The 55,755-nt window shown below is 70.8% G+C and carries 54 protein-coding genes and 4 tRNA genes; 13 read left to right on the forward strand and 45 right to left on the reverse strand.

The features are described 5' to 3' along the window. Positions 1–72 precede the first annotated feature (72 nt). The 9 genes from fusA to rplJ form a co-directional block, all read right to left on the reverse strand. Positions 73–2,169: an elongation factor G gene (gene fusA, locus F9C41_RS28055; protein ID WP_155389842.1), complete on the reverse strand. Its 2,097-nt coding sequence runs from the start codon at positions 2,167–2,169 to the stop codon at positions 73–75. Between the two features lie 86 nt (positions 2,170–2,255). Further along, positions 2,256–2,726, reverse strand: coding sequence for a 30S ribosomal protein S7 (gene rpsG / locus F9C41_RS28060; RefSeq protein WP_120317146.1), 471 nt, complete (start codon positions 2,724–2,726; stop codon positions 2,256–2,258). Further along, on the reverse strand, positions 2,726–3,109 hold the full coding sequence (rpsL, locus tag F9C41_RS28065) for a 30S ribosomal protein S12 (RefSeq protein ID WP_120317147.1): 384 nt from the start codon (positions 3,107–3,109) through the stop codon (positions 2,726–2,728). The genes rpsG and rpsL overlap by 1 nt, the downstream gene beginning before the upstream one ends. Positions 3,110–3,640: 531 nt before the next feature. Next, positions 3,641–4,207 (reverse strand): hypothetical protein, encoded by a 567-nt coding sequence (locus tag F9C41_RS41545; RefSeq protein ID WP_230690076.1) that lies wholly within the window; start codon positions 4,205–4,207, stop codon positions 3,641–3,643. A 78-nt stretch (positions 4,208–4,285) separates the two neighbouring features. Then, entirely contained in the window at positions 4,286–4,639 is a 354-nt protein-coding gene (locus F9C41_RS28075; RefSeq protein WP_155389843.1) for a hypothetical protein, read from the reverse strand. Positions 4,640–4,684: 45 nt separating this feature from the next. Further along, positions 4,685–8,575: a DNA-directed RNA polymerase subunit beta' gene (locus F9C41_RS28080; protein WP_155389844.1), complete on the reverse strand. Its 3,891-nt coding sequence runs from the start codon at positions 8,573–8,575 to the stop codon at positions 4,685–4,687. Between the two features lie 94 nt (positions 8,576–8,669). Next, positions 8,670–12,101, reverse strand: a complete 3,432-nt coding sequence (gene rpoB / locus F9C41_RS28085; RefSeq protein ID WP_155389845.1) for a DNA-directed RNA polymerase subunit beta — start codon at positions 12,099–12,101, stop codon at positions 8,670–8,672. 445 nt (positions 12,102–12,546) lie between these two features. Next, positions 12,547–12,927, reverse strand: a complete 381-nt coding sequence (gene rplL, locus F9C41_RS28090) for a 50S ribosomal protein L7/L12 (protein ID WP_155389846.1) — start codon at positions 12,925–12,927, stop codon at positions 12,547–12,549. 80 nt (positions 12,928–13,007) lie between these two features. After that, positions 13,008–13,544: a 50S ribosomal protein L10 gene (gene rplJ / locus F9C41_RS28095; RefSeq protein ID WP_155389847.1), complete on the reverse strand. Its 537-nt coding sequence runs from the start codon at positions 13,542–13,544 to the stop codon at positions 13,008–13,010. A gap of 370 nt (positions 13,545–13,914) precedes the next feature. Between rplJ and F9C41_RS28100 the strand changes: the two genes are divergently transcribed. Both F9C41_RS28100 and F9C41_RS28105 read left to right on the forward strand, forming a co-directional pair. Further along, positions 13,915–14,631, forward strand: a complete 717-nt coding sequence (locus F9C41_RS28100; RefSeq protein WP_155389848.1) for a hypothetical protein — start codon at positions 13,915–13,917, stop codon at positions 14,629–14,631. Further along, a complete protein-coding gene (locus F9C41_RS28105; protein ID WP_155389849.1) occupies positions 14,628–15,011 on the forward strand; it encodes a GntR family transcriptional regulator in 384 nt (127 codons plus the stop codon). Before F9C41_RS28100 ends, F9C41_RS28105 begins: the two co-directional genes overlap by 4 nt. A 101-nt stretch (positions 15,012–15,112) precedes the next feature. Here the strand turns inward: F9C41_RS28105 and rplA are convergent, their stop codons facing one another. From rplA to F9C41_RS28165, 12 genes are all read right to left on the reverse strand, one after another. Continuing rightward, positions 15,113–15,823: a 50S ribosomal protein L1 gene (rplA, locus tag F9C41_RS28110; RefSeq protein ID WP_155389850.1), complete on the reverse strand. Its 711-nt coding sequence runs from the start codon at positions 15,821–15,823 to the stop codon at positions 15,113–15,115. 88 nt (positions 15,824–15,911) lie between these two features. Next, positions 15,912–16,343 carry a 50S ribosomal protein L11 gene (gene rplK, locus F9C41_RS28115; RefSeq protein ID WP_155389851.1) on the reverse strand — a complete coding sequence of 144 codons (432 nt, stop codon included), beginning with the start codon at positions 16,341–16,343 and terminating at the stop codon, positions 15,912–15,914. Positions 16,344–16,583: 240 nt separating this feature from the next. Further along, the gene (gene nusG, locus F9C41_RS28120) at positions 16,584–17,288 is read right to left on the reverse strand and encodes a transcription termination/antitermination protein NusG (RefSeq protein WP_120321524.1); all 705 of its coding nucleotides are present in this window, start codon (positions 17,286–17,288) and stop codon (positions 16,584–16,586) included. Between the two features lie 26 nt (positions 17,289–17,314). Beyond that, on the reverse strand, positions 17,315–17,710 hold the full coding sequence (gene secE / locus F9C41_RS28125; protein WP_155389852.1) for a preprotein translocase subunit SecE: 396 nt from the start codon (positions 17,708–17,710) through the stop codon (positions 17,315–17,317). A gap of 226 nt (positions 17,711–17,936) precedes the next feature. Further along, a tRNA-Trp gene (locus F9C41_RS28130) sits at positions 17,937–18,009 on the reverse strand. Between the two features lie 150 nt (positions 18,010–18,159). After that, complete coding sequence (locus F9C41_RS28135) at positions 18,160–18,567, reverse strand: MaoC family dehydratase (protein ID WP_155389853.1); 408 nt, start codon at positions 18,565–18,567, stop codon at positions 18,160–18,162. A 1-nt stretch (position 18,568) separates the two neighbouring features. Further along, the gene (locus F9C41_RS28140) at positions 18,569–19,018 is read right to left on the reverse strand and encodes a MaoC family dehydratase N-terminal domain-containing protein (protein ID WP_155389854.1); all 450 of its coding nucleotides are present in this window, start codon (positions 19,016–19,018) and stop codon (positions 18,569–18,571) included. Between the two features lie 75 nt (positions 19,019–19,093). Further along, a complete protein-coding gene (gene rpmG, locus F9C41_RS28145) occupies positions 19,094–19,261 on the reverse strand; it encodes a 50S ribosomal protein L33 (RefSeq protein WP_018347744.1) in 168 nt (55 codons plus the stop codon). A gap of 175 nt (positions 19,262–19,436) precedes the next feature. Next, positions 19,437–19,509: transfer RNA gene (locus F9C41_RS28150), tRNA-Met, on the reverse strand. Between the two features lie 40 nt (positions 19,510–19,549). Further along, a tRNA-Thr gene (locus tag F9C41_RS28155) sits at positions 19,550–19,622 on the reverse strand. A 106-nt stretch (positions 19,623–19,728) separates the two neighbouring features. Continuing rightward, positions 19,729–22,233, reverse strand: coding sequence for a putative bifunctional diguanylate cyclase/phosphodiesterase (locus F9C41_RS28160; RefSeq protein WP_155389855.1), 2,505 nt, complete (start codon positions 22,231–22,233; stop codon positions 19,729–19,731). Between the two features lie 73 nt (positions 22,234–22,306). Beyond that, positions 22,307–22,597: a hypothetical protein gene (locus F9C41_RS28165; protein WP_155389856.1), complete on the reverse strand. Its 291-nt coding sequence runs from the start codon at positions 22,595–22,597 to the stop codon at positions 22,307–22,309. A gap of 236 nt (positions 22,598–22,833) precedes the next feature. On the opposite strand from F9C41_RS28165, the gene F9C41_RS28170 reads away from it, so the two are divergent. Further along, the gene (locus tag F9C41_RS28170; RefSeq protein WP_120317162.1) at positions 22,834–23,055 is read left to right on the forward strand and encodes a hypothetical protein; all 222 of its coding nucleotides are present in this window, start codon (positions 22,834–22,836) and stop codon (positions 23,053–23,055) included. Between the two features lie 198 nt (positions 23,056–23,253). Here the strand turns inward: F9C41_RS28170 and F9C41_RS28175 are convergent, their stop codons facing one another. Next, positions 23,254–23,841 (reverse strand): TetR/AcrR family transcriptional regulator, encoded by a 588-nt coding sequence (locus tag F9C41_RS28175; RefSeq protein WP_230690077.1) that lies wholly within the window; start codon positions 23,839–23,841, stop codon positions 23,254–23,256. A 75-nt stretch (positions 23,842–23,916) separates the two neighbouring features. On the opposite strand from F9C41_RS28175, the gene F9C41_RS28180 reads away from it, so the two are divergent. Together F9C41_RS28180 and F9C41_RS28185 are read left to right on the forward strand one after the other, a co-directional pair. Further along, positions 23,917–24,471, forward strand: coding sequence for a GNAT family N-acetyltransferase (locus F9C41_RS28180; protein ID WP_155389857.1), 555 nt, complete (start codon positions 23,917–23,919; stop codon positions 24,469–24,471). A gap of 9 nt (positions 24,472–24,480) precedes the next feature. Then, positions 24,481–25,293: a class I SAM-dependent methyltransferase gene (locus tag F9C41_RS28185; RefSeq protein ID WP_155389858.1), complete on the forward strand. Its 813-nt coding sequence runs from the start codon at positions 24,481–24,483 to the stop codon at positions 25,291–25,293. A 133-nt stretch (positions 25,294–25,426) separates the two neighbouring features. On the opposite strand, the gene F9C41_RS41550 is transcribed toward F9C41_RS28185, so the two are convergent. Continuing rightward, positions 25,427–26,182, reverse strand: coding sequence for a G5 domain-containing protein (locus F9C41_RS41550; RefSeq protein WP_230690078.1), 756 nt, complete (start codon positions 26,180–26,182; stop codon positions 25,427–25,429). A 318-nt stretch (positions 26,183–26,500) separates the two neighbouring features. On the opposite strand from F9C41_RS41550, the gene F9C41_RS28195 reads away from it, so the two are divergent. Beyond that, a complete protein-coding gene (locus F9C41_RS28195) occupies positions 26,501–27,013 on the forward strand; it encodes a SigE family RNA polymerase sigma factor (protein ID WP_155389859.1) in 513 nt (170 codons plus the stop codon). Continuing rightward, on the forward strand, positions 27,010–27,825 hold the full coding sequence (locus F9C41_RS28200; protein ID WP_155389860.1) for a hypothetical protein: 816 nt from the start codon (positions 27,010–27,012) through the stop codon (positions 27,823–27,825). The genes F9C41_RS28195 and F9C41_RS28200 overlap by 4 nt, the downstream gene beginning before the upstream one ends. 115 nt (positions 27,826–27,940) lie before the next feature. Here F9C41_RS28200 and F9C41_RS28205 read toward each other — a convergent pair whose 3' ends face one another. From F9C41_RS28205 to F9C41_RS28215, 3 genes are all read right to left on the reverse strand, one after another. Next, positions 27,941–28,294 carry a type II toxin-antitoxin system PemK/MazF family toxin gene (locus F9C41_RS28205; protein ID WP_155389861.1) on the reverse strand — a complete coding sequence of 118 codons (354 nt, stop codon included), beginning with the start codon at positions 28,292–28,294 and terminating at the stop codon, positions 27,941–27,943. Then, positions 28,291–28,515, reverse strand: a complete 225-nt coding sequence (locus F9C41_RS28210; RefSeq protein ID WP_155389862.1) for a hypothetical protein — start codon at positions 28,513–28,515, stop codon at positions 28,291–28,293. The genes F9C41_RS28205 and F9C41_RS28210 overlap by 4 nt, the downstream gene beginning before the upstream one ends. 175 nt (positions 28,516–28,690) lie before the next feature. Then, positions 28,691–28,774: transfer RNA gene (locus F9C41_RS28215), tRNA-Tyr, on the reverse strand. Between the two features lie 125 nt (positions 28,775–28,899). On the opposite strand from F9C41_RS28215, the gene F9C41_RS28220 reads away from it, so the two are divergent. Then, entirely contained in the window at positions 28,900–29,394 is a 495-nt protein-coding gene (locus F9C41_RS28220; RefSeq protein ID WP_155389863.1) for a YajQ family cyclic di-GMP-binding protein, read from the forward strand. Between the two features lie 360 nt (positions 29,395–29,754). Here F9C41_RS28220 and htpX read toward each other — a convergent pair whose 3' ends face one another. The 9 genes from htpX to F9C41_RS28265 all read right to left on the reverse strand — a co-directional run bounded on the left by htpX (position 29,755) and on the right by F9C41_RS28265 (position 38,729). Beyond that, positions 29,755–30,630 (reverse strand): zinc metalloprotease HtpX, encoded by an 876-nt coding sequence (gene htpX, locus F9C41_RS28225; protein WP_155389864.1) that lies wholly within the window; start codon positions 30,628–30,630, stop codon positions 29,755–29,757. A gap of 218 nt (positions 30,631–30,848) precedes the next feature. Further along, positions 30,849–32,348: an NADH-quinone oxidoreductase subunit N gene (locus F9C41_RS28230; protein WP_155389888.1), complete on the reverse strand. Its 1,500-nt coding sequence runs from the start codon at positions 32,346–32,348 to the stop codon at positions 30,849–30,851. Positions 32,349–32,424: 76 nt separating this feature from the next. After that, on the reverse strand, positions 32,425–33,918 hold the full coding sequence (locus F9C41_RS28235) for a complex I subunit 4 family protein (RefSeq protein ID WP_155389865.1): 1,494 nt from the start codon (positions 33,916–33,918) through the stop codon (positions 32,425–32,427). Next, positions 33,915–35,684, reverse strand: coding sequence for an NADH-quinone oxidoreductase subunit 5 family protein (locus tag F9C41_RS28240; protein ID WP_155389866.1), 1,770 nt, complete (start codon positions 35,682–35,684; stop codon positions 33,915–33,917). Before F9C41_RS28240 ends, F9C41_RS28235 begins: the two co-directional genes overlap by 4 nt. After that, positions 35,681–36,061 (reverse strand): NADH-quinone oxidoreductase subunit NuoK, encoded by a 381-nt coding sequence (nuoK, locus tag F9C41_RS28245; protein WP_155389889.1) that lies wholly within the window; start codon positions 36,059–36,061, stop codon positions 35,681–35,683. The genes F9C41_RS28240 and nuoK overlap by 4 nt, the downstream gene beginning before the upstream one ends. Further along, a complete protein-coding gene (locus F9C41_RS28250; RefSeq protein WP_155389867.1) occupies positions 36,061–36,594 on the reverse strand; it encodes an NADH-quinone oxidoreductase subunit J family protein in 534 nt (177 codons plus the stop codon). The genes nuoK and F9C41_RS28250 overlap by 1 nt, the downstream gene beginning before the upstream one ends. Then, positions 36,591–37,100: a NuoI/complex I 23 kDa subunit family protein gene (locus tag F9C41_RS28255; protein ID WP_120317202.1), complete on the reverse strand. Its 510-nt coding sequence runs from the start codon at positions 37,098–37,100 to the stop codon at positions 36,591–36,593. The genes F9C41_RS28250 and F9C41_RS28255 overlap by 4 nt, the downstream gene beginning before the upstream one ends. Positions 37,101–37,218: 118 nt before the next feature. Next, complete coding sequence (locus F9C41_RS28260; protein WP_155389868.1) at positions 37,219–38,175, reverse strand: complex I subunit 1/NuoH family protein; 957 nt, start codon at positions 38,173–38,175, stop codon at positions 37,219–37,221. Beyond that, positions 38,172–38,729: an NADH-quinone oxidoreductase subunit C gene (locus F9C41_RS28265; RefSeq protein ID WP_155389869.1), complete on the reverse strand. Its 558-nt coding sequence runs from the start codon at positions 38,727–38,729 to the stop codon at positions 38,172–38,174. Before F9C41_RS28265 ends, F9C41_RS28260 begins: the two co-directional genes overlap by 4 nt. Positions 38,730–38,853: 124 nt before the next feature. Between F9C41_RS28265 and F9C41_RS28270 the strand changes: the two genes are divergently transcribed. Then, positions 38,854–39,360, forward strand: a complete 507-nt coding sequence (locus tag F9C41_RS28270; protein ID WP_407924739.1) for a SigE family RNA polymerase sigma factor — start codon at positions 38,854–38,856, stop codon at positions 39,358–39,360. After that, a complete protein-coding gene (locus F9C41_RS28275) occupies positions 39,353–39,952 on the forward strand; it encodes a hypothetical protein (protein WP_155389871.1) in 600 nt (199 codons plus the stop codon). The genes F9C41_RS28270 and F9C41_RS28275 overlap by 8 nt, the downstream gene beginning before the upstream one ends. Before the next feature lie 4 nt (positions 39,953–39,956). Here the strand turns inward: F9C41_RS28275 and F9C41_RS28280 are convergent, their stop codons facing one another. The 4 genes from F9C41_RS28280 to F9C41_RS28295 all read right to left on the reverse strand — a co-directional run bounded on the left by F9C41_RS28280 (position 39,957) and on the right by F9C41_RS28295 (position 44,394). Further along, a complete protein-coding gene (locus F9C41_RS28280; RefSeq protein ID WP_155389872.1) occupies positions 39,957–41,264 on the reverse strand; it encodes a DUF2252 domain-containing protein in 1,308 nt (435 codons plus the stop codon). A gap of 52 nt (positions 41,265–41,316) precedes the next feature. Further along, positions 41,317–41,838, reverse strand: coding sequence for an NADH-quinone oxidoreductase subunit B (locus tag F9C41_RS28285; RefSeq protein WP_120317207.1), 522 nt, complete (start codon positions 41,836–41,838; stop codon positions 41,317–41,319). A 10-nt stretch (positions 41,839–41,848) separates the two neighbouring features. Beyond that, positions 41,849–42,874, reverse strand: a complete 1,026-nt coding sequence (locus tag F9C41_RS28290; protein WP_155389873.1) for a hypothetical protein — start codon at positions 42,872–42,874, stop codon at positions 41,849–41,851. Between the two features lie 131 nt (positions 42,875–43,005). Further along, positions 43,006–44,394: an MFS transporter gene (locus F9C41_RS28295; RefSeq protein ID WP_155389874.1), complete on the reverse strand. Its 1,389-nt coding sequence runs from the start codon at positions 44,392–44,394 to the stop codon at positions 43,006–43,008. A gap of 97 nt (positions 44,395–44,491) precedes the next feature. On the opposite strand from F9C41_RS28295, the gene F9C41_RS28300 reads away from it, so the two are divergent. Beyond that, positions 44,492–45,829 carry a gamma-glutamyltransferase gene (locus F9C41_RS28300; RefSeq protein WP_330164784.1) on the forward strand — a complete coding sequence of 446 codons (1,338 nt, stop codon included), beginning with the start codon at positions 44,492–44,494 and terminating at the stop codon, positions 45,827–45,829. 200 nt (positions 45,830–46,029) lie between these two features. Here the strand turns inward: F9C41_RS28300 and F9C41_RS28305 are convergent, their stop codons facing one another. Beyond that, positions 46,030–46,323: an MGMT family protein gene (locus tag F9C41_RS28305; RefSeq protein WP_155389876.1), complete on the reverse strand. Its 294-nt coding sequence runs from the start codon at positions 46,321–46,323 to the stop codon at positions 46,030–46,032. 151 nt (positions 46,324–46,474) lie between these two features. Here F9C41_RS28305 and proB point away from each other — a divergent pair, with 151 nt between their 5' ends. Both proB and F9C41_RS28315 read left to right on the forward strand, forming a co-directional pair. Then, a complete protein-coding gene (gene proB, locus F9C41_RS28310; protein WP_155389877.1) occupies positions 46,475–47,587 on the forward strand; it encodes a glutamate 5-kinase in 1,113 nt (370 codons plus the stop codon). A 111-nt stretch (positions 47,588–47,698) separates the two neighbouring features. After that, positions 47,699–48,943, forward strand: coding sequence for a glutamate-5-semialdehyde dehydrogenase (locus F9C41_RS28315; protein ID WP_155389878.1), 1,245 nt, complete (start codon positions 47,699–47,701; stop codon positions 48,941–48,943). A 24-nt stretch (positions 48,944–48,967) separates the two neighbouring features. On the opposite strand, the gene F9C41_RS28320 is transcribed toward F9C41_RS28315, so the two are convergent. From F9C41_RS28320 to F9C41_RS28340, 5 genes are all read right to left on the reverse strand, one after another. Then, positions 48,968–49,849, reverse strand: coding sequence for a prenyltransferase/squalene oxidase repeat-containing protein (locus F9C41_RS28320; RefSeq protein ID WP_230690080.1), 882 nt, complete (start codon positions 49,847–49,849; stop codon positions 48,968–48,970). Positions 49,850–50,093: 244 nt separating this feature from the next. Then, positions 50,094–51,275: an adenylyltransferase/sulfurtransferase MoeZ gene (gene moeZ / locus F9C41_RS28325; RefSeq protein WP_155389879.1), complete on the reverse strand. Its 1,182-nt coding sequence runs from the start codon at positions 51,273–51,275 to the stop codon at positions 50,094–50,096. Positions 51,276–51,443: 168 nt separating this feature from the next. Further along, positions 51,444–52,319, reverse strand: coding sequence for a DUF3152 domain-containing protein (locus F9C41_RS28330; protein ID WP_155389880.1), 876 nt, complete (start codon positions 52,317–52,319; stop codon positions 51,444–51,446). Continuing rightward, complete coding sequence (locus F9C41_RS28335; protein ID WP_230690081.1) at positions 52,319–53,233, reverse strand: DUF3152 domain-containing protein; 915 nt, start codon at positions 53,231–53,233, stop codon at positions 52,319–52,321. The genes F9C41_RS28330 and F9C41_RS28335 overlap by 1 nt, the downstream gene beginning before the upstream one ends. A gap of 20 nt (positions 53,234–53,253) precedes the next feature. Further along, entirely contained in the window at positions 53,254–55,551 is a 2,298-nt protein-coding gene (locus F9C41_RS28340) for a hypothetical protein (protein WP_155389881.1), read from the reverse strand. Positions 55,552–55,755: the final 204 nt, after the last annotated feature.

Raw genomic sequence — 55,755 nt, forward strand, 5'->3', positions numbered from 1 at the left:
TTGTGGGGGGTGGTGCCCGGGGGGGCCCCCGCGGGGGGGCGCGGCCGCGCCGCCCCCCCCCCACCACCGCGGTCACTCTCCGGTGGCCTTAGCGATGATCTCCTTCGCCACGTTCTGCGGAACCTCGGCGTAGGAGTCGAATACCATGCTGTAGCTAGCCCGGCCTTGAGTCTTCGACCGCAGGTCGCCGACGTAGCCGAACATCTCCGACAGCGGCACCAGGGCGCGGACGACGCGGGCGCCGCTACGCTCCTCCATCGCCTGGATGATGCCACGGCGGGAGTTCAGGTCGCCGATGACGTCACCCATGTTGTCCTCGGGGGTGACGACCTCGACTGCCATCATCGGCTCGAGGATCGCCGGGTCGGCCTTGCGGGCCGCTTCCTTCAGCGCCATCGAACCGGCGATCTTGAACGCCATTTCCGACGAGTCGACCTCGTGGTACTTACCGTCGAGCAGCGTCAGCTTGACACCGACCAGCGGGTACCCCGCGAGCACGCCGTACTGCATCGCGTCCTGGGCGCCGGCATCGATCGAAGGGATGTACTCCTTCGGGATGCGGCCACCGGTGACGGCGTTGACGAACTCGTACTGCGCCGGGGCGTCCAGCGGCAGCGGCGCGAGGCCGATGAGCACGCTCGCGTACTGGCCCGAACCACCGGTCTGCTTCTTGTGGGTGTACTCGAGCTTGTCCACCGTGCGGCGGATCGTCTCGCGGTACGCCACCTGCGGCTTGCCGACGTTGGCCTCGACGTTGAACTCGCGCTTCATGCGGTCGACGAGGATCTCCAGGTGGAGCTCGCCCATGCCGGAGATGACCGTCTGACCGGTCTCCTCGTCCAGCTTCACGCGGAAGGTCGGGTCCTCCTCGGCGAGCTTCTGGATCGCGACGCCCAGCTTCTCCTGGTCGGCCTTCGTCTTCGGCTCGATCGCCACCGAGATGACCGGGTCCGGGAAGGTCATCGACTCCAGGATCACCGGGTGCGCCGGGTCGGACAGCGTGTCGCCGGTGGTGGTCTGCTTGAGACCCTGCACGGCGATGATGTCGCCCGCGAACGCCTGGGGGCGCTCCTCGCGCTTGTTGGCGTGCATCTGGTAGATCTTCCCGACCCGCTCCTTGCGGTCCTTGGTCGAGTTGATCACCGCGGTGCCCGAGTCGAGCGTGCCCGAGTAGACGCGCACGTAGGTCAGCTTGCCCAGGTGCTTGTCAGTCTGGATCTTGAACGCCAGGCCGGAGAACGGCTCGGTCGAGTCGGCGTGCCGCGCGACCGGGGTCTCCCCGTCCATCAGCGTGCCGTCGATGGCCGGGATGTCCAGCGGCGACGGCAGGAAGTCGATGACCGCGTCCAGCATCGGCTGCACGCCCTTGTTCTTGAAGGCGGAGCCGCAGACGACCGGGTTCAGCTTGTCGGCGATGGTGGCGCGACGGATCGCGGCCTTGAGCACGTCGACGGTGAACTCGGCACCCTCGAGGTAGCCCTCCATGATCGAGTCGTCGGCCTCGGACAGGGTCTCGAGCAGCTTGACGCGCCACTCGTTGGCCTGCTCGACGAGGTTCTCCGGGATCTCCTCGATCGCGTAGTCCTCGCCCTTCTGGGTCTCGCCGCGCCAGGTGAGCGCGCGCATGCCCAGCAGGTCCACGACACCGATGTGGTCGCCCTCGAGACCGATCGGGATCTGCAGCACCAGCGGGGTCGCGTTGAGGCGCGTGATCATCATGTCGACGCAGCGGAAGAAGTCCGCACCGGTGCGGTCCAGCTTGTTGACGAAGCACATACGCGGCACGTTGTACTTGTCGGCCTGGCGCCACACGTTCTCGGTCTGCGGCTCCACGCCGGCCACACCGTCGTAGACGGCCACGGCACCGTCGAGCACGCGCAGCGAACGCTCCACCTCGACGGTGAAGTCGACGTGGCCGGGCGTGTCGATGATCTGGATCGTGTGGCCCTTCCACTCACACTTGGTAGCAGCGGAGGTGATGGTGATACCACGCTCCTGCTCCTGCTCCATCCAGTCCATGACGGCAGCGCCCTCGTGAACCTCACCGATCTTGTGCGTGATGCCGGTGTAGAACAGGATCCGCTCGGTGGTGGTGGTCTTACCGGCGTCGATGTGCGCCATGATGCCGATGTTGCGGGTAGTGGCGAGGGCGGCGTCTACGGCGGCCACTTCACGATCCTTTCGGAGTGGGACTCAGTCCCGGAAAGTCAAGGTTGTGGAGCCGGAACCGACGGATCGGCCCGGCTCCACGTGGTTCACCAGCGGTAGTGCGCGAAGGCCTTGTTGGACTCGGCCATCTTGTGCGTGTCCTCGCGACGCTTGACAGCGGCGCCCAGACCGTTGCTGGCGTCGAGCAGCTCGTTCATGAGCCGCTCGATCATGGTCTTCTCGCGGCGGGCGCGGGAGTACGTCACCAGCCAGCGCAGACCCAGCGTGGTCGCGCGGACCGGGCGGACCTCCACCGGCACCTGGTAGGTCGCGCCACCGACACGGCGGCTGCGGACCTCGAGGGTCGGCTTCACGTTGTCCATGGCGCGCTTGAGCGTCACCACGGGGTCGGTGCCGGTCTTCTCGCGGCAGCCCTCGAGCGCGCCGTACACGACACGCTCGGCCAGCTGGCGCTTGCCGGCCAGCAGGATCTTGTTGACCAGCTGGGTGACCAGCGGCGAGTTGTACACCGGGTCAGCGGCCAGCGGCCGACGCGGAGCGGGGCCCTTACGAGGCATTACTTCTTCCCTTCCTTGACCAGCTTCGCGCCGTAGCGGCTACGCGCCTGCTTGCGGTTACGCACACCCTGGGTGTCGAGCGAACCGCGAATGATCTTGTAGCGCACGCCGGGCAGGTCCTTCACACGGCCGCCGCGAACGAGCACGATCGAGTGCTCCTGCAGGTTGTGGCCGACACCCGGGATGTACGCGGTGACCTCGATCTGGCTGCTCAGCTTGACGCGAGCGACCTTCCGCAGTGCCGAGTTCGGCTTCTTGGGCGTCGTGGTGTACACACGCGTGCACACACCGCGCCGCTGGGGGCTCCCCTTCAGCGCCGGCGTCTTGGTCTTGCTCGTCTTCGCCTGGCGGCCCTTGCGGACCAGCTGCTGGATTGTGGGCACCGGTGTTCTCCGCTCCCTTTTGCTTCCTCTCCGCGGCTTCGCGCCGCGGAAACTTATGTGTGGCCGTGGCCGCGAATGCGGCCCGAACTGCTGCGATCGGCGCTGTCTCGGAATGATTCCGCGACAAGTGCCGACCCCCGCGGTCGGGCGTGTCGTCCGGCGCACGGGCCCGGCGGCTCGATTTCTCGAGCTGTCGGAGTCTGTCGTTGTCGTGGTGCTACGGGCCGCCCGACCAGTGGTCGGACCTCTCCCGCTCGGCGCACGCACGAGGGGCCCGGGCAAGCCCGGGCACGAGGGGAAAGAGTACCGAACCGATGGCCCACTGGTCAAAACGGGGTGACCCGACCCCTCGTCGATGCGAGGCAACCAGTCGTTCCGAGCAACCAGCCCGCCGTCAGTGCGAACTCCGACAGCCAGTCTACCTCTTCGATTCCCGGGGCCCGAACGGGATACCGCACCGTGAGGTAGCTCGCACCGGCAGGCTCCCTGGCGAACGGCCGTACGGCGCAGCGCGGCGGCCGCCGAACGGCCTCAGCGGGCGCTGAGCACGATCGCGGTGAGCAGACCCACCGCGGCCAGCAGCAGGCCCGCCGCGCCGCACACCAGGCCGGCGATCGCCACCCCGCGGCCGGTCATGTTGCCCGCGGCCAGCCGGATCTGGCGCATCCCGAGCCAGCCGAGCAGCACCCCCGCCGCTCCGAGCAGGATCGCCAGCGCCGCGAACGCGCCGGCGACCAGCCCGCCCCAGCCCTGCTGCGCGCCTGCCACGCCGAAGCACCACACCGTCAGCGACACCAGCACCGAGCCGACCCCGGCCACCAGCGCGCTGGCCGCCACGCCCGAGGCGGTCTTCGGCGCGCCCAGCACCGCCAGCCCGTACGGCGTGCCCGGCACGACCTCGACCCGCACCGGCGGCGGGTAGTTCACCGGCTGCGGCCCGGCCACCGGCGGCGGACCCGCGACCGGCGGCTGCTGCACCGGCGGCCACTGCGGCGTGGACGGCTGCTGGCTCGCCGGGAGCCCGGCCGGCCACTGCGGCGCGGGCGGCTGCTGGCCCGACGACGGCCACTGCGGCACCGGAGGCTGCTGATAGGTCACGTCGCCGATCCTGCCACGCCTCGCCCACCCCGCGCCCGCCAAGGCGGCTGCCGCCGCCAGGACGGCCCGCCGGCCGGGTCAGTCGACGGTGGGCGGGAAGTCCTGGGTGCCGAAGCGCACCCCGCGCAGGAACAGCCACACGGTCAGCGCGACCAGGCTCAGGCCGGCCAGGACCAGGCCGAGCCAGGCCAGCCGCTCCGCCCAGCGCACCCGGCCGGCGCCGGTGCGCCAGCCCTCCCCCGTCCTCAGCTCCTCGCGGGCCTGGCGGGCCAGCGCCAGGGCGATCGTGGCCGGCACGATCCCGCCCACGGCCGGGCCGGTCACCGCGGCCAGCAGGCCGAGCCCGAACGCGGCGGTGGCCTTGCTGTCGGCGACCGGTTCCGGATCAGCCGGATCCCGGTCGGCCCCGGACACGAAAACGGCGTCCCCCATGCCGTGTAAACGACACGGGGGACGCCGTGATCTCACTTCAAGCGATTACCGGTACGACCCGAAGTCGAAGTCGTCCAGCGGCACCGCGACACCCGACGCCGGGCCGAAGCCGTAGTCGGTCTCGCCGTACGAGGTCATCGAGTAGACCTTGGCCTTCGCCTCCTCGGTCGGCTCCACCCGGACGTTGCGGTACTTGCTGATGCCGGTACCCGCCGGGATGAGCTTGCCGATGATGACGTTCTCCTTGAGACCGATGAGCGAGTCACTGCGCGCGTTGATCGCCGCATCGGTGAGCACCCGGGTCGTCTCCTGGAAGGAGGCGGCCGAGAGCCACGACTCGGTGGCCAGCGACGCCTTGGTGATACCCATCAGCACCGGCCGGCCGGCCGCGGGCTCGCCGCCCTCGGAGACCAGGCGGCGGTTCTCGCCCTCGAACTGCGCACGGTCGACCAGCACACCCGGCAGGAACTCGGTCGCGCCGGAGTCGATGATCGTCACGCGCTTGAGCATCTGGCGGATGATGATCTCGATGTGCTTGTCATGGATCATCACACCCTGCGAGCGGTAGACCTCCTGGACCTCATTGGTCAGGTGGACCTGGACCGCGCGCGGGCCCATGATGCGCAGCAGCTCGTGCGGGTCGATGGTGCCCTCGGTGAGCTTCTCGCCGACCTCCACGTGCGAGCCGTCGTGCACCCGCAGCTTCACCCGGTTCGAGATCTTGTCGTGGACGATCTCCTCGCTGCCGTCGTCCGGCACGATGATGATCTTCTTCGACCGGTCGCCCGCCTCGATCCGGATGCGTCCCGGAGTGTCCGCGATCGGCGCCTTGCCCTTGGGCACACGCGCCTCGAAGATCTCCTGGACACGGGGCAGACCCTGGGTGATGTCCTCACCCGAGGCCGCACCACCGGTGTGGAAGGTACGCATCGTCAGCTGCGTGCCCGGCTCACCGATCGACTGGGCCGCGATGATGCCGACGGCCTCGCCGACGTCCACCAGCTTGCCGGTCGGCAGCGAACGGCCGTAGCAGGCCGCGCAGACGCCCAGCTTGGACTCGCAGGTGAGCACGGACCGCACCCGCACGCCCTCGATGCCGGCCTTGACCAGCTTCTCGACGACGATCGAGTTGAGGTCGGTGCCGCGGGCCGCGACGAGGTTGCCGGACGGGTCCGACATGTCCTCGGCCAGGGTGCGGGCGTGCGCGCCGGTCTCGGCGTGCTCGTGCACCGACAGCACACCGTCGTGGCGCGAACCGATCTGCATCGGGATCGCCCGGTCGGTGCCGCAGTCGTCCTCGCGGATGATCACGTCCTGCGAGACGTCCACCAGACGACGGGTCAGGTAACCCGAGTCGGCGGTACGCAGCGCGGTGTCGGCCAGACCCTTGCGGGCACCGTGCGTGGAGATGAAGTACTCCAGCACGCTCAGGCCCTCGCGGTACGAGGACTTGATCGGACGCGGGATGATCTCACCCTTGGGGTTCGCCACCAGACCACGGATCGCCGCGATCTGACGCAGCTGCAGCATGTTGCCTCGAGCGCCCGAGTGGATCATGCGCCACAGCGGGTTCTCCAGCGGCAGAGCGGTCTCGAGCTCCTTGGCCACCTCGTTGGTCGCCTTGGTCCACAGCTCGATCAGCTCGCCGCGGCGCTCCTCGGCGGTCATCAGACCACGCTGGTACTGCTTGTCGAAGCGCTCGGCCTCCTTCTCGTACCGCTCAAGGATCTGGCCCTTGCGCGGCGGCGAGATGACGTCCTCCATGCCGATGGTGACGCCGGACCAGGTGGCCCAGTGGAAGCCGGCCTCCTTCAGCGCGTCCAGCGTCGCCGCCAGGGCGACCTTCGGGTAGCGCTCGGCCAGGTCGTTCACGATGGCCGAGAGCTGGCCCTTGCGGACCTCGTGGTTGACGAAGCGGTAGCCCACCGGGAGGGTCTCGTTGAAGAGCACCCGGCCCAGCGTGGTGTCCAGGATGACCTGCTCGGTCGGCTCCCAGCCCTCGGGCGCCTCCCAGACCGGCCCGGCCGGGCCGTTGTCCACCGAGGTGATGCCCTTGAGCCGGATCCGCACCGGCGCCTGCAGGTGCAGCTCGCCGTTGTCGAAGGCCATCATGGCCTCGGCCTCGGAGCTGAACACGCGACCCTCGCCCAGCATGTTCGGGCGGGTGTGGGTCAGGTGGTACAGCCCGATGATCATGTCCTGGGTGGGCATGGTCACCGGCTTGCCGTCGGCCGGCTTGAGGATGTTGTTGCTGGACAGCATCAGGATCCGCGCCTCGGCCTGGGCCTCGGCGGACAGCGGCACGTGCACGGCCATCTGGTCACCGTCGAAGTCCGCGTTGAAGGCGGTGCAGACGAGCGGGTGGATCTGGATGGCCTTGCCCTCGACCAGCTGCGGCTCGAACGCCTGGATGCCCAGACGGTGCAGGGTGGGTGCACGGTTGAGCAGCACCGGGTGCTCGGTGATGACCTCTTCCAGCACGTCCCACACGACCGGACGCTGACGCTCGACCATGCGCTTGGCCGACTTGATGTTCTGGGCGTGGTTCAGGTCGACCAGCCGCTTCATCACGAACGGCTTGAACAGCTCCAGCGCCATCTGCTTGGGCAGACCGCACTGGTGCAGCTTCAGCCGCGGGCCGACGACGATGACGGAACGGCCCGAGTAGTCCACGCGCTTGCCGAGCAGGTTCTGACGGAACCGGCCCTGCTTGCCCTTGAGCATGTCGGACAGCGACTTGAGCGGGCGGTTGCCCGGACCCGTCACCGGACGGCCACGGCGGCCGTTGTCGAACAGTGCGTCGACGGCCTCCTGCAGCATCCGCTTCTCGTTGTTCACGATGATCTCGGGCGCGCCGAGGTCGATCAGGCGCTTGAGGCGGTTGTTGCGGTTGATGACCCGGCGGTACAGGTCGTTCAAGTCGCTGGTCGCGAAGCGGCCGCCGTCGAGCTGCACCATCGGGCGCAGGTCCGGCGGGATGACCGGGACGCAGTCCAGCACCATGCCCAGCGGCGAGTTGCCGGTGGCCAGGAACGCGGCCACGACCTTGAGCCGCTTGAGCGCGCGCAGCTTGCGCTGGCCCTTGCCCGAGCGGATCGTCTCGCGCAGGAACTCGGCCTCGGCCTCGAGGTCCATGTTCTGCACGAGGGCCTTGATGGCCTCGGCGCCCATGCCGCCGGTGAAGTACTCGCCGAAGCGGTCGCGCAGCTCGCGGTAGAGCAGCTCGTCCGTGACCAGCTGCTTGGAGTCGAGCTTGCGGAACGTGTCCAGCACCTCGTCCAGGCGGTCGATCTCGCGCTGCGCCTTGTCGCGGATCTGGCGCATCTCGCGCTCGCCAGCCTCCTTGACCTTGCGGCGCACGTCCGCCTTGGCACCTTCGGCCTCGAGCTCGGCCAGGTCGGCCTCGAGCTTGACGGCGCGCTTCTCGATCTCGGCGTCGCGGGCGTTCTCGGCCTGCCGCTTCTCGGCGAAGATCTCGTTCTCGACGGTGGTCATGTCGCGGTGACGCGCCTCGGCGTCCACGCTCGTGATCACGTACGAGGCGAAGTAAATGATCTTCTCAAGGTCCTTCGGGGCGAGGTCCAGCAGGTAACCCAGCCGGCTCGGCACGCCCTTGAAGTACCAGATGTGGGTGACCGCGGCGGCGAGCTCGATGTGGCCCATCCGCTCACGACGCACCTTGGAACGGGTCACCTCGACGCCGCAGCGCTCACAGACGATGCCCTTGAAGCGGACCCGCTTGTACTTGCCGCAGTAGCACTCCCAGTCCCGCTGAGGGCCGAAGATCTTCTCGCAGAAGAGTCCGTCCTTCTCGGGCTTCAGGGTGCGGTAGTTGATCGTCTCGGGCTTCTTGACCTCGCCGTGCGACCAGCGCCGGATGTCTTCAGCACCTGCCAGGCCGATCCGAAGCTCATCGAAGAAGTTAACGTCGAGCACGTTGTATGTCCCTCTTTGCTCGTGTCTTCATCAGTGTCAGTTGATGGCGGAGGCGTCCTCCACACGCCGGAGCGCGCGGAGGACGCCTTTTACATCAGACTTCCTCGACGCTGCTCGGCTCCCGCCGGGACAGATCGATACCGAGCTCCTCCGCCGCCCGGAACACCTCGTCGTCGGTCTCGCGCATCTCCAGGGCCACACCGTCGCTGGACAGCACCTCGACGTTCAGGCACAGCGACTGCAGTTCCTTGAGCAGCACCTTGAACGACTCGGGGATGCCCGGCTCGGGGATGTTCTCGCCCTTGACGATGGCCTCGTAGACCTTCACACGACCCAGCACGTCGTCGGACTTGATGGTGAGCAGCTCCTGCAGCGCGTAAGCCGCGCCGTAGGCCTGCATCGCCCAGCACTCCATCTCGCCGAACCGCTGACCACCGAACTGCGCCTTACCACCCAGCGGCTGCTGCGTGATCATCGAGTACGGGCCGGTCGACCGAGCGTGGATCTTGTCGTCGACCAGGTGGTTCAGCTTCAGGATGTACATGTAGCCGACCGAGATCGGGTCCGGCAGCGGCTCACCCGAGCGGCCGTCGAACAGTTTGGCCTTGCCCGACTCGCCGATCAGCTGGGTGCCGTCGCGGTTGGGCAGGGTGCTGCCGAGCAGACCGGCGATCTCGTCGTCGTGCGCGCCGTCGAAGACCGGGGTGGCCACGTTCGTGTTGGCCTCGGCCTCGTGCGCGCCGATCGAGCGCAGCGCCTTCTTCCACTCGGCGTCGTCGCCCGTGACCTTCCAGCCGGTCTTCGCGACCCAGCCCAGGTGGACCTCGAGAACCTGGCCGATGTTCATTCGACCGGGCACGCCCAGCGGGTTGAGCACGATGTCGACCGGGGTGCCGTCCTCGAGGAACGGCATGTCCTCGACCGGAAGGATCTTGGAGATGACACCCTTGTTGCCGTGGCGGCCGGCGAGCTTGTCACCGTCCTGGATCTTGCGCTTCTGGGCGACGTACACCCGGACCAGCTCGTTGACGCCCGGGGGCAGCTCGTCGCCGTCCTCGCGGGAGAACGTGCGCACACCGATGACCGTGCCGGTCTCGCCGTGCGGCACCTTCAGCGAGGTGTCACGGACCTCGCGCGCCTTCTCACCGAAGATCGCGCGGAGCAGCCGCTCCTCCGGGGTCAGCTCGGTCTCGCCCTTGGGCGTGACCTTGCCGACCAGGATGTCGCCCGGCACGACCTCGGCGCCGATCCGGATGATGCCCCGCTCGTCCAGGTCCGCCAGCATCTCTTCGCTGACGTTCGGGATGTCGCGGGTGATCTCCTCCGGGCCCAGCTTGGTGTCGCGGGCGTCGACCTCGTGCTCCTCGATGTGAATCGAGGTGAGCACGTCCTCCTGCACCAGACGCTGGGACAGGATGATCGCGTCCTCGTAGTTGTGGCCCTCCCACGGCATGAAGGCGACCAGCAGGTTGCGGCCGAGCGCCATCTCACCGTTGTCGGTACACGGGCCGTCGGCGATGACCTGACCGGCCTCGACGCGGGCGCCCTCCGGGACCACCGGCTTCTGGTTCACGCACGAGCCCGAGTTGGACCGGCGGAACTTGTGCAGCAGGTAGGTCCGGCGGAAGCCGTCGTCCTGGTGCACGGTGATGTAGTCCGCGCACAGGTCCTCGACCACACCGCCGACCTCGGCCACGACCACGTCGCCGGCGTCGGTCGCGGCACGGTACTCCATACCCGTGCCGACCAGCGGGGCCTCGGCCTTGACCAGCGGCACCGCCTGACGCTGCATGTTCGCGCCCATGAGGGCACGGTTGGCGTCGTCGTGCTCGAGGAACGGGATCATCGCGGTCGCGACGGACACCATCTGCCGCGGCGACACGTCCATGTAGTCGACCTGTGCCGGCGGCACGTAGTCGACCTCACCGCCCTTACGGCGGACCAGGACGCGGTCCTCGGCGAAGTGGCCGTCACCCATCAGCACAGCGTTGGCCTGTGCCTTGATGTAACGGTCCTCCTCGTCCGCGGTCAGGTAGTCGATCTGGTCGGTGACCCGGCCCTCGACGACCTTGCGGTACGGCGTCTCGACGAAACCGAACGGGTTGACCCGCGCGAACGTCGACAGCGCGCCGATCAGGCCGATGTTCGGGCCTTCCGGCGTCTCGATCGGGCACATCCGGCCGTAGTGCGACGGGTGCACGTCACGGACCTCGAAGCCGGCGCGGTCACGCGACAGACCACCCGGGCCGAGCGCCGACAGGCGGCGACGGTGGGTCAGACCCGCGAGCGGGTTGGTCTGGTCCATGAACTGCGACAGCTGCGACGTGCCGAAGAACTCCTTGATCGCAGCCACCACGGGGCGGATGTTGATCAGGGTCTGCGGCGTGATCGCCTCGACGTCCTGCGTGGTCATGCGCTCACGCACGACGCGCTCCATGCGGGAGAGACCGACCCGAACCTGGTTCTGGATCAGCTCGCCGACGGTGCGCAGACGACGGTTGCCGAAGTGGTCGATGTCGTCGGCCTCGTAGCCGTCCTCACCCGCGTGCAGGCGGGCCAGGTACTCCACGGTGGCGACGATGTCGTCCTCGGTCAGCGTTCCCGTCGTGATCGGGATCTCGAGCTCGAGCTTCTTGTTGAACTTGTAACGCCCGACCTTGGCTACGTCGTACCGCTTCGGGTTGAAGAAGAGGTTGTCGAGCAGGGTCTGGGCGTTCTCGCGCGTCGGCGGCTCGCCAGGGCGCAGCTTGCGGTAGATGTCGAGAAGGGCCTCGTCCTGACCGGCGATGTGGTCCTTCTCGAGGGTCGTCATCAACAGCTCGGACCACGCGAAGCGCTCGCGGATCTGGTCGTTGGTCCAACCGATCGCCTTCAGCAGGACGGTGACGGCCTGCCGGCGCTTGCGGTCGATACGCACACCGACCGTGTCGCGCTTGTCGATGTCGAACTCCAGCCAGGCACCCCGGCTGGGGATGACCTTGACGCTGGAGAGATCGCGGTCGGAGGTCTTGTCCGGCTCCTTGGAGAAGTACACGCCAGGAGAGCGGACGAGCTGACTCACGACGATGCGCTCGGTGCCGTTGATGATGAAGGTGCCCTTCGGCGTCATCATCGGGAAGTCACCCATGAACACGGTCTGGCTCTTGATCTCGCCAGTCGAGTTGTTGGTGAACTCCGCGGTCACGAACAGCGGCGCGCAGTAGGTGAGGTCCTTCTCCTTGCACTCCTCGATGGAGGCCTTGACCTCGTCGAAGCGCGGGTCGGAGAAGCTGAGCGACATGGTGCCGGAGAAGTCCTCGATCGGGCTGATCTCTTCGAGGATCTCCGCGAGCCCGGAGCGGGCGTCTGCCAGAGCCGACGAACGGGACTGCCAGGACTCATTGCCGACAAGCCAGTCAAAAGACTCGGTTTGGATAGCGAGCAGATTGGGTACTTCGAGGTGTTCGGTGATCCTGCCGAAGGAGATCCGGCGGGGAGCGAACGCGCTCGACGATCGACTGGTCTTCGCAGGGCGGGAGGCTGCCAAGATACGTCCTTCCGAGGACCGGTGGTGCAACGGCCGTTACGCGAGCAACCCGACAACCCCTGGTCCAGAGCCGACGTCAAAAGACAACCGGCATTCCGGGCAGGGGGAAAGTCGAAGGGCAGCGCAAACTAGCACTGTAGCAGAAGCACCGACCGCTGTCGAGTCCCCACGGCAGGCTTCCGCAGAACGTGTCCTGGACCACCTTCAGATCGGTGTCAACCACGCTCTGTACCCCGGCCGCTACGTACTCGGAAGGTCGTACTGAAGAAAGACTGCCTGGCGTCGTCGTTCACGTCAAGACCCGGCGACGTCTTCCAGTGTCCAACACTGCGTCAAGTTCGCATCACTACGCGTTTGCGCAGCAAGAACAAGGGGCGGACATCCAGTGGATGCCCGCCCCTCGATGCGGTCACGCTCTTGGCGTAAAGCCCGGCGTGACCTCAGATCACTTGAGGGTGACCTTGGCGCCCTCGGCCTCGAGCTTCGCCTTGGCCTTCTCGGCGGTCTCCTTGTTGGCCTTCTCGATGATGGCCTTCGGCGCGGCCTCGACCACGTCCTTGGCCTCCTTCAGGCCCAGGCCGGTCAGCTCACGCACGACCTTGATGACCTGGATCTTCTTGCCACCGTCGGACTCGAGGACGACGTCGAACTCGTCCTTCTCCTCGACCTCGACCGGAGCGGCCGGGCCACCCGGGGCAGCGACGGCCATCGGCGCGGCGGCCTTGACGTCGAAGGTGTCCTCGAACTGCTTCACGAACTCGGAGAGCTCGATCAGGGTCATCTCCTTGAACGCGTCGAGGAGTTCGGTGCTGCTCAGCTTCGCCATGTCAGGCGTCCTTTCGTTTCGGGTCTACATGCCGCGGCAGACAGCCGCGAGCTGGTTGGTTCGGACGACGTCGACGCCGGTCAGGCGTCGGCGCCCTCCTTCTCGCGCTTGTCCTGCAGAGCGGCGACCGTACGGACGGCCTGCGCCAGCGGGGCCTGGAAGAGCGCCGCGGCGTTGCTCATGCTTGCCTTCATCGCGCCGGCCAGCTTGGCCAGCAGGACCTCACGGGACTCGAGGTCGGCGAGCTTCGCGACCTCAGCCGCGGTGATCGCCTTGCCCTCGAAGACGCCGCCCTTGATGACGAGCAGCGGGTTCGCCTTCGCGAACTCCTTCAGGCCCTTCGCGGCCTCGACGACATCGCCGGAGACGAAGGCGAGCGCGGTAGGACCGGTGAACAGAGCGTCGAGACCGGTCAGACCGGCGTCGGTCGCGGCGCGCTTGGCAAGCGTGTTCTTGGCAACGGTGTACTCGGCACCGCCCAGCGAACGACGCAGCTCGGTCAGCTGCTTCACGGTCAGGCCGCGGTACTCGGTGAGCACCGTGGCGTTGGACTCGCGGAAGCGCTCGGTGAGCTCCGCAACACTGCCGGCCTTGTCGGCACGGATCTTGTCCGCCATGTCCCCTCCTCTCTCGTACTCCAGGCTGGTCTCGCGGGACCCGGCGTTCGACAGGAGCGGACAAACAAAACGCCCCGGCGCAGGGCGCACGGGGCTTGGCACGGCACGAGGCCGGCAGGCTCACCGTTCTTCCCTGCGCGGGCCGCCCGTGGGTCCGCTCGTTGCCGAGCGACGGGGCCTTCGATCATGCTCCGGAGTGATCCGGATCAGATGACCAGCGGTCTTTGGGTGGAACTGTTGACAGGAACGATACGTGACCTGTTGGACGCCCGCCAAATCGGGGTGGTGTGACCTGTCTTGTATCAACCCCTTGACACAAATAGCCGCGATGTCGTCCCCTTGTATCAACCAGACGATACAAGGGGACATGATGACCATCGCCGGAAGATGTCGGATCACCGGTTTCGCCGTCGGTGTGGGGATCGCGTTCGGGCTCGCCCACACCTACCTGTTCGACCTGGCGCCGGTGGGGCTGGCCCTCCCGTTCGCCATCGGCGTCCTCGCCGGCCAGCTCGCCTCGCCCCGGCGCGCCGCCGGCCGGGGCATGGCCAGCCTGCGCACCCGCCGGATCCGCGACTACGTCCCGCGCGACGGCGTGGTCGCCATCGGCGTCATGGCCGTGGCACTGCTGCTCGCGTCCGTCTACCCCGCCCCGCCCGCGCCCAGCGCGGAGATCCGTTACTTCGGCACCGCCGCCCCGGTGACCCTGACCTCGACGCTGGCGACCCTGGCCGTCCTCGGCCTGCTGACCTGGCTGGCTGTGTGGGCCCTGGTGCGCAGCCCGCAGGCCGGTGCCGACGAGACGGAGCACGCCGCCGACGAGGTGTGGCGGCGCACGACCGTGAACACGATCGTCACCGCCTGCGCGACCTGCTACGCGGCCGTCTTCACCGCGTGCGCGTTCTGGTTCGCGCAGGCCCAGCTCGACTGGCGGGGCGGCGGGACGCCCGCGGCCGGGTACGTGCTCGCGATCCTCGGCGGCATCGGGCTGGTGCTGACCGTCAGGTTCGGCGCGGCGATGTCCGGCGCCCAGCCGTCCCCGCGGACCGACGTGCCGGGCAGCCACCCGGTCCGGGCCGCGGCATGACGGCTGAACGGTCGGTGCGACTCGACCCCCGCTCCGCCGTGCCGCCGTTCGAACAGGTGCGCGGCCAGATCGCGGAACTGATCGCCGCCGGGGTGCTGCCCGCGGGCGACCGGCTCCCGTCGGTGCGCCAGCTCGCCGGCGACCTCGACCTGGCCGCCGGCACGGTCGCCCGCGCCTACCAGGAGCTGGAGGCCGCCGGGCTGGTCGTCACCCGTCGCGGCGGCGGGACCCGGGTCGCCACGACGCCGCCGGTCACCCCCGCCGCCCGCGGCCAGGTGCTGGCCGAGTACGCGGCGGCCTACCTCACCGCGGGCCGCAGGCTCGCCGCCACCGACGAGGAACTGCTGGCCGCCGTGCAGGCCGCCCTCCGGTCCGGCTGAACCCGGTCACCGCGCCGCGATGATCGCTGAGCGGCGGCGGGAATGCGGAAGGCCCCGCTCGCGGGTGCGGGCGGGGCCTTCGGCGTGGAGTGGGAGGCGGATCAGGCCTCGTTCTCCTGGATGTTGCGGGTCACGTTGGGGTCGACCGGGATACCGGGGCCCATCGTGGTGGTCACGAAGACCTTCTTCAGGTACTTGCCCTTGGACGCCGACGGCTTGGACCGCAGCACCTCTTCCAGCACCGCGGCGTAGTTGTCGACCAGCTGCTCAGCAGTGAACGACGCCTTACCGATGATCATGTGCAGGTTCGAGTGCTTGTCCACGCGGAAGGTGATCTTTCCGCCCTTGATGTCGGAGACCGCCTTGGCGATGTCCATGGTGACCGTGCCGGTCTTCGGGTTCGGCATGAGGCCGCGCGGGCCCAGGATCCGCGCGATCCGACCGATCTTGGCCATCTGGTCCGGCGTCGCGATCGCGGCGTCGAAGTCCAGCCAGCCTTCCTGAATGCGAGCCACCAGCTCGTCGGTCCCGACGGCGTCGGCGCCGGCGGCGGTCGCCTCGGCGGCCTTCTCGCCGGAGGCGAAGACGATCACGCGGGCGGTCTTACCGGTGCCGTGCGGCAGGTTGACCACGCCGCGAACCATCTGGTCCGCCTTGCGCGGGTCGACGCCGAGGCGCATCGCGACCTCGACCGTGGCGTCGAACTTGACCTTGGTGGTGTCCTTCGCCAGCTTGATGGCCTCGACGGGGGTGTACAGCTTGTCCCGGTCGACCTTCTCAGCGGCAGTGTTGTAGCTCTTGCCGTGCTTCATTTCTCAGATCTCCTGTGGTTGTGTCGAGCCCTTCCGGGCCCTCCCACGAAACATCGAACCGTCAGGCGGCGGACGCCGCGTGCGGCGTTCAGTCCTTGACGACGATGCCCATCGACCGGGCGGTGCCGGCGATGATGCGCTCGGCCATGTCCAGGTCGTTGGCGTTCAGGTCGGACATCTTCTTCTCGGCGATCTCGCGCACCTGGGCGCGGGTAACCGAACCGACCTTGGTGGTGTGCGGCACGCCGGAGCCCTTGGCGACACCGGCGGCCTTGATCAGGAGTCGGGCGGCCGGCGGCGTCTTCAGCACGAACGTGAACGAGCGGTCCTCGTACACGCTGATCTGTGCCGGGACGATGTCACCGCGCTGCGACTCGGTCTGGGCGTTGTACGCCTTGCAGAACTCCATGATGTTCACGCCGTGCTGACCCAGCGCGGGGCCCACCGGCGGAGCCGGGGTGGCCTGGCCGGCCTTCAGCTGCAGGGTGAACGTCTTGACGAGTTTCTTCTTCGGAGGCATGTCTACTTCCTGGGACTTGTCGACCCGCCGTCTCGGCGGATCAGGGTGGTTTACACCGGACCGGCCGGTGCGTTCGCGCGCACGGTCAGCGCGCGGCACAGGCCGGACGTTCTAGGTTAGCGCATACTCGTACGCGCCTATCCGGCGAGGTGGGGCCTTCGCACCGGATGTGACCAGCGACGCGGTGAAACGCCGCGCGGCGGGGCCCCGGAGGGCACCCGCCGCGCGATCGCGTTTCTATCAGATCTTGGCGACCTGGTTGAAGTTCAGCTCGACCGGGGTCTCCCGACCGAAGATCGACACCAGCACCTTGAGCTTCTGCTGGTCAGCGTTGATCTCGGAGATCGTGGCCGGCAGCGAGGCGAACGCGCCGTCGGTGACGGTGACGGAGTCGCCGACCTCGAAGTCCAGCACCCGGATCTCGGCCTTGGCCTTCTTCTGGCCGGCGCCGGGCGCCTCCACCGCGGGCAGCAGCCACTTCAGCACCTCGTCGAGGCTCAGCGGCGCCGGGCGGTCGGCCCGGTCCGTCGCGCCGACGAAGCCGGTCACACCCGGGGTGTTGCGCACGCACGAGTACGACTCGGGGGTGAGGTCCATGCGGACCAGCAGGTAACCCGGGAAGACCTTGCTCTGCACCTGGGTGCGCTTGCCGTTCTTGACCTCGACCTCTTCACGGGTCGGCACCTCGACCTGGAAGATGAACTCCTCCATGTCGAGGCTCGTGATCCGGGTCTCGAGGTTGGTCTTGACCTTGTTCTCGTAGCCGGCGTAGGAGTGCACGACGTACCAGTCGCCGGGCGCGAACCGCAGCTTCTGGCGCAGCTCCGCGGCCGGGTCGAACTCGTCGTCAGCGGGTGCCGTCTCAAGCGTCGGCTCGTCGGTCACCGCGACCGCGGAGGTCACCTCGGTGTCTTCCGTCTGGGCCGTCTCGTCGTACTCAGGCACGTAGCCGCTCACTTCCGTAGTTTGTGTTACTTCGCGTCGCCGAAGACGAACAGCACGCCCTTGGCGTAGGCGAGGTCCAGCAGCGTCACGATGGCCATCATGAACGACACGAAGATCAGGACCACTGCGGTGTACGTCAGCAGCTCGTTACGCGTCGGCCAGATGACCTTACGCAGCTCGGCGACGATCTCACGGACAAAACGTCCGATCCGGCCGAAGAAGCCGACCTTCTCAGCCTTCTCCGTGCTCTTGACCGCGCGGGAACCCTTGCCGTCCGTCACCTTGCGCGACTTGGTCGCGGTGCCACCGCCGGAGACGCCCGACTCGTCGTCGTCGGAGGCGTCATCGTCGACAGCGTCGTCGAACACGTCGTCAACGTGCTCGGCCGCGGCGTCCTCGCCACGTCGGTTGCTCTCGGCCACTTCGCCCTACTTCCATCTCGCGGGGTGGTGTCGGAACCGTGAAGGGACACGATCCCGTGTGCCCGACGCAGTCGCACGAGGAGCACCTGTCACATCCGGCCCGCCCCCCAACTGTGGGGGCCGATACGGGCCATACGACCATGGTCCACCAGCCGAGGACGTCGCGGAAGACATCCGGTGGGCCGATTCCCATGATCGCCCACCGCGGGCCGGTAGGCCAAAGCCGCAGGGGCGACAGGACTCGAACCTGCAACCTGCGGTTTTGGAGACCGCTGCGCTGCCAATTGCGCCACACCCCTGTGCGGGAAAGAGCACCCTGCCGAGGCCGAAAAGCACCGGCGGAGTTCACTAACCCCACGGCCGACCAGTGTACGGGTAGACAGGCGAGTGGGCCAACTGGCACTCCCTATTTTCTCTCGCCGCCGGTCGGCCGCCCAGCCGAACAGTCCTCAGATCTGCTTGACCACGACCCTGGCCTGCGCCAACACCTTCTCGCCGGCGCAGATCGCGGTGAGGTCGAAAGTGACCAGTCCGTCCTCGGACACGCTCTTGATCACCGCGGTGAACTCCACCTCGGTGCCCTCGTCGGTGTCCGGCACCGGCACCGGACGGGTGAACCTGACCCCGATGTCCAGCACCGCGTCGGCGGAGCCGACCCAGCCGGTCACGGCCCGGCCCGCCAGCGCCATGGTGTACATGCCGTGCGCGATCACGCCGGGCAGGCCCACGCCGACGGCGGTGCGCTCGTTCCAGTGGATCGGGTTGAAGTCGCCCGACGCGCCCGCGTAGCGGACCAGGTCGGCCCGGGTCACCCGGAACGTCTGCAAGGGCAGCTGCTGCCCCTTCTCGTACGCCATCTCACTCACCCTGCCCTCGGACGACGAGCTTGCACACCACGGTCACCACGGGCTCGCCGGCCGGCGTGGCCAGCTCGGCGCGGGTGGTCAGGAAGTCGTGGCCGCCGCGGTGCGTGATGTCGTCGATGCTGCTGACGACCACCAGCTCGTCCCCCGCGACGATCGGACGGCGGTAGGAGAAGCGCTGGTCGCCGTGGACCACGCGGGTGTAGTCCATACCCAGTTCCGGGTCGGTGACGATCTGCTCCATGGCGGCGAAGCTCAGGACGATCGGGAAGGTGGGCGGCGCCACCACGTCGCGGTAGCCGGCATTCTGCGCGGCCTCCACGTCGTGGTACAGGGCGTCGGCGGCGCCGACGGCGGTGGCGAACTCCCTGATCTTCTCGCGGCCCACCTGGTAGGGCTCGGTCGGCGGATAGGTCCGACCGGTGAATGACTGGTCCAACGGCATACCGGTGAACCTATGCCAGCAGGGGGCGGCCCGATGGGCCGCCCCCTGCCGGGAACGTCTGCTGGACCGGGAAGGTCAGCGGGTCTCGCGGTGCGCGGTGTGCTTGCCGCAGCGCGGGCAGAACTTCTTCAGCTCAATCCGATCCGGGTCGTTACGCCGGTTCTTCTTGGTGATGTAGTTCCGCTCCTTGCAGTCCACGCACGCCATGGTGATCTTTGGACGTACGTCAGTCGCCTTGGCCACGGGAGTGCCTTTCTAGAACAAGCTGCTTTAGTTACCGGCATACCAAGATAGACGACGTCCATCCAGACATGCAAAAAGGGTCGCCGTGGCGATCCTTACACCGCGACCAGGGAATACCTCGCCGGTCTGCGATCTCGCGTTGACTGGCGACACGCACCAGCGAATCAACACAACGTAGCGGTGGCCGGAATTGAACCGGCGACACAGCGATTATGAGCCGCTTGCTCTGCCATCTGAGCTACACCGCCGTGGCGGGCACTCCCGGTGGATGCACCGGGAGTCCGGTCGAGCCCCCTTACGGAATCGAACCGTAGACCTTCTCCTTACCATGGAGACGCTCTGCCGACTGAGCTAAGGGGGCGTGCTCGTAGCCAGGTGATTTCCCACCTCGCCGCGCGCCTTGGTAAGAGTACACAACAACGAGCCGCCGTGGAAATCGGGATACCCCCGGCGCGGCGCGCTGTGGATCAGCCCACCGCGCGCAGCCGCCGGACCTCGCCCAGCGGGGTCGGCTCGGCGTCGGTCTGCGCGCCCAGCCAGGCTTCCAGCCGCTCGTACGGCAGCGGGCGGCTGAACAGGAAGCCCTGCCCGATGTCGCAGCCGATCTCCTCGAGCAGCTCCAGCGTCAGCTCGCTCTCCACGCCCTCGGCGACCACGCTGAGGCCGAAATGCCGCGAGATGTCCACCACAGCCCGCACGATGGCCAGGTCGCCCGGATCGGTCGCCATGCCCTGCACGAACGAGCGGTCCACCTTCACCTCGTGCACCGGCAGCCGGCGCAGGTACGACAGCGACGAATAGCCGGTGCCGAAGTCGTCCACGCTCAGATGCACGCCCAGGTCGTAGAGCCGGCGCAGGGTCGGCAGCAGCCGGTCGACCCCGTCCACCACCCCGTCCTCGGTGATCTCCAGGGTCAGCCGGTCGGGTGACACGCCGTACTCCTGGAGCAGGTCGTCGACCCGGTCCGGGAAGGCCGGGTCGACCAGCGTGCGCGGCGACAGGTTCACCGCGACCGACAGCGGCCGTCCCGCGTCCACCCACTGGCGTGCCCGGCGCAGGCCCTCCCGCATCACCACCTCGGTGAGCCGGGACAGCTGCCCGGTGTGCTCCGCCACCGCGACGAAGTCCTCCGGCTGCACCGCGCCGTGGGTCGGGTGCTCCCAGCGGGCCAGGCACTCCACGCCGACCAGGCGGCGGTCCCGCAGGGTCACCTTGGGCTGGAAGTAGACCTCCAGCTCGTCGTTGTCCAGGGCGCGGCGCAGGTCCCCGGCCAGGCCGAGCCGGCGCACCGAGCGCGACTCCAGCGCCAGGTCGAACAGCTGCACCCCGCCGGCCAGCGACTTCGCCGCATGGGTGGCCACGTCGGCGCGCTGCAGCAGCGTCGCCGGGTCGGAGCCGTGCTCCGGGTGCAGGCTCACCCCGACCGCGGTGTCCACGTCCAGGGTCAGCGAACCGAACGTCATCGGGTCCTGCAACTGTCCGCGCAGCTCGGCGGCGAGTTCCAGGGCGGCCTCGGCATTGGGCAGGCGCAGCGTCACCACGAACTCGTCGCCGCCGACGCGGCCCACCAGTGCCGCGGGCGTCGACAGGGTGCGCAGCCGCGTCGCCACCTCGGCCAGCAGTTGGTCACCGGCGGCGTGCCCGAGCGAGTCGTTGACGTCGCGCAGCCCGTCGACGTCGAACATCAGCACGGCCACGACCTCGCCCGGCGCCCGCACCCGCACCGCCTCCTCCAGCGCCTGGCTGATGCGGCGGCGGTTGGGCAGGGCGGTCAGCGCGTCGTGGTAGGCGTCGAAGCGCAGCCGGTCGACGAGACGGTTGTTCTCCACCGCCACCGCGGCGTGCGCGGCGACGGCCTCCAGCAGGCGCACGTCCCCGGGGCCGAAGTTGAGGTTGTCGCCCAGCCGGCCCGCCACCTCGAGCGTGCCGATCACCGCGGAGCTGGCGCGCAACGGCACGATGATGGCGTCCTTCGCGCCGAACTCACGCAGCTGCGAGCGCAGGACGTCGTCCCCGAGCTTCGCGCCCGCCGCCACGGTCTGGCCGGTCTCCACCGCCTGCTTGCGCAGCGATTCCGGCGCACCGGCCACGTCGAGCAGTCCCTTGTCGTCGGCGCGCGCGCTGAGCAGCACCTCCGGATGGCGGCCCTGAGCGGGCAGCCACAGCGTGGCGTACTCGGCCTGCAGCAGTTGGCGCACCCGGGCCAGCAGGACGTCAGGCAGCGTGCCGTCGGGCGGCGTCTCCGAGATCGCGCCGGTGAGGTCGTAGATCTCGGTCAGGGTGCGGTTCTGGTTCATGGACTTCGCATAGGACCGGTAGGCCACCACGAAGAACGCGACCAGCACCGCCATCAGCAGGAAGGCGGCGACGCCCTCCCGCAGGATCAACAGCACGGCCAGCCCGACCGAGGCGTTGATGACCGCGACGATGAAGCTGGGCAGCAGCGTCGACGCCGTCTCCTGCGGCGCGAAGCGGCCCTGCACCAGGGTGATCACACCGATCACCGCAGCCATCGAGACGAGGTGACTCACCAGCACCGCGACGACCAGGACCAGCCAGCTGCTCGCCTGGTCGGGGTCGATCGGGCCCCAGCGCAGGACGACCAGGTTGGCGCAGGCGACGCTCGCGCCCATGGAGGTCGTGTTGAAGATCGCCTTCACCGGCACCGCGCGTCTGTGCACCTGCACCAGCGCATGGGCGGCGATGCGCACCAGGAGCAGAGTCACCGGTGGTAGATAGGCCAGGGCCAGCAGGAACGGGATGTCGGCGAGCGAGATCACGAACCCGTGGCGGCGCACCTCGAATTGCAGCGTGGTCATCTCGGCGCCGAGGAACAGCACGAAGAAGAGCAGGCCCAGCAGCCAGGCGCCGTAAGGCTGGTCGTCCCATCGGAAGACGATCGCGGTGAGACCGAGCGTCAGCAGGGCCAACGGGCCGGTGATCAGCCAAGCAAGCTCGGCAGAGCGCCTCACTCGTCGATCAGAACTGCTGGCCACCGCCGCCCGTCCGTTCCACTCGCGCCTGCCGACCCAACGGCGGCAATGCTCAGGTCCAGTCGACCGTTAGCTCCTCGAACCCGGTCCAGGGCCGGCGTGCGTCGAGGCCGCCCTTCAGCGTGCTGCGATCTTCGACCGTGCCGTCCGCTCCGAAGGCCGGGATCACCGTCCAGTCGACGGTCTGCGTCGTGCTCTCGTCACCGATCGTCGTCCAGTCCACGGTTTCCGTGTCGGCCGAGGCCGGGCTCCCCGCGCCGAGCACGGCGACGCCGAAAGCCGCGATTATCGCACTGCGGCTCATCAAGCGGCCAAGCCTGCTTGTACGCATCGTCGACTCCATAGGACAGCAGAAAGGTCAGGGGGCTGTCATGGATCGTGCCACAACCGCGTATGCCGGAGGAAGCCCGCAGGGCGTGCCACGCCGCCGACACGCTGATTTCTAGCCGTTCGGTCGTGATTCGCGTGTCCGGCAGAACCAAACCTCCTGACGGCAGGAGCATGAAGCAACACTGTACGTCTCCGGCACACGCCCGGATAGGCTTCTGCGTCCGTTCGAACATGTGTACGATACGCGCCATGATGCGACTGGTAGAGCACCGATGGAACGGCACCACCGCCAGCTACCGGCGCCAGGACGTGTTCCTGCGCGTCAACCCGGCCGGGCCGTGGGAGGTGGAGCACCGCCGGCACGGCAGGTCCGTGATGCGGGAGTACGCCACCGAACGGGAGGCCCGGCGGGTCGCCGACGGCCTGTGCGCGCAGGGCGAGTGGCGCAACCTGGAGCACCTGCACCGCTGACCGCGCGCCCGGGGACGCCACCGCGAGGCGCCCCGCTCGCCGGTCGCCGCGGCGGCGGCACGCGTCGGCGGTCCATTCTGTCCGGACGTGCCGTTCCCCACCCGCCTCGGCACGGTCGCGGCACCCGCCGCCGCGACCGGCAGCACCGGTGCTCGGCCGGGTCCGCACGAGCACGCGGTCGGGTGAGGCCGCGACGGCTCAGCGCGCCAGCCGCGCGACGAAGTCGTCGACGAGCCTGACCTGCCGCTGCGGTGGGAACCGGGCCGGATCGAAGAGGGCCTGCACCACCAGCCCGTGCCCGAACCCGGCCGCGGTGGCCACGACGTCGGCGGGGTCGGCGTCGGCGGGCAGCTGTCCCAGCCGGAGCGCCGCGTCGACGTGCGGGCGCAGCATGCCCCGCCACCGTTCATAACGGCGCAGCTCGGCCGCGGCGAGTTCGTCGTCGCCCAGCGCGGCGTCCCAGAAGCTGACCCACACCCTGTTCATCGCGGCGCTCTGCGGGGTCAGCGGCATCACGTCCAGCAGAGCGGCCCGCAGGCCGGGCAGCCCCTCGCCCTCGGCCGGGAAGCGGTCGCGCTCCTGGGTGTGCTCCTGCGCGACCTCCAACGCATACCGCACGAGCGCCTTCTTACTGGGGAAGTAATGCGTGAGCAGCCCGGTCGAGGCGCCCATGTGCGCGGCGACGGCGCGCAGGGTCAGTCCGCCGAAGCCGCCGGCCGCGAGCACCTCCCAGACCGCCTGCGACACGTCGCGACGCCGGGCGTCGTGGTCACCGCGTGCGGGCACCGCCGCTCTCCTTCCGTCGGCTAAGCTGACACCAAGATACATAACAAACGTTTGGTACGTGAACAGGAGCGCTCGTTGCTGACCCACCCCCTCACCGACACCGCCGAGATGCGCGCCCTGGAGCCGCACTACGCGGCGCAGTTCGCGGCTTTCATCGAGCGGCACCGCGACCACCTCGCACCGTGGCTGCCCTGGGCCGTCGCGCTCACCGACGAGCCGCAGACCCGGGCCTGGCTCCAGCGATACGCCGACGACTCCGCCCGCGACGGCGGCCGCATCTACGGGATCTGGCTCGACGGCGAGCTGGTCGGCGGCACGCTGTTCCGCACCTTCGACACCCGCTTCCGCACCGCCGAGATCGGGGTGTGGCTGGCCCCGGACGCCCAGGGGCGGGGACTGATCACGCAGGCCGCCGCAAGCATGATCGCCTGGGCGGTGGACGAGCGCGGCATCAACCGCATCGAGTGGCGCACCGTGCCCGGCAACACCCGCAGCATCGCCTGCGCCGAGCGGCTGGGCATGACCCTCGACGGCGTGCTGCGCGAAGCCTTCCCCCACCACGGCGAGAACCACGACGTCCACGTCTACTCACTGCTCGCCGCGCAGTGGCGGGAGACGAGTCGCCGGTAGGGTGCGGTCGTGACGACACCCTTCGACGACTACGAGCGCCGCCTGTGGCAGGGCCGCGCCTCGGCGTACCGACGCAGCTTCGCCGCCCTGTGCGGGCACACCGCTCCCGCGCTGCTCGACGCGGCCGGGGTGGGCGAGCGGACGCGGCTGCTGGACGTCGGCACCGGAACCGGCACCGTCGCGGCGCTCGCGGCGGCACGCGGCGCGCTGGTCACCGCGGTCGACGCCGAGCAGAGCATGGTCGAAGCGGCCCGCCGCGAGGCGCCCGCCGCCGACGTGCGCCTCGGCGTCCTGCCGGACCTGCCACTCGACGACCGCTGCTTCGACGGCACCGTGGGCAATTTCGTCGTCAACCACGTCGGCGACCCCGCCGCGGCAGCCTCGGAGCTGCGGCGGGTCACCCGCCCCGGCGGCCGGGTGGCGGTGAGCGTGTGGCCGGCTCCCGCACCGCCGCTGCAGCAGCTCTTGGGCTCCGTGGCGACAGCCTGCGACCTACGCCGCCCGGACTCCGCGCCGACGGTCGCCGCGGAGCGGAACTTCACCCGCGACGAGGACGGCCTGGCGAACCTGCTGCGCGGTGCGGGGCTGGTGGAGGTCTCGGCGCACACCGTCACCTGGATTCACCGGGCCGACCCGGAGGACTGGTGGGCCGGTCCGGCGAATGGGATAGGCGTGCTCGGCGCGATGCTCGGCGCCCTGAGCGCCGCCGAGGTCGCCGCGGTCAAGGCACAGTACGACCTGATCGTGGCACCCCACCTGGACCAGAACGGCCGGCTGGCGCTGCCCACCGCCGCGTTGATCGCCGCAGGCCGGGTGCCCTGACCAGCGCGGACGCCGAGATCCAGGTCGCTCTCAAGGCGAACACCGCAGGTCTGACCGCGGCCGCCACGGCGATCGGGCTCGGTCCCGCGCCCTCGCTCTGGCGACGGTGCGGGACCGAGGTTCGCGCGGGGAATCACTCGCAGGCGACGCCGTCGTTGTCGCTGTCCAGGTCGTAGATGTCCGAGCCGATCACCCTGATCGGACCACGGACGTACTTGGGGCCGTTGCCGCTGCCGCCGGCGCAGTCGACATCCGAGGCGATCGGCACGCAGCCGCTGTAGTTCGGGTCACACGACGAGGCGGCGGCCACCTTCGTGCCGACCAGGATCACCTCGGTGACCGGCTGCTTGACGACCTCGTCGCGGACCTGGACCCGGGAGGTCTCCACGCCGTCGGTCAGGGTCACCGTGTAAGTGATCTTCCTGGTTCCGTTCACACCCTGGGTCTTCACCCGGGTCTTGCCCTTGGCCAGGGTGGAGTCGTTGACCCGCTTCACCCCGTGCGCGATCGTCTTGGTCGCCGTGACGGTGCGCTTCTCGACCACGGGCTGCACGGGGGTGGGCGAGGCCACGGGCTCCGCCGGGGTGGGCTCGACGAGCCCGGCCTCGGGGGACGGCGAGACGGTGAGGCCCTCCGCTGCCACACCCGCCGTCGCGGCCGCGCCGGACGGCATCGCGGCCGCCACGGGCCGGGTGGGCTCCGCGTCCGGCGATCCGCTGATCGCACCGAGGAAGGCGGAGCCGCCGCAGCAGGCCAGGACGATGCTCACGAAGCCGATGCCGAGGAAGAGACCGGCCTTCTGCCCGGGGCCGAGGCCGGCCAGGAAGCCGGTCTTGGGGGCGGCGGGCCAGGGCGCCGGGTGGGGGTTGCCGGGGGTCTGATGCGTCATCGGGGCAGTGTGTCCCGGCAGCACTCATCGCGGTAAGCACATAACCGGTGACGCTTTGCCACTGCCGAGCGGATCTTCGCCACCGGCCGGCGAACCGGCACGGCCACCCGGCAGATCTTCCACGATCAAATGGCGAGAAGTTGCGACCACGCGCGTCGCAGCGCAGGTTTTCAGCCGACTCCCAGGTCGGACGAACGGTACGGAAAAGGGCCTCGCCGGGGTAACCGGATGGGCTGAGCCCATCCGCCGTCCCGCCGGATAGCTTCGGCACCCCCAGGCGTCTGTAGCTGTGGAAGAGGCCGAGCGAGAGGGGTGGGTGTGGACGGAGACGCCACAGCAGTGTTCACGGAGTTCGCCACGGCGCGCACGCCGGCGCTGATCCGGGTGGCCTACCTGCTCACCGGTGACCAGCATGCCGCGGAGGACCTGGTCCAGTCGGCGCTGGCCAAGACGTACGCCCGATGGGGCTCGTTGCGCCACCGGGATCCCGAAGGCTACGTGCGCACCGTGATGTACCGCGAGCAGGTGAGCTGGTGGCGACGGCTTGGCCGGATCCGCGAGTCGGTCATGCCCACGCCGGCCGACGTGACCGTGCCGGACCCGAGCACACATACCGACCTGCGTGTGACGATGCGCGCCGCGCTGCGCCTGCTCTCCCCGGCACAGCGCACCGTCGTGGTGCTGCGCTACTACGAGGATCTGACGGAGACCCAGGTCGCCGACATCCTCGGCTGCTCCGTCGGCACGGTGCGCAGCCGAACATCCCGAGCCGTCAGCCGCCTGCGGGAAGTGCTGCCCGCCGCGGAACTCGTGTTGGAGACGACGCCATGAACAGTCCGTTCGAAACCCTCGTCCGCACCGCCTTGACCGACGTCGCCGACGAGGCCTCGCCCGTGAACCTGACCCCCCGCGCCCTAGGCCTCGCCCGGCGCAGACGCCGCACCGCCGCGATCACGCTGGGCGCGGCCGCGGTCGCCGCCGTGCTGGTCGGTGCACCGCTCGCGATCGCCGACCGGGACACCCGGCCCGCGATCCTCACCTCGTCGGCTTCCGCGCCCGCACCGTCGGCGAGCCCGGCCGACCGCGGCGAGCAGCTGCTGGCCGCGGTCCGGGGTGCGATCAAGCGCGAGGCCCCCCAGGTGACCGGCTTGGAGACGCTGGTCCGGTACATGGACGTGTGCGAGCTGGTCACCTCGGCGTCCGGCCGGCTCGTGCCCAAGGACGGCCTCATCACCCAGGCCCCGTACCAAGCGTCGGCCGTGCCGCAGGCCTGCCCCCCACCATGGGGCAACGTCCTCGACAGCTACCGCTGGCAGGGACGGTTCGCAAAGAACGGCAAGGTGTACGCGGTGACGGTCCACATCTACCCGACCGTCCACCACGACCCCACCGACCCGCCGGTCAACGGGACCGACGCGCGGGAACGCGAGCTCGCCGCGCAGGGCGAGAACCCGCCGTACCGCGGTCCGCACGGCGAGCACGTCCTCGTCTACGACTACCTGCTGAACATGACGAAGCCGGGCGGCATCGGCGTCTTCATCGAGTGTCACGACACCGACGAGACGGGCGCCTTCATGACCCGCAGCCCGTTCACCAGGACCGAACTCGCCGCGATCGGCCTGGACCCGGCCCTGCGCCCCTGAGCGGACACGGCAAGGGCACCTTCTTTCGCACCTGGCGTGGAGAAGGTGCCCTTCCTCGGCAGCAGCAGCGAGTCGCCCTTGTTCCCTGCCCCCGACGCCGCAGCGGCATGACCGGTCAGCCCGGCGCGATGAGCTGCCCGAGCGCAAATGCGATGGACTGCCGCTCAGGCTTGGTCAGTGTGGCCTGATGCCGGCGCACCAGCCGATCCGTTGACAGCGCCTTGACCTGGTCGCACATGGCGAACCCGCGCCGACCCGCGAGGTTGATCTCAGGCTGCCAGACAAGCTGGCGGTCCGTGGTCGTACACGGGACCACCAGCGCGAGGCCGTTCGGCAGCGAACAGGCCAGCGTCGAACCAACCACGATTGCCGGCCGCTCGCCCGCCTGCTCGTGCCCGACCTGCGGGTTGAACTGCACCCACCAGACCTGCCAGGGAGCGACCTGCGCGCGCCGCTGAGGCGTGGTCACTCAGTGACCGCCGCGTCCAGCTCGGCCCACTCGCGCGCCTCGCCACGGTATTCGGCCAGCGCCTGCGGGTCGGCCTCCAGCCGCGCGGCGTCCTGCGCCGCCCGGTGCTGCCAGATCAGCACCCGTAGCGTCTCGTCGAGGCTTGCCCCGTTCAACTCCTCAGCCGCGATACGCGCCAGCGCGTCACGGTTCTCCGTCGACACGCGCATACTCGTCTGCATACACCAAGTATACGACGATGGCACCCCGCGCGATGGGCGTCGGGAGACGGCGGCAGCGGCAGGCACCTGTCACCGACCGTCAGAGCACAGGACGCAGCCGCCCAGGGCTGGTCTCCATTGGACTGGCACGAAAGAGCCCCTGCCAGGAAAACCTGGTCAGGGGCTCTTTTGCTGTTGGTGGCGGGTAGAGGATTCGAACCTCTGTAGCTTTCGCGACGGATTTACAGTCCGCTCCCATTGGCCGCTCGGGCAACCCGCCTGGTACAGCGTCGCCAGCACCGCAGGCGATGTTGGCTCGATAAGGATAGCGGTATGCCGGCGACGATGTGCAACCGGGTTGGACCATGAGCGCGGCGCGCCGCCGGATCTGCTAAAACGGTACGCATGGCAGCTAACCCGTCGTTCGACATCGTCAGCAAGGTTGATCGGCAGGAGGTGGACAACGCGCTGCACCAGGCCGAGAAGGAGCTGGGGACGCGGTTCGACTTCCGTGACACGGGAGCATCCATCGCCTGGGCCGGCGAGGAGGGCCTGACCATCCAGGCCAACACCGAGGACCGAGCGAAGGCCGCCCTGGACGTCTTCAAGGAGAAGCTGATCAAGCGCAACATCTCCCTGAAGTCGCTGGACGCCGGCGAGCCGAAGTCCTCCGGCAAGATCTACAAGATCGACTGCAAGATCATCCAGGGTATCGACCAGGAGAAGGCCAAGGCCATCTCCAAGAAGATCCGCGACGAGGGCCCGAAGGGCGTGCAGGCGCAGATCCAGGGCGACCAGCTCCGGGTGACCGGCAAGAAGAAGGACGATCTGCAGGAGGTCATCGCCCTGCTCAAGGGAGGCGACTTCGACGTCGCCCTCCAGTTCACCAACTACCGATAGACCCGGTCGGACCGCCGTCGCCAGGTCGCGGAATGGCCGAGCTGAGCTGGCCAGACGCTGGTTTCGCCAGTCATCGCCCGGTCGGCTCGGGTCGCCCGTTGACGACCGGGCCGGAGACGGCGTGGCGGCAGGACCCGTTTTTCGAGGAAGCGCCGTCAACACCACGTTGACGGTGCTTCCTTCCGGACCGCCCTCATCGCCCCGCCGCTTGCGTGCCCTCGAAGGACACCATGCTGCCGGGCGGCTCGTCGCGGTACCTCGTGATCAACCTCGGCACGGGCACCGGCACGACCGTCCTCGAACTCGTCGAGGCCTTCACGAAAAGGCCCCGCCGGTGTGGCGGGGCCTCTTCCTGCAGCGTCAGCGCATGTACTGGATGGGGCCCGAGCTGGCGGCCATGGCCTCCAGGCGGCGGACCCGCTCCTCCATCGGCGGGTGCGTGGAGAACAGCGACGCGATGCCGCCGCCCTTCAGCGGGTTGTCGATCATCAGGTGGGCCGTGCTGGCGAGCTGCCCCTCGGCGGGCAGCGGCATCTGCTGTACGCCCATGTGGATCTTCTTGAGTGCGCTGGCCAGGGCCAGCGGGTCGTTGGTGAGCTGCGCGCCCGAGGCGTCGGCCTGGAACTCCCGGCTGCGGCTGATCGCCAGCTGGATGACCGTCGCGGCCAGCGGGCCGAGGATCAGCATCATCATCAGCGCGAGCGGGTTGGGGCCGTCGTCGTCATCGCCGCCCATCGGGATGAACCAGGCGAGGTTGGCCAGCATGGTGATGATGCCGGCGAGCGCCCCGGCGACGCTGGAGATCAGGATGTCGCGGTTGTAGACGTGCGACAGCTCGTGGCCGATGACGGCGCGCAGCTCCCGGTAGTCGAGGATGCGGGTGATGCCCTCGGTCACGGCGACCGCCGCGTGCTGCGGGTTGCGGCCGGTGGCGAAGGCGTTGGGCTGCATGGTGGGGCTGACGTACAGGCGGGGCATGGGCTGTCCGGCCTGCTGCGCGAGTTCCCGCACCATCTGGTAGAGCTGGGGGAACTCGGCCTCGCTGACCGGTTGGGCGCGCATGGAGCGCAGCGCGAGCTTGTCCGAGAAGAAGTAGCTCACACCGTTCATGAGCAGCGCCACGATGACGGCGATGAACAGGCCCGCGCTGCCGCCGAACCAGTAGCCGATGCCGAGGATGAGCGCTGTCAGCAGGCCCAGCAGGGCCGCCGTCTTCAAGCCGTTGTGGCTGTGCATGCCTTCCCTCCACGAGTGGCGCGGTCGGTGGACCGCGCATCCGTTTCAACCAGTGCTCCTGGTCTCCACGTTCCCGCCGAGCGCTGTGAACATGCTGAAAACTCGGGTTTGGCCGCACCGTCACTGTGAAGACCGCTGTTCCGTGTCAAGACCTGCGGTCAAACCCCGGGTTCTGACACCAAACAGCGATCTTCGTCCGCCCAGGGGCGGCGGGGGGGTCAGCGCCAGGCGGTGACGGCGGCGTAGAGGAGTTGCGGGTCGACGGTGAGCAGGACGCCGGCGGCGGTGGCCAGGCCGAGCGCCGCCGCGGGGGCCCACGGCACGCGGGCAGGCTCGCCGGGGCCGGCGGCCGAGCGGTACAGGGCGGCGATCGGACGCCAGTACACGGCGAGGCCGACGACCGAGACCAGCGCCACCAGCAGGGCCAGCCGGTAGGAGTCGACGCGCAGCAACGCCTGGATCACGGTGATCTTGGCGAACAGGCCCGCCAGCATCGGCGGCAGCCCGGCCAGGCCGACCAGCGCGAAGGTCAGCGCGGCCGCCCGCCACGGTGCGGTCCGGCCCAGGCCGTGCAGGTCGGCCAGGGTGCCGCCGTCCGGCTCGTCCGGCCGCAGGGCCACCACCGCGCTGAACGCGGCCAGCTCCAGCACCAGGAAGAAGACGGTGTACGCGAGCGCGGCGTCGAGCAGCCCGTCGGCCTGCCCGGCCAGCGCCAGCCCGGTGAGCCCGCCCAGCGGCGCGAGGATGAACCCGGCCTGCGCGATCGAGGACCAGGCGAGCAGGCGCACCGTGCGGCGCTGGCGCAGCGCGACCAGGGTGCCGATGAGCATCGACAGGGCGGCCAGCACGGACAGGGTGATGCCCGCGGTGATGAACATGCCGCGGTCGTCACCCGCCGCGCCGGTGACCAGCACGCCGTCGACGACGATCAGGATCGCCACGACGCCGCCCAGTTTGGAGGCGGTGGACAGGAACGCGGCGACGGGCACCGGCGCGCCCTCGTAGGTGGCGGGGGCCCAGGCGTGCAGCGGTGCGGCGGCGACCTTGAAACCGAGGCCGACCAGGATCAGCGCCAGGCCGGTGAGCGCCACGGGACGCCACTGGCCGGTGGCGAACAGCGGCGCCGAGACCAGCCCGCGCAGCTGCACGGTGCCCGAGGCGAGGTAGAGCAGCGCCGCGCCGAGCAGGGTCACCGCGGTCGCGGCCACGCTGTTGGCGAAGAACGTCACCGCGGCCGCGGCGGCCTCGCCGGCGCGCCGCCGGTGCAGCGCCACCAGGGCGTACAGCGGAATGGTCAGCGTCTCCAGCGCGACGATCAGGGTGATCAGGTCGCCGGCCGCGGCCAGCGCGACACCGCCGGTCATCGCGCACGCGAACAGGAAGACCGTCTCGCCGGCGGGCGCGTCGCCGCGGCGCAGCGCCGGGACGTAGAGCAGCAGCGCGCCCACGGTCAGCGCCGCCACCAGCACCGACACCAGGCGGGCGCGGGAGTCGAAGACGAGCGCGCAGTCCACCGGCATGATCGCGTCGCTGCCGGGTGCGGCGAGCCCGGCGCAGAAGGTGCCGATCTGGCGCGGCACGGTGACGGCCGCGGTCACCGCGGTGGCCACCGCGCCGAGCAGGCCGACACCGAGTGGCCAGCGCCAGCGCGGTTGCGTGATCAGGTCGACGACCAGCACCGCGAGCGCGGTCCCGGCGGCGACCAGCAGGGGCAGCATCAGCTGGAGGTTCACGGCGCCACCGCTCCCGTCGTCAGCGCGGCCACCAGCCCGGCGGGCAGTCCTGGCATCGGCTTCACGGTGTCACCGCTCCCGTCGTCAGCGCGGCCACCGCGTCGGCCGACATGCCCAGCACCAGCATCGGCATGACGCCGAGCAGCAGCGCCAGGGCCACCAACGGCGACCAGGCGACCAGTTCGGGAACCCGGGCCTCGGGCGCGCCCGCCAGCGTCGCGGCCTGCGGGCCGTGGCTGACCCGGCGCAGCAGCCGCAGCAGGTATGCCGCGGTCAGCGCGCCGCCGATCGCGGCCAGCACGGCCAGCACGGTCCACAGCGTGCCGCCGCGCTGCACGGACGCGACCACGGCGAACGCCTCGCCCCAGAATCCGGCGAGGCCGGGCAGGCCGAGGCTGCCCAGCGCGGCGAAGCCGAGCACGCCGGCCAGCCAGGGCTGGCGCTCGCGCAGGCCGCCCAGGTCGGCCAGCAGGCCGGTGTGCGCGCGGTCCTTGATCGCCCCGGCCAGGAAGAACAGCAGGCCGGTGAGCAGGCCGTGCGCGATGTTGCCGATCAGCGCGGCCTGCAGGCCGATCTCGTTGAGGGTGGCGATGCCGAGCAGCACGAAACCCATGTGCCCGACGGAGGAGTACGCGATCAGGCGCTTGACCTCGATCTGGGACAGGCAGACCAGGGAGCCGATGAGAATCGCGGCGACCGCGAGCACGCCCAGCGCGGGCGCGAACGCCGCGGCGCCCTCCGGCGTCACCCCGACCCCGACCCGGATCAGCCCGTACGTGCCCATCTTCAGCAGCACGCCGGCCAGGATCACGCTGCCCACGGTCGGGGCCTCGGTGTGCGCGTCGGGCAGCCAGGTGTGCAGCGGCCACAGCGGGCTCTTGACGGCGAACGCGATCGCGAACAGTCCGAAGATCCACAGCTGGGCGTCGTGCGACAGCAGGCCGGGTTCGGCGGTGAGCCGCCCGATGTCGGCGGTGCCGGTCTGCGTCACCACGGCGACCACGGCGACCAGCAGCAGCACCGACCCGGCCAGGGTGTAGAGCGCGAACTTCAGCGCGGCCGCGCGCCGGGCCGGGCCGCCCCAGCCGGCGATGACCGCCGCCATCGGCAGCAGCACCACCTCGAAGGCGAGGAAGAAGAGCACCAGGTTGAAGGCGAGGAAGGTGCCGAGGATGCCCACCTCGATCACCAGCAGCAGCGCGGCCAGCTGGTTGGCCCGTTCCGGTCGCTGCCACACCAGATAGCCGCAGCACAGCAGCGTCAGCAGCGCGGTCAGCACGACAAGGGGGTAGGAGATGCCGTCCACACCCAGGTTCAGCCGCAGCTCCAGCGCGGGCACCCAGGTCCAGTCGACCTCGTGCCACAGTCCGCTTCCCCGGCCGACCGGCTTCACCACGCCGCGTGAGAAGAACATCGGGACCGCCAGCAGCACGGTGAGCGCCGCGGCCACGGTGGCCGTGATCGTGCCGGCCCGACCCCGCAACAGCAGCGCGGCGACCGCGCCCAGCAGCGGCGCCACCAACACGCCCACCAGGAGAAACGCAGAAGTCGTCATGCGAACACCACCGCCGTCACCGTCACCAGCACCGCGCCGACCAGGATTCCGGCCAGCGCCCGCGGCAGCGTGGCGCGATGCCACGCGGCCAGTCCCGCGCCCGCGCCGGTGGTCGCCCGGCCGAGGCCGTTGACCGCGCCGTCCACGCCGGACACGTCGACCAGGGTGACCGCCCGGGACAGCGCCCGGACCGGCCGGACGACGAGGCGGTCCTGCACCGTGTCCAGGCCTAGGCCGCCGGCCAGGAACGGCCCGGCCGTGCCGAGCACCGCCGCCGGGTCGCCGCCGTCGGCGCGCCGCCAGCCCCACCAGGCAGCGGCGACGCCGAGCACGGCCAGCGCCAGCGGCAGCACCAGTTCGACGCCCAGGTGGGCCAGTTCGTAGTCGGCGACCAGCGCGCCGACGCCCAGGCCCGCGGCGGGCACGGCGAGCAGCAGCAGCGGGGCCCGCATGGCCCAGCCGGGCTCGTGCGCGTGCACGGACGCGTCGCGCGGGCGGCCGAAGAAGGTCAGCAGCCACAGGCGGGTGGAGTACCAGGCGGTCAGCGCCACGCCGAGCAGCGCGGCCAGCCACAGCGCGGGCTGGGCGTGCAGCGCGCCGACGACGGCCTCCTTGCTGAAGAAGCCGACGAACGGCGGCAGGCCGATCAGCGCGCCGAGGCCGATCGTCATGGTCCAGAAGGTGAGCGGCATGTCCTTGCGCAGGCCGCCCATCCGCGACATCAGGTTGCCGCCCACGGCGTGGATCACCGATCCGGCGCAGAGGAACAGCAGCGCCTTGAACGCGGCGTGCGCCAGCAGGTGGAACATCGCCGCGTCGACGGCCTTCGCGGACAGCGCGGCCATCATGTAGCCGAGCTGCGAGACGGTCGACCAGGCCAGCACGCGCTTGATGTCGTCGGCGGCGGTCGCGGCGAGCGCGCCGAGCAGCAGGGTCACCCCGGCCATCGCCGCCATCACGGCCAGCGCCGTCGGGGAGGCCGCGAAAACCGGGAAAAGCCGGGCCACCACGTACACACCGGCGGCGACCATGGTGGCCGCGTGGATGAGTGCGGAGATCGGCGTCGGGCCGGCCATCGCGTCGGGCAGCCAGGTGTGCAGCGGGAACTGCGCGCTCTTGCCGGCCACCCCGGCCAGCAGCAGCAGCGCCGCCGCAGTCACCGTCGTGCCGGACATCGACGGCACCGCCGCCAGCACCTCGGTGATGCGGAAGCTGCCCGCGGTGACGCCCAGCAGCACGATGCCGAGCAGGAAGCCGATGTCGCCGACCCGGGTGACCAGGAACGCCTTCACCGCCGCAGCGGGCGCTTCGGGCAGCGTGCGGTCGTGCGCGATGAGCAGGTACGAGCAGGCGCCCATCACCTCCCAGCCGATCAGCAGGGAGATCAGGTCGCCGGAGAACACCACGGTCAGCATCGCGCCCGTGAAGATCGAGATCTGGGCGGCGTACGGCCCGTAGCGCCCGTCCCCGGCCAGGTAGCCGACCGAGTAGACCTGCACGCACAGCGCCACCACCGCGACGGCCAGCGACATCAGCAGCGCCCGTGTGTCGACCAGCGCGGTCAGCGTCACCCCGAGGTCGCCGAAGCGGGCCCAGGTCGTCGAGAACTCCCCGCGCGTGCCGTCGGCCAGCAGCAGCACCGTCAGCACCAGGCTGACCGCCGCCCCGGCGATGCCCAGGGCCGCCCCGAGCGGCCGGTTGCGCATCGGCAGCAGCAGGCCGACCAGCCCGCACACCAGCGGGGCGAGCACCAGTGTCGCGATCATGCTTGCTCCCCGTCCGGCGTGGGCGCTGCGGCCGCCGCACCGGCGAGCGCCGGTTCCTCCGACGGCGCGTCGCCGCGCGGCTCGTCGTCGAGCGCCACCTGGTCGGTGTTGATGTCCTGGCGCAGCCGGAACAGCCGCAGCACCAGCGCCAGGCCCACGCCCACCTCGGCCGCCGCGATCACGATGACGAACAGCGCGAAGACCTGGCCGGTCACCTTCTCGCGCATGGTGTCGCCGGTGACCAGGATCAGGTTCACCGCGTTGAGCATCAGCTCGACCGACATCAGCACGAGCACCGTGTTGCGGCGCCGCAGCACGCCGTACGCGCCCAGGCCGAACAGCAGCGCCGCGGTCACCAGCGGGATCACCGGCCGGATCATCGGCTGTTCCCCTGCGCCACGGCGTCGGGCTGCGGGGCGGGCGCAGACGGGCGCGACAGCACGATCGCGCCGACCAGGGCGGCCAGCAGCAGGATCGACAGCACCTCGAACGGCAGCACCCAGTCGCCGAAGACGGAGTCGCCGATGCGCTCGGCGGTGCCGACCGCCGGGGCGGGGACCTGGAACTGCCCGAACACGCCGACGAACAACGCGGCCAGGCCCAGCCCGGAGGCCGCGCCGATCAGCGCCGCGGGCAGGACTGAGCGGTCAAGATCAGAGCTGCGGCCGATCGGCGCGCGGGTCAGCATCACCGCGAACAGCAGCAGCACGACCACCGCGCCGACGTAGATGAGCACCTGCACCCAGGCCGCGAACTCCGCGCCCAGCAGCAGGAACTCCACCGCGACCGCGCCGAGCGCGACGACGAGCCACAGGCCGGCCCGTACCAGCTGCTTGGTGGTCACCACCGCGACGCCGCCCGCCACCGCGACCAGGCCGGCCACCGCGAGCAGCACGTCCTGCAACGTCACGAGGCGCTCGCGCGCTTGGCCACAGCGGTCTCCTCCTTCGACGGCTCACCGAGCGGATCGTGCGGGGGCGGCGGCGGCACGGTGGCCATCCACTCGCCCAGCCGGTCCTTGTCGTGCATCAGGTCGCGGATGTCGTACTCGGCGTACTCGAACTCCGGCGACCAGTAGAGGGCGTCGAACGGGCACACCTCGATGCAGATGCCGCAGTACATGCACAGCGAGAAGTCGATGTCGAACCGGTCGAGGACGTTGCGCTGCCGCGGGCGGGCCGCGCCCGGCACCACGACCTCCTCCTTGTGCGAGTCGATGTAGATGCACCAGTCCGGGCACTCACGGGAGCACAGCATGCAGACCGTGCAGTTCTCCTCGCGCAGGGCGATCACGCCCCGGGAGCGCGGCGGCAGCTCCGGCGCCACGTCCGGATACTGCTGCGTCGTCGACGGGGTCACCAGGGTCTTCAGCGTGACCGCCAGCCCCTTGCCCAGTCCCGCACCCGGAATGCTCATGCCTTCTCCTCGCTACGCTCGTCGGCGGCATGAGTGCCAGGGCTCATGGTTCGCTCGCGGCGCTCGCTCATGCTTTCCATCCTGCCGTGTAAGGGGTCACCACGCGAGTGGCGGGCCGTCAGCCGAGCGCTACGCGGACGCCGGCGGTCAGCACCAGTTGGGCCAGCGCCAGGGGCACCAGCACCAGCCAGCACAGGCGCTGCAGCTGGTCCTCGCGCAGCCGGGGCCAGGAGACCCGCAGCCAGATCACGACGAACGCCACGGCGCCGGTCTTGAGCAGCATCCACAGCCAGCCGACCGAGTCGGCCCACGGGCCGTGCCAGCCGCCGAGGAACAGCGCCGCGGTCAGCGCCGAGATCACCACGATGCCGACGTACTCGGCGAGCAGGAAGAACGCGAAGCGCAGGCCGGTGTACTCGGTCAGGTAGCCGAAGACCAGTTCGGAGTCGGCGATCGGCATGTCGAACGGGGGACGGCGGATCTCGGCCAGACCCGACACGAAGAAGACGATCGTCGCGGGCAGCTGCCACAGCAGCCACCACGGCTGCCAGGCGGCCACGATGCCGGGCAGGCTGAGCGTGCCCGCGGCCATCGCCACGCTCGCCGCGGACAGCACGAACGGCAGCTCGTACCCGAGCAGCTGCGCCGCCGCGCGCAGGCCGCCGAGCAGCGAGTACTTGTTCGCCGAGGCCCACGCCGCCATCAGCACCGCGATCACGCCCACGCCGACCACGGCCAGCACGAAGAACAGGCCCACGTCGAGCTGCTGCCCGACCAGGTCACCCGGGCCGAGCGGGATGACCAGCAGCACCAGCAGGTACGGCAGCAGCGCCACCGCGGGTGCGAGCCGGAACACGGGGCCGTCGGCGGCGCGCGGGGTCACATCCTCCTTCTGCGCGAACTTCACGCCGTCGGCGATCAGCTGCGCCCAGCCGTGGAAGGCGCCCGCGTACATCGGGCCCAGCCGGGCCTGCATGTGCGCCATCACCTTGTGCTCGGTCTGGCCGACGATCAGCGGCAGGGTCAGGAACGCCACCGCCACCAGCGCGACCCTCAAGATCACATCCCAGGTCATGCGCCCGGCCCCCACTCCCCCGGCGCGGGCACGCCCGGCGGGCGGATGGCCTGGCGCTTGGAGCCGGTCTCCGACTCGCCCGGCTCCTTGGCTCCCGGCCACGGCTTGGCGACCCGGCTGGCCAGCACGAAGCTCTTACGCAGCGGGTGCCCCTCGAACTCGGGCGGCAGCAGCAGCGGTTCGAGCGGGCCGGGGAAGCCGATGCCGAACATCTCGTACGTCTCCCGCTCGTGCCACGCCGCGCCGGGATACACGTCCACGGCGGACTCCAGCGTCCCGTCGGCCGGCACCCGGGTGCGCAGCAGCACCCCGTGCCGCCGGCCCGTCGACCACACGTGCGCGACCACGTCGCAGCCCGCGTCCAGCTCGTCCACGGCCGACAGCCAGTCGAAGAAGTCGCAGCCCAGCTCGTCGCGTGCGGCGGTCAGCGCGGACAGCCAGGACGCGGCGGGCACATCGACGACCGCACGCGCGTACGGGCCGCCGCCCGACACGCCCGCCTGCGCGCCCGCGACGGACTCGGCCAGGCGCGCTCCGATCTCCTCCGGCGTCATGTCCGGCATCCTATGCCCGCCGCCGCCCGGTGCGCCCCACCTCACCGGGTGCGGGCGTCCGCCGCCATCCCGGCGGCATTGAGCGGACCCGTTATGCTGCGGCGGTTTTCCGACACCCCTGGAGTTGCCCGTGGACGGACACCGCGACTTCGCGGAGTTCTACGGCGCCTCGTTCCACAAGCTCGCCGGGGCGCTGTACGTATACACCGGGGACCTCGCCGAGGCGCAGGACGTGGTGCAGGAAGCCATGATCCGGGCGCTGGCCCGCTGGTCGACCGTGTCCACGTACGAGGAGCCGGCGGCCTGGGTGCGCAGGGTGGCCTGGAACCTGGCCACCAGCCGCTGGCGGCGGTTGCGCCGCGGCCTGGAGCTGACCGCCCGCGGACACACCGAGCAGCACGAGCCCGGGCCGGGGCCCGACCGGGTGGCCGTGGTGGCGGCGCTCGCCCAGCTTCCGGTGCGGCAGCGGCAGGCGGTGATCCTGCACTACCTGGAGGACTTGCCGGTCGCCGAGATCGCTGAGATCGTCGGAGCGGCCGAGGGGACGGTCAAGTCGTGGCTCCACCGGGCCCGGACCGCCCTCGCCGAGCGGCTGTCCGACCTGGCACCGGAGGAGGTCGACCGTGTCTGACCAACTCCACCGGCTGCTCTCCGACGCGAGCCGGCAGGCCCAGGCGCGACTGCGCCCGCTGGGCGCCGAGGCCGCCCGCCGCACCCTGCACCGCCGCCGAGTGGCGCGCGCCTCGACGCTGGCCGCGGTCCTCGCCGTGCTCATCGTGGTCGGGCTGAACCACGTCCGCGGCCAGGGGCCGCCGGTGCTCACCACGGGCTGCGCCCAGGCGGTGCGGCCGCGGATCACCAACGCCACCTTGCCCGGCCCGGCCACGCTCACCTTCACGCTGGCCTCGGCCGACCTGGCCCGGCTGTGCGCCGACCAGCGGCTGCGGATCAGCTGGGCCACCTACCGGATGACGTTCGAGATGCGCCAGGTGCTCGTCGACAGCGGCACCGCCGAGCTCAGCGCCGCCGAGCCGACGGCCACCGGCTCGCTGAGCGCCCACTCCGGCTGCCAGGCCGACCGCTACTTCCACCTGGGCGACCACACCTTCCCGGCCGAGATCGTGCCGGACAGCCACCTGAGCCTGCCGGCGTGGAGTGCCGGGCAGACCACCGGCGTCTTCGAGCAGCACTACCTGCCGCAGGACGGCTGCGGGTTCTGGTGACGGCTCAGACGCCCGGGATCGCGCCGTTGCGGAACAGGTCGACGAAGAGCTGGTGGTCGCCGCGGGCCTGGGCGCCGTACGCGTGGGCGAACTCGACCAGCCCGCCGACGAAACCGGCCTCGTCGCGGTCGAGTTCGGCCACGATCGCCTCCTCGGTCGAGAAGTCGACCAGGTCGTGGCTGGACTCGTCGTCGGCGACCGAGTGCATGCGGGCCACCGCCCGGCCCAGCTCGCGCACCACACTGACCAGCTCGTCGGGTTCGTTGACGTCGGACCAGTCCAGGTCGGCCGCGTACGGCGACACCTCCGCGACCAGCTGCCCGACCCCGTCCAGCTCGGTGTAGCCCAGCCAGGCGTCCGCCGCGGCCTGCAGCGCGCGCTGCGACTCGGCGGTGCGGTGGCCCTGGTGCAGGAAGTAGCCGCGCACCCGCGCGTCCTCGATGTGCCGGGCCACCGCCGGGGTCTGCGCCTGCTTCATGTAGACGACCACGTCGTTCTCCAGCGCCTGGGTGTGCCCCTCCAGCAGCAGGCTGTACGAGGGCAGCCCGGCCGAGCCGATGCCCACGCCTTTGCGCAGCACCACGTCCTTGATGGTGCGCTCGACCCCGGCGTGGCCGTTGTGCGCGTGGTACGGGTTCAGCGTGCCGAGGTAACCCCGGAAGGCCTCCTCGACGGCGTTGCGGGTCGGCGCGTCGATCCGGAACACGCCGTCGCGCTCGACGAATCGGCGCTCGTACCGGTCGATCACCGTCATGCCCTGGAGCAGGTCCACCCGGGTGTTCAGGCGGGCCTGCTGGAGCACCCGGTGCAGCGGGCCGGTGGTGGTGGACAGGGTCAGCGAGCCGATGGCGTCGTCGCCGCCGAGCGCGATGGCCCGCAGCTCGGCCAGGTACGCCCCGGCGAAGTCCTTGATCAGGTAGCCGATGGTCTCGTCGGACAACGCCTTGGCGTAGCCGAGCAGCGCGATGCTGGCGCACAGCCGCCGCAGGTCCCACAGGAACGGGCCGACATACGCCTCGTCGAAGTCGTTGACGTTGAAGACGAGCACGCCCTCGGCGTTCATGTAGGTGCCGAAGTTCTCCGCGTGCAGGTCACCGTGGATCCACACCCGGCTGGTCTGCGCGGTCAGGAACGTGTCGTCGGCGTACCGGCCGGTCATGTCGGCGTAGAACAGCGCGGCGCTGCCGCGGTAGAACGCGAACGCGCTGGACGCCATCTTGCGGAACTTGCGCCGGAACGCCGCGGGCTCGGCCGTCATCAGCGGCCCGAACTCGGTGACCAGCACGTCCAGGATCTGTTCCGATCGCGTCATGGATTGGACGCTAACGCGTGATCGCAACCGGGCGCTGCGAAAAACGGACAGGTCAGCGCGGTGGTGACACGATCGGGGCGGTCAGCGCGGCCGGATCGGGGCGGTGCACGCCGCCGAAGCCGGACTGCTCCGCGGCGATCTTCTCCTGCAGGCGCAGGATGCCGTGCAGCAGCGCCTCGGGCCGCGGCGGGCAGCCGGGCACGTACACGTCCACCGGGATGATCTGGTCCACGCCCTTGGTCACCGAGTACGAGTCCCAGTACGGCCCGCCGCAGTTGCTGCACGCGCCGAAGGAGATGACGTACTTGGGTTCGGGCATCTGGTCGTACAGCCGCTTGATGGCCGGGGCCATCTTGTCGGTGACCGTGCCCGACACGACCATCAGGTCGGCCTGGCGGGGGCCGTGCGCGAACGGGATCACGCCCAGCCGCATGAAGTCGTGCCGTCCCATGCTGCTGGCGATGAACTCGATCGCGCAGCAGGCCAGCCCGAAGTTGAACACCCACAGCGAGTAGCGCCGACCCCAGTTCAGCACGAACTTGATCGGATCTCCGAGCACCGAGGGCAGGGCCATACGGGTCAGCCTAGACCGCGGAGGTCGGCGGAACGTAGCCCAACCACGCCTCGACCTCCTCCTGGGTCAGGATGCGGTCGACGCGCACCTGCGCGGTGATCGGGAAGCGTCGGCCCGGCCGCCAGTGCCGGCTGTAGCGGGCGTCGTCCAGCACCAGGATGCGCGAGCCGCTGACCACCGCGATGTCGGCCGGCCCGGCCTCGTTGCGCATGGTCGCGCCGGTCGCGTCGGTGAGGTGGAAGCTGTCGTCCACATGTTCCAGCACGGTGCCGTCCGGCCCGTGCTGGAACGCGCTGACCCAGCGCGCGTCGGGCCGCTTGCCCTGCACCAGGCCCGCCCCGATGAGCGCGTCGGCGAGCAGCGTCTGCAGCTGGAAGTTGTCGGCCACGCCGCTCACGAACACCATCGCCCCGCGCCGGGTCGGCCGGTGCAGCACCAGCAGGTGCTCGTCGACGATGCGCAGCGCCAGGATGAGCCGCATGAACGCGGGCGCGGCCGAGTGCAGCGGGTCGACCTGCGCGGTCCACGCGGCCCGGTCGCCGAGCTGGGCCCGCGCCTCGGCGTGGTGCAGGCAGGCCACCGCGGCCAGCGCCCAGTGCGGCGCGTCGCGCCACGCCGCCACCAGCGGCATCGCCCGGTCCGGGCCGAGCTGGGACGCCAGCAGGCCGGTGGCCACGGTGATGTCCATCTGCGTGCGCTCCGGCAGCGGCCGCCCGCCGCCGTGCGCCATCCAGGCGTCGATGAACGAGTGGGTGCCGGTCAGCGCGCTGCCGAGGCGTTCCAGCACGATCCGGGTGAGCGGGCCGGGCGACCCGCCCAGCTCGACCAGCGCGCCCGCGGCGGTGGCCGCGGTGGCCGCGACGAACGGGATCGGCGCCGCCCCGATGGCCGGGGCCAGGTGGGTGACCGCCGGGGTCAGCTCGTGCGCCGGCGCCAGCCGGGCCGCCTGCACCAGCGGCGCCACCGCGGCCAGCGCGGAGTTCACATCCTGGCCGAGGATGAGCTGGTGGAACCGCTGAACCTGCTGCACGAACATGTGGCGTGCACCCTCCCCTGAGGTCCTGTACGAGCCGCCCGCGGTAGCAGCCGCTCGGTGTCATCCGCAACGTAGTGGAGGATGACACCGATTAAGGCTGCGGTAGCCGGCGGTCATGACACAACGTGGAGCTACCTGGCCGGAGCCGCCTCGGGCAGCGGTTCGGCATGGTCGGCGACGGCCGGGTCGCCGCCGAGGTCGTACCCCCGCAGCAGCACCAGCGCGATGCCCACGATAAGACCCGGCACCACAGTGAACCCGAGCAGTACTCCCGTCTTCGCCAGATCGCTCTGCGCGACCGTCTCACCTGCGGTGGTGGAGATGTAGCCGAACAGCTGGAGCACGATGCCGAAGATGAACGGGCCCAGCGCCAGACCCAGGGTCTCCCCCGCGGTCCACACGCCGGTGAACACACCCGCCTGCCGCTTGCCGGTGCGCGCCGTGTCGTACGCGATGCAGTCGGGCAGCATGGACAGGCCGAACAGCTGCTGCCCGGCGTAGCCGAAGCCCATCAGCGCGATGATCGAGTAGATCGCCCAGTGCGGCAGCAGCGGGGCGGCCGCCAGCGCCAGCGTCGCCACGGTGAGCGTGATCGAGGCGACCACGTAGCCCTTCAGCTTGCCCAGGCGCTCGCCGACCCGCCGCCACACCGGCATCACGAACAGCGCCGGGCTGACCACGACCACGAACAGGGCGGTGGTGGTGCCCGCGTCGCCGAGCACGTGCTTGGCGAAGTACTCGACGCCGCCGAGCATGCAGGCCACCCCGGTGGACTGCGCCACGAAGCAGGCCACCAGCACCCGGAACGGCCGGTTCGCGGCGACCACCTTGAGCTGGGCGCGCAGCGACGGCTCGCTGGCGGTGATGGCGCCGGTGGGCGCGGAGCGGGTGCTCACGAACACGACCAGCGTGCCGGCCACCATGATCGTGGCGACGAACAGCGCCATCCAGCGGTAGCCGGGCAGGCCGCCGCCCATCGCGTCGCGGATGATCGGGGCCATCGCGCCGGAGACCAGGATCGAGGTGGCCAGCAGCGCCACCCGCCAGGTCATCAGCCGGGTGCGCTCTGAGTACGAGCTGGTCATCTCGGCGGGCATGGCGACGTAGGGCACCTGGAAGAACGCGAACGCGGTGGCCGTCAGCAGGAACATCACCGCGACGTACAGGCCCGCCTGGCCGCCGTCGCCGAACGGGGCCGCGAACAGCAGGGCGAACAGCACGGCCATGGCCAGGCCGGCGAAGAGCAGGTAGGGGCGGCGGGCGCCCCAGCGCGTCTGGGTGCGGTCCGAGATGCGGCCCACCACGGGGTTGAGCATGACGTCCCAGGCCTTGGGCAGCAGCACCAGCAGGCCCGCCAGGCCGGCCGCGACACCCAGGGTGTCGGTCAGGTAGGGCAGCAGCAACAGACCGGGGACGGTGCCGAAAGCACCGGTCACCAGGGAGCCGAGCGAATATCCGACTCGCACACGAGTGGGAAGCGCTTCGTCCGGGGCCTCCATCACCTCCACACTGGATGTCATGAGCGCGGATGGTACGGGAGGCGAGTGAATGCTGGTACCTGCCGGTGTGGCAGCGGGCCATCCGGCCACCGCTGATGTAGGCCTTCGGGTACTGCGGATGGGCGGAACGGCGGCGGATGCGGGGGTCGCCGCGACACTGGCCGCCTGCGTGGCCGAGACGATCTTCACCGGGCTGGGCGGCGGCGGGTTCGCCACCTACTTCGAAGCTTCGACCGGCCGGGTCACCTGCCTTGATTTCTTCGTCGCGATGCCCGGCCTGGACGGTGATCGCAAGGCGGAGCCCATGACGCCGATCGCGGTCCGGTTCGGCGAGGTGCCGCTGCCCTACGAGATCGGCGGGGCGTCCGTCGCGGTCCCCGGACTGCCCGCCGGATGTGGCGAGATTCACTCACGTTGGGGAGCCCTGCCCTGGGCCGACGTCGTCGCGCCCGCCGCCGAGCTGGCCCGCACCGGCACCGCCATGCCCTTCGCGCACGCGGTCACCCTGCCCTCGCTGATCGAGGCGATGCTGCCCGGCCAGGGCGGCCCCGCGTACGCGCCCGGCGGCAACCTGCTGCAGGGCGGGGACCGGCTGTTCCACGCCGGGCTGGCGCAGGCGCTGGACATCCTCGCCGAGGACGGCCCCGGCACCTGCTACACCGGCAAGCTCGGCGCGGCCGTGGTGGAGTCGGTGCGCGCCGACGGCGGGGCGCTCGGGCCGCTCGACCTGTCCGCATACCAGGTGCTCGAACGGGCGGTGACCACCGCCGAGCTGGCCGGACGCACCGTGCTCGGCCGCGCGGACCTCAACCGCACCGTGCAGACCCTGCGCGGGCTGCCGCCCGACCTCGCCGCCATGCCCCGGCCCGAGCGCGCGGTGGTGCTGGCCGGTGCGCTCGACGTCCGCGGCCCCGACGACCGGCTCGGCGACACCACCAACGTCACCACCGTCGACGGCGCCGGCAACGCCTGCGTCATCACCACCACGCTCGGCCTCGGCTCCGGGGTCTGGCTGCCCGGCCTGGGGGTGCACCTCAACTCGATGCTCGGCGAGGGCGAGCTGTACTCCGGCGAGCTGGCCCCCGGCGAGCGGCTGGCCTCGATGATGTGCCCGCTCGTGGTGCTCGACCCCGGCGGCGCGCTGCGGCTGGCGATCGGCTCCGCCGGGGCGTCCCGGATCCGCTCCGCGCTGCTGCGCACCCTGGTCGGCGTGCTCGTCGACGGCCTGGACACCCCGGATGCCGTACGCGCCCCCCGCCTGCACCCCGTCGACGACGTCGTCCACGTCGAACCCCACTTCCCGGTCCCCGAGGAGATGGCCCTGGCCGAGGCCGGCTACACCGTCAACCGCTGGCCGCACCGCAGCCACTACTTCGGCGGCGTCTCCGCCATCGGCACCACCGGTGCCTCCGGAGACCCCCGCCGCGGCGGGGCCGCCCGCCTCCTTTCGGGTTGATCATAAACTTATGGCACGGCTCGACGGCGTGTCGTGGCCACAACTTCATGATCACCCGAGCCCTGGGGCGACCGGTGCTGTCGAGCGCTCGGCTTGCCAGGCAACCGTGGCGAAGCGTGGCCAAGGTACGCACAGATGCCAGACAAGTCCGGCGATCTTGAGGGGCGTCGCCGCGGCAGGGGCACGGACGCGGGGTGGGGTCAGTTGATGGCGGAAGCGGCTACCCGGTCGCCGCGAAACGGGACGCCTTCCGCGGCCAGGCGGCGGCGGGCCTCGTTCTCGTGGCCGGGAGGCAGGCGGCCGCCCGCGCCGACGACGCGGTGCCAGGGGACCCCGCCGCCGTGCCGCGCCATGATCGTGCCGACGCGGCGGGCTGAGTTGCGGCCCGACTGGTCCGCGAGGGCGTCGGCGATCGCGCCGTAGGTCATCACCCGGCCGGGCGGGATCTGCTCCACCATGCGCAGCACCGCTTCGGTGTACTCGTCGGGGGTCATAGCCGAAGGCTAATTGATCAGGAAGTTGCGCACACGACACGCCGCCGACCCGTGCCATAAGTTCATGATCGACGCGGGTGGGGGTGGGAGGGCGCGCCAGTGGGTGGGATCGGTGCGGGGTGGGGGGAGGTGGGGGCGGCAGAATGGGCGGATGCGTGGAGTAGTCACCCGGGCTCGGCGGGTGGTGGTGAAGGTGGGGTCGTCGTCGTTGACGACGGCTGCCGGGGGGTTGGACCCGGAGCGGCTGGCGGCCTTGGTCGGGGCGCTGTGCAGTGTCGACGGGGAGCGGCGGCGGGAGGTCGTGCTGGTGTCTTCCGGCGCGATCGCGGCGGGGCTGGCTCCGCTGGGGCTGTCGCGGCGACCGCGGGACCTGGCCACGCAGCAGGCTGCGGCCAGTGTGGGCCAGGGGCGGCTGATGCACGCGTACACCGAGGAGTTCGGGCGGCACGAGCGGACCGTGGGGCAGGTGCTGCTGACCGTCGACGACGTGACGCGGCGGGCGCACTACCGCAACGCCCATCGCACGCTGCGCAAGCTGCTCGACATGCGGGCCGTGCCGATCATCAACGAGAACGACACGGTCGCCACCGAGGAGATCCGGTTCGGCGACAACGACCGGCTGGCCGCGCTGGTGGCCGCGCTCGTGCAGGCCGACCTGCTGGTGCTGCTGTCGGACGTGGACGCGCTCTACACCGGCCACCCGTCGCAGCCGGGCTCCCGGCGGATCGACGAGGTCACCGACTTCGCGCAGCTCGCCGAGGTGTCGGTGGGCGGCGTGGGCAGTGCCGGGGTGGGCACCGGCGGCATGATCACCAAGGTCGAGGCTGCCCGCATCGCGACCGACGCGGGCATCCCGGTGGTGCTGACCGCCGCTCCGCTGGCCGCCGCGGCCCTGTCCGGCGAGGCGGTGGGCACCCTCTTCCACCCCGCGGGCGTACGCGCGACCGCCCGCCTGCACTGGCTCGCCCACGCCACCACGGCCCGCGGCCGCCTGCACCTGGACGCGGGCGCGGTCACCGCGATCGTCGACCGCCGCGCCTCGCTGCTCCCGGCCGGCATCACCGGCGTCGACGGCGCGTTCACCGCGGGCGACCCGGTGGACCTGGTCGACGTCGCGGGTCGCGCGGTGGCCCGTGGCCTGGTCAACTACGACGCCCTGGAGCTGCCGGGCCTGCTCGGCCGCTCCACCGTCGAGCTCGCCGCCGCCCTCGGCCCCGCCTACGAACGCGAAGTCATCCACCGCGACGACCTCGTACTGCTGTAAGGAAGGGCACCTTGTTATCGCCATGCGTAGTGGAAGGGCACCTTCCTCACGCCGCAGCGGGCTGAGCTGCGCCGACACTAACTCACGCACTGACGGAAGGCTGGAAACGAGATGAGCGTCATCGAGCAGGCGACGCGGGCCCGCGAGGCGGCACAGGTGCTGGCCACGGCCTCGCGCCGGGCCAAGGACGCCGGGCTGGCGGCGATGGCCGACGCGCTCGCCGCGCGTACCCCCGAGATCCTGGAAGCCAACGGCCTGGACGTGGCCGCGGCGCGCGAGCAGGGCACGCCCGAGTCGACCGTGGACCGGCTCGCGCTGAACGCGTCGCGGCTGGCCGGGATGGCCGACGGCCTGCGCCAGATCGCGGGCCTGCCGGACCCGGTCGGCGAGGTGGTACGCGGCGGCACGCTGCCCAACGGCCTGCAGGTGCGCCAGCTGCGGGTGCCGTTCGGCGTGGTCGGCATCATCTACGAGGCCCGCCCGAACGTCACCGCGGACGCGGCCGGGCTGACCCTGAAGTCGGGCAACGCCGTGCTGCTGCGCGGCTCGGGCTCGGCGGCCCGCTCCAACGCGGCGATCGTCGCCGTGCTGCGCGACGCGCTCGTCGCCGCCGGGCTGCCCGCCGACGCGGTGCAGCTGGTCGACTCGACCACCCGGGACAGCGTCAAGGAGCTGATGCGCGCGCGCGGCCTGGTCGACGTGCTGATCCCGCGCGGCGGCGCATCGTTGATCCGCACCGTGGTCGAGGAGTCCTCGGTGCCGGTGATCGAGACCGGCGTCGGCAACTGCCACATCTACGTGGACGAGTCCGCCGACCTGGACATGGCGCTGACCATCCTGCTCAACGCGAAGGTGCAGCGGCCCTCGGTGTGCAACGCGGCCGAGTCGCTGCTGGTGCACGCGGCGGTCGCGGACGCGTTCCTGCCCGTGGCCCTGGCCGCGCTGCGCGAGCACGGCGTGACGGTGCACGGTTCGCCGGAGGTCGCCGCGTACTCCGGTGACGTCGTGCCCGCCACCGAGGAGGACTGGGGCACCGAGTATCTGGCCCTGGAGCTGTCCGCGCGGGTGGTGCCGTCGTTGGACGAGGCGGTCGCGCACATCCGGCGGCACGGCTCCGGCCACTCCGAGGCGATCATCACGGCGTCGCTGCCGGCCGCGAACCGGTTCGCCGCGCAGGTCGACGCGGCGGCGGTGCTGGTGAACGCGTCGACCCGCTTCGTCGACGGCGGCGAGCTGGGTTTCGGCGCCGAGATCGGCATCTCCACCCAGAAGCTGCACGCCCGCGGCCCGATGGGCCTGCCCGAACTGACCAGCACCAAGTACGTCATCACCGGCGAAGGCCAGATCCGCGCCTGACCCGGGTCCGCCCCTCCCTGCGGGTCAGAGCATGGTGCTGCGGCCGGGCGGGGTGATCTCGTAGAGGGCGCGGATGACGTTGAGGGTGAGGTGTACGTCGAACACCTCACCGTCCTCGGACTCCCAGCCGCCGTCGGTGCGCTGGGTCTCCGCCAGGCGGCGCTTGGCCGCGATCATGGTCCAGTCGTCGGCGGACACGCCCACCCGGCGCAGGGCCGCCGCCATGGCCGCGGCGTCGGCGGGGGCCATCGCGGGCAGGCGCTCGCCCAGCACCGCCTGCATCCGGGCGGCCTCGTAGAACATGTCCTGCCGGTACATCACCGCCGCGCCGAGCCAGCCGGTGACCAGGTAGGACGGCCAGGTGCCGTCCGAGTTCAGGCTGCCCTTGATGAACTCCGCGCCGCGCAGGGCCGCATCGGCGTACGGGATCGGCGTCGGGTCGCCGTACGGCAGCGACGAGCGCACGTCGAGCCCCATCACGGTGAGCCAGAACGTGGCGTTCGCGGTCAGGTAGAGCGTCGCCTCCGGGTCGCCGGGCTGCGCCCACTCGGGCGCGTCCACGGCCAGCTCCTTGGCCTCCTGCCAGCTGCCGTCGGCGGCCTGGCGCCCGGCCAGCCAGTCGAAGGCCCGCTTGACGCCGGGCCGCCCGAGCGCGCCGAGGTCGTCGAGCTGCGCCAGCCGGAAGCAGGTCACGTCGACGGAAGGGATCTTGCCCCGCTGGGTGGCGAACCACCCGCCGCCGTCCGCCTGGCCGGCCTCGGCCGCGGCGAGTATCTCCTCCGCCGGCGAAACGCCGGTACGCAGGTACGACAGGCGTGCCCGGTCGACCGGGTCGCCCTTCTTCACCACGAAACCGATAGCCGCGTCGAGATCCACCACGGTCATCGAGGGTACGTGCCCGGTCACCGTCCGGCCTCATCAGGTTGGTCAAGGTCAACAGCACTGGCGGGTGAAATAACGGCCGAACAACGCGAGAAGCCACCAGTTCGGGCCCGGTGACGTGCCGTTGTCGGCATCGGCGCGGGCCGGTATCAGATATGGACAGTGTTCGAAGTCACAGTGCCCCGGCCGGAGACGTTGCCGACAGCCGCCCGCCGGACACGAAGACGCCGGCCGTGACGGGCACGGCCGGCGTCTGTCGCGAACGGACTCAGTAGCTGGGCAGGGACGGGTCGACGGTCTTGACCCAGGCGAGCACGCCACCCTGGACGTGCACCGCGTCCTTGAACCCGGCCGCCTTCAGCGCGGCGAGCGCCTCGGCGGACCGTACGCCCGACTTGCAGTGCAGCACGATCTGCCTGTCCTGCGGCAGCTTGGCCAGCGCCTCGCCGGACAGGATCTCGCCCTTGGGGATCAGCACGCTGCCCGGGATGCGGACGATCTCGAACTCGGCCGGCTCGCGCACGTCGACGAGCAGGAAGTCCTTGTCGGCGTCCTGCATCTCCTTGAGCTCGCGGGCGGTGATGGTCGCGTCGACCACCGCCTCCTGCGCCTCGACGGAGACCGCGCCGCAGAAGTCCTCGTAGTCCTCGAGCAGCTCGGTGACGGTCGGGTTCTCGCCGCACAGGGCGCAGGCCGGGTCCTTGCGGACCTTGATCTTGCGGTACGACATCTCCAGCGCGTCGTACACCATCAGCGATCCGACCAGCGGCTCGCCGATGCCGGCCAGCAGCTTGATGGCCTCGGTCACCTGGATCGAGCCGATGCTGGCGCACAGCACGCCCAGCACGCCGCCCTCGGCGCACGACGGGACCATGCCGGGCGGCGGCGGCTCCGGGTAGAGGCACCGGTAGCAGGGGCCGTGCTCGGCCCAGAACACGCTGGCCTGGCCGTCGAAGCGGTAGATCGAGCCCCACACGTACGGCTTGCCGAGCAGCACCGCGGCGTCGTTGACCAGGTAACGCGTGGCGAAGTTGTCGGTGCCGTCGACGATCAGGTCGTACTGCCCGAAGATCTCGAAGACGTTCTCGCGGTCGATCGCGGTGTTGTGGATGACCACGTTCACGTACGGGTTGATCTCCCGGACGCTGTTGGCGGCCGACTCCGCCTTGGGCCGGCCGATGTCCGACTGGCCGTGAATGATCTGGCGCTGCAGGTTCGACTCGTCGACGGTGTCGAACTCGACGATGCCCAGCGTGCCGACCCCGGCCGCGGCCAGGTACATCAGCGCGGGCGAGCCGAGCCCTCCGGCGCCGACGCACAGCACCTTGGCGTTCTTGAGCCGCTTCTGCCCCTCGACGCCGACGTCGGGGATGATCAGATGGCGGCTGTAGCGGCGGATCTCGTCCACCGAGAGCGACTCGGCAGGCTCCACAAGCGGCGGCAACGACATAGGCACATTCTCGCTCGCCGCGGTAGGGAATGCCATGATCTCCAACCCGCTGGGATGCGAGTTGCATCACGCGCTGATCAGCCTTCATTTGATCATGAACTTATTCCCACAACACGCCGCCGAACCGTGCCATAAGTTCATGATCACGTGATCGGGGGTGGGGCCCGGTCAGGGGATGGTGGGGCCGCGGTGGAGGGTGGGGTCGGTGGGGGCGGCGGGGTGGGGCCAGGGGTTGGGGGTGCAGTCCTTGAGGCCGGTGGACTGCTGCTGCATGACCGGGGCGGGTTGGCCGGGGGCGGGGCAGGCCTCGTGGCCGTAGCCGAGCTGGTGGCCGAGCTCGTGGTTGAGGGCGAAGGCCTGGTAGTCGGGCAGCGGCGCGCCGTAGCCGGGGACGGCCTGCGACCAGCGGTCCAGGTTGAGGATGAGCTGTCCGGGCAGGCGGCAGGAGGTGAAGCCCTCCGTGTGCAGGCCGCCCGCGGCGCACATCTTCTGCGTGGTGCCGGCGGTGGCCAGGTAGACGGTGAACTCGTAGGTGGCCTTCTCGGCGACGCGCTGGAAGCGGTGCTTGCCGCCGCCCGTCCAGCCGCGCGGGTCGGCGAGGATCCGCTCCACCTCGGTGACGAACGCCGTGACCTCGGCGTCGGCGCCCTTCTCCACGGCGACGCGGAACTTGCGCACCGTGCCCGCCGCGCCCAGCACCTTGCCGGTGCCGGTGGCGTAACCGAACGTGCCGCTGCCCGCCGGCACGGGCGTGCTCTCCTCGCGGGGCGGCCCGGACGCGCCGGGCTCCGCCGGCTCCCCCGGTTGCGGGGAACCGGCCGCCGGTGCGGCGGGTCCGGACAGGAGCAGGCCGTCGTGGCCGCGGGCGAGGTCGATGCCGGCCAGCACCACGATCAGGCCCAGCGCGCCGGCCACGAGGAACCCGTTCCGGCGGCGGCGGGCCTGGATGACGGCTCGGCGGCGGGCCCGGAAGCCGGGCGCGTCGTCGGCCGGGTGGCGCGGGTCCGCCGCCTGCTGCTCGAAGAGTTCCAGCTCGCCGCGCATCAGGCCACCGGAGGCCCGGTGTAGCGCTTGCCGTCCACGTACGGCCACGAGTTGGCGGTGCAGCCCTTCAGTCCGTACGTCTGCTGCTGCATGACCGGCGCGGGCTTGCCCTTGCCCGGGCATCCCTCGTGGAAGCGGCCGAGCTCGTGACCCACCTCGTGGTTGATCACGTACTGCCGGTACGTGTGCAGGTCGATCTTGGCGTCGATGTAGTCGGGCACCGACATGCGCCAGCGGTTGAGGTTGATGACGACGCGCCCGGACAGCCGGCACGAGGTGTACGAGACCCCGTCGAGCCGGGTGTCCATGCCGCCCGCCCCGCACAGTTTGCGAGTCGTCTCACCGGTCGCCAGGTAGATCGTGAACTGGTACGCCGACCCGGACGGCACCCGCTGCAGCCGGTACTGCTCACCCGCGATCCAGCTGCGCGGGTCGCCCAGCGTCTCGTCCACCATGCTGGTGAAAACGTCGAGTTCCTCGGCGGCCACGTTCTTCTCCGCCGCGACCCGGAACCGCTTGACGGCGCCCGCGGTGCCCAGCACCTCGCCCTGGCCGCCGGCGTACGTCCAGGTCCCCGGGCCGGACGCGGGGAACTCGCCGGCCATCTGGTAGACGGCCTCCGGCTGCGTGCTGGGCGACGGCTGCGCCGCGGGCGGCGACTGCTCCGCCGCGGGCTCGGGGCTGTCGGTCACCGTGGGGGTCGACGCCACCTGCTTGGTGGGCACCGGCTCGGACCCACCGCGCAGCAGGTCCACACCCACCAGCAGGGCCGCGCCGAGCAGCACGCACACGGCTGCCGCGCGACGGCGGCGCTGCCGGGCACGGGCCCGGCTGAGCCTGCCCGACTCCACTCGCGAGGACCGGGCGGGAGCTTCCCATTCGGTCCGCGGGGGCGGTGCGAGGGCGGTGCGCATCGACACAGCCTGCCACATCCCTACGGCAACAGTGCCGCTAGCCGCCTGTTCACGGCGCTGAGCGTGGCTCGAACGACCGCCCGGCGAGGGTCTCCGGAGACTAGGGCGGAGCCCGCGAGCTGCTCTACCCAACCGCCGCAGACCAGCAGAACCACCACTACGGCGACCTCGCAACTGCCCATCGGGACGATGGTCGCCTGCTCCACGAAACACCGGCCGGACTCGCCGGTCGTGGTGCCCTCCCGCAGCAGGTCGTCGATGGCCACCGCGGTCGCGGCGGCGCACAGGCGCAGCACGTACGCGTCGACGGCCGGCCCGCTGGCCACCCCGACGGCCTGCCGGTCGCCGGTGTTGAGGCGCACCTCCACCGTCGCGTCCAGGCCGAAGGTGCTGGTCTGCACGTGCTCGATGATCGCGCGGGGGCCCTGGTCGCGTTCGGTGGGCAGCGGTGGCGGCGAGGCCGTGGCGGGCAGCTCGGGTTCGCTGTTCACCGAGCGCAGCGCGGCGACCCGGTCACGCAGCTCGCCCGGCGCCCGGCGCGGCACGCTCACCGGATGGCGGCGGCGGGGCTCGCGCGGCGACTGGTCGGACAGCGGATCCGGGTGCAGCCCGGTCAGTCCCGGCGGCGGGGCCGCCCCCGCGCCCGAACGGGGCGCGGGCAGCGTGGCCGTCGGCGGGGTGGTGTCGGAGGGCGGCGCGGGCTTCGGCACCAGCGGGCCGGCCGGCGCGGCGTCGATGCCCATCTGCTCCTGCAGCATGCGGGCGACCATGCGGCTGATCGCCGCGGGGTCGGCCCCCTCGGCGAGGTCGAGCCGCAGGTGGTGGGCACCGGTGGCGGTGGTGCGCAGGGCCGCGTCGCGCACCCCGGCGACGCCGCGCACGGCACGCAGCACCGCGTCGACGTCGAACCCGTCCGGGCGCTCGTCGGTCCCCACGTCGTCGCTGCGGCGCAGGTGGGAGGCGATGCGGTCGAGCTGTGGCGTCGCCGCGACGACCGGCTCCGCCTCCACGACCGGGTGGATGGCGGGCGGCACGTCGGGCACCGCGGGCACCCGCTGCGGCAGGTGCTCCGCGCCGGCCGGGTCGCCCCCGGCCTCTTCCGGCTCGGCTCGCCGGGCCTCGGGCACCGCCTGCTGGGGCGAGGGGGGCAGCTGCGGCCCGCCCCCGGGCTTGGGGACGTGCGGCAGCGGTTGCTGCGGCGTCCCACCGGCGGGCTGCGGGAGGTGTGGCGGCGGCGAGGGCGGCAGGTAGGGCCGCGGCTGTGAGACGAAGGAGGGCTGGCCGGGGAAACCGCCCGCCGGCCCGCCGTCGTTTCGTTCGCCGGGGCGGCCGGGCTCGTGGCCGGGGTCGCCGGCCGCCTGCGCCGCCCGCGGTACCGCAGCGCGGCCGTGCTCGATGCCCGCGAGCGCGGCGGCATGGCCGTCGCGCGTGGCGGCGAGGGTGTCCCGGGCCGCGGCGAGGCCGTCCCGGGCACCGCTGAGCTGGGCGGCGCGGGCCATGCCGGCCTGGGCGGCGGCGTAGCCCTCGCGGGCCGCGTCCAGCCGGGCGGCGGCGGCCGCGGCCGGATCCGGCAGCACCGGGAACTCGCCCGTCCGGATCCGTTCGGTCGCGCCTCCCGCACGCACGGCGTCCTGCCCCTGGCCACGGGTGGCGTCGGGACCGGCCTGTTCGGCCTCGGAACGGGCCGATTCCTGCGCCGGCCCGCCCTGGTGCAGACCGTTGGCGCGGGACGGCGCCGGCGGCTCGGCGAAGGCCATGCCGAAGCGTGCGCCGAGCGACATGCGCTCCGCCTCTTCCTCGTCTGAGTAGTCGTAGTCGTAGTCGTCGTCGAGCGCGGACGCGGCGGGCCGCGGAGCGGCGGGCGGCACGGGCCGGGTGGCGGCCTCGGCCATCGCGGCCAGCGGCGCGTCCGCTGGCGGCGCGGCGGGCACCGGCCCGGAGAGCTCGGCGGGCAGCGAGGGCCGCAGGCCGGGCGGCGGCACCGGATAACCACCGGTGGGCATGGTCAGCGCGGGATTGGCCCCGGCGGGCAGCGGCGGCATGACCGGGATCGGGATCACCTCCGGCGGCGCGACCGCGGCCATGGGGCCTGGCTGGTACGGCGTGAACACGGGAAGGGGCCCGGTGTCGTCGGGGCCGAGCACCGGCGAGCCGTTGACGGGGGTGGGCTCGTCGAACGCGGCGTGGCGGGCGAACTCGGCCGAGGTCTGGGCGAACTCGTCGGCATACGGGTCCTCGCCGGGGGAGGAGAGCTCCGGCAGCGGACGTTCGTACGGCCGGTGGTGGCCGTTGCGCGCGGAGGGGGCGGCGTCCGGCACGCGAACCAGCGTGGTGGTGACTGGGTCGGCGCCGGTGAGCGCGTCTATCCCCCGGCGGTCGGCTACCGTGGCGTGCCACGGGGTCAACGGCTCGAATCCGGGCTCCAACGCCGCGCCCGCACTCGACCATGCATCCGTACGGTCGGAATCCGCCCAGCTCGCGGGTTTATGCCCGTTAGCCGTCGGGTGTCCGACTCCGCCGGC

This window comes from Catellatospora paridis, assembly GCF_009720365.1.
GTDB lineage: Bacteria > Actinomycetota > Actinomycetes > Mycobacteriales > Micromonosporaceae > Catellatospora > Catellatospora paridis.

What these genes read in the sequence shown, in the direction of transcription:
- rpsG (WP_120317146.1), bottom strand. Translation starts at nt 2,726, where the DNA reads ATGCCTCGTAAGGGCCCCGCTCCGCGTCGGCCGCTGGCCGCTGACCCG.
- F9C41_RS28075 (WP_155389843.1), bottom strand. Translation starts at nt 4,639, where the DNA reads ATGGGGGACGCCGTTTTCGTGTCCGGGGCCGACCGGGATCCGGCTGAT.
- rplL (WP_155389846.1), bottom strand. Translation starts at nt 12,927, where the DNA reads ATGGCGAAGCTGAGCAGCACCGAACTCCTCGACGCGTTCAAGGAGATG.
- rplJ (WP_155389847.1), bottom strand. Translation starts at nt 13,544, where the DNA reads ATGGCGGACAAGATCCGTGCCGACAAGGCCGGCAGTGTTGCGGAGCTC.
- F9C41_RS28100 (WP_155389848.1), top strand. Translation starts at nt 13,915, where the DNA reads ATGACCATCGCCGGAAGATGTCGGATCACCGGTTTCGCCGTCGGTGTG.
- F9C41_RS28105 (WP_155389849.1), top strand. Translation starts at nt 14,628, where the DNA reads ATGACGGCTGAACGGTCGGTGCGACTCGACCCCCGCTCCGCCGTGCCG.
- rplA (WP_155389850.1), bottom strand. Translation starts at nt 15,823, where the DNA reads ATGAAGCACGGCAAGAGCTACAACACTGCCGCTGAGAAGGTCGACCGG.
- rplK (WP_155389851.1), bottom strand. Translation starts at nt 16,343, where the DNA reads ATGCCTCCGAAGAAGAAACTCGTCAAGACGTTCACCCTGCAGCTGAAG.
- F9C41_RS28135 (WP_155389853.1), bottom strand. Translation starts at nt 18,567, where the DNA reads ATGGCGTACGAGAAGGGGCAGCAGCTGCCCTTGCAGACGTTCCGGGTG.
- F9C41_RS28140 (WP_155389854.1), bottom strand. Translation starts at nt 19,018, where the DNA reads ATGCCGTTGGACCAGTCATTCACCGGTCGGACCTATCCGCCGACCGAG.
- F9C41_RS28165 (WP_155389856.1), bottom strand. Translation starts at nt 22,597, where the DNA reads ATGGAGTCGACGATGCGTACAAGCAGGCTTGGCCGCTTGATGAGCCGC.
- F9C41_RS28170 (WP_120317162.1), top strand. Translation starts at nt 22,834, where the DNA reads ATGATGCGACTGGTAGAGCACCGATGGAACGGCACCACCGCCAGCTAC.
- F9C41_RS41550 (WP_230690078.1), bottom strand. Translation starts at nt 26,182, where the DNA reads ATGACGCATCAGACCCCCGGCAACCCCCACCCGGCGCCCTGGCCCGCC.
- F9C41_RS28200 (WP_155389860.1), top strand. Translation starts at nt 27,010, where the DNA reads ATGAACAGTCCGTTCGAAACCCTCGTCCGCACCGCCTTGACCGACGTC.
- F9C41_RS28210 (WP_155389862.1), bottom strand. Translation starts at nt 28,515, where the DNA reads ATGCAGACGAGTATGCGCGTGTCGACGGAGAACCGTGACGCGCTGGCG.
- F9C41_RS28220 (WP_155389863.1), top strand. Translation starts at nt 28,900, where the DNA reads ATGGCAGCTAACCCGTCGTTCGACATCGTCAGCAAGGTTGATCGGCAG.
- htpX (WP_155389864.1), bottom strand. Translation starts at nt 30,630, where the DNA reads ATGCACAGCCACAACGGCTTGAAGACGGCGGCCCTGCTGGGCCTGCTG.
- F9C41_RS28230 (WP_155389888.1), bottom strand. Translation starts at nt 32,348, where the DNA reads ATGCTGCCCCTGCTGGTCGCCGCCGGGACCGCGCTCGCGGTGCTGGTC.
- F9C41_RS28235 (WP_155389865.1), bottom strand. Translation starts at nt 33,918, where the DNA reads ATGACGACTTCTGCGTTTCTCCTGGTGGGCGTGTTGGTGGCGCCGCTG.
- F9C41_RS28240 (WP_155389866.1), bottom strand. Translation starts at nt 35,684, where the DNA reads ATGATCGCGACACTGGTGCTCGCCCCGCTGGTGTGCGGGCTGGTCGGC.
- F9C41_RS28255 (WP_120317202.1), bottom strand. Translation starts at nt 37,100, where the DNA reads ATGAGCATTCCGGGTGCGGGACTGGGCAAGGGGCTGGCGGTCACGCTG.
- F9C41_RS28260 (WP_155389868.1), bottom strand. Translation starts at nt 38,175, where the DNA reads ATGACCTGGGATGTGATCTTGAGGGTCGCGCTGGTGGCGGTGGCGTTC.
- F9C41_RS28265 (WP_155389869.1), bottom strand. Translation starts at nt 38,729, where the DNA reads ATGACGCCGGAGGAGATCGGAGCGCGCCTGGCCGAGTCCGTCGCGGGC.
- F9C41_RS28280 (WP_155389872.1), bottom strand. Translation starts at nt 41,264, where the DNA reads ATGACGCGATCGGAACAGATCCTGGACGTGCTGGTCACCGAGTTCGGG.
- F9C41_RS28285 (WP_120317207.1), bottom strand. Translation starts at nt 41,838, where the DNA reads ATGGCCCTGCCCTCGGTGCTCGGAGATCCGATCAAGTTCGTGCTGAAC.
- F9C41_RS28290 (WP_155389873.1), bottom strand. Translation starts at nt 42,874, where the DNA reads ATGTTCGTGCAGCAGGTTCAGCGGTTCCACCAGCTCATCCTCGGCCAG.
- F9C41_RS28295 (WP_155389874.1), bottom strand. Translation starts at nt 44,394, where the DNA reads ATGACATCCAGTGTGGAGGTGATGGAGGCCCCGGACGAAGCGCTTCCC.
- F9C41_RS28300 (WP_330164784.1), top strand. Translation starts at nt 44,492, where the DNA reads ATGGGCGGAACGGCGGCGGATGCGGGGGTCGCCGCGACACTGGCCGCC.
- F9C41_RS28305 (WP_155389876.1), bottom strand. Translation starts at nt 46,323, where the DNA reads ATGACCCCCGACGAGTACACCGAAGCGGTGCTGCGCATGGTGGAGCAG.
- proB (WP_155389877.1), top strand. Translation starts at nt 46,475, where the DNA reads ATGCGTGGAGTAGTCACCCGGGCTCGGCGGGTGGTGGTGAAGGTGGGG.
- F9C41_RS28315 (WP_155389878.1), top strand. Translation starts at nt 47,699, where the DNA reads ATGAGCGTCATCGAGCAGGCGACGCGGGCCCGCGAGGCGGCACAGGTG.
- moeZ (WP_155389879.1), bottom strand. Translation starts at nt 51,275, where the DNA reads ATGTCGTTGCCGCCGCTTGTGGAGCCTGCCGAGTCGCTCTCGGTGGAC.
- F9C41_RS28330 (WP_155389880.1), bottom strand. Translation starts at nt 52,319, where the DNA reads ATGCGCGGCGAGCTGGAACTCTTCGAGCAGCAGGCGGCGGACCCGCGC.
- F9C41_RS28335 (WP_230690081.1), bottom strand. Translation starts at nt 53,233, where the DNA reads ATGCGCACCGCCCTCGCACCGCCCCCGCGGACCGAATGGGAAGCTCCC.